Annotated in this window: 50 protein-coding genes (1 of these 50 running past the window's edge); 24 read left to right on the plus strand and 26 right to left on the minus strand. The window is 73.5% G+C overall.

All coding sequences use genetic code 11. The features are described from left to right. Positions 1 to 461: the 3' portion of a glycoside hydrolase family 64 protein gene (locus ACF07S_RS25045; protein WP_391963141.1), read on the plus strand. 739 nt of this gene lie to the left of the window's left edge; only the last 461 of its 1200 coding nucleotides appear in the window; the start codon falls outside the window, past its left edge; its stop codon occupies positions 459 to 461. A 237-nt stretch (positions 462 to 698) separates the two neighbouring features. Beyond that, positions 699 to 908 (plus strand): hypothetical protein, encoded by a 210-nt coding sequence (locus tag ACF07S_RS25050; protein ID WP_391963142.1) that lies wholly within the window; start codon positions 699 to 701, stop codon positions 906 to 908. A gap of 248 nt (positions 909 to 1156) precedes the next feature. Here ACF07S_RS25050 and ACF07S_RS25055 read toward each other — a convergent pair whose 3' ends face one another. From ACF07S_RS25055 to ACF07S_RS25065, 3 genes are all read right to left on the minus strand, one after another. Continuing rightward, positions 1157 to 1645 (minus strand): DUF5709 domain-containing protein, encoded by a 489-nt coding sequence (locus ACF07S_RS25055; protein ID WP_391975162.1) that lies wholly within the window; start codon positions 1643 to 1645, stop codon positions 1157 to 1159. 89 nt (positions 1646 to 1734) lie between these two features. Further along, positions 1735 to 3225 (minus strand): hypothetical protein, encoded by a 1491-nt coding sequence (locus tag ACF07S_RS25060; RefSeq protein ID WP_391963144.1) that lies wholly within the window; start codon positions 3223 to 3225, stop codon positions 1735 to 1737. A 278-nt stretch (positions 3226 to 3503) separates the two neighbouring features. Further along, on the minus strand, positions 3504 to 4238 hold the full coding sequence (locus tag ACF07S_RS25065; RefSeq protein WP_391975163.1) for a beta-phosphoglucomutase family hydrolase: 735 nt from the start codon (positions 4236 to 4238) through the stop codon (positions 3504 to 3506). Between the two features lie 92 nt (positions 4239 to 4330). Between ACF07S_RS25065 and ACF07S_RS25070 the strand changes: the two genes are divergently transcribed. After that, positions 4331 to 4987 carry a nucleoside/nucleotide kinase family protein gene (locus ACF07S_RS25070; protein ID WP_391975164.1) on the plus strand — a complete coding sequence of 219 codons (657 nt, stop codon included), beginning with the start codon at positions 4331 to 4333 and terminating at the stop codon, positions 4985 to 4987. Positions 4988 to 5049: 62 nt separating this feature from the next. Here the strand turns inward: ACF07S_RS25070 and ACF07S_RS25075 are convergent, their stop codons facing one another. After that, entirely contained in the window at positions 5050 to 5463 is a 414-nt protein-coding gene (locus ACF07S_RS25075; protein ID WP_391963147.1) for a DUF3662 domain-containing protein, read from the minus strand. Positions 5464 to 5513: 50 nt separating this feature from the next. Further along, positions 5514 to 5678, minus strand: coding sequence for a hypothetical protein (locus ACF07S_RS25080; protein WP_391975165.1), 165 nt, complete (start codon positions 5676 to 5678; stop codon positions 5514 to 5516). A gap of 169 nt (positions 5679 to 5847) precedes the next feature. On the opposite strand from ACF07S_RS25080, the gene ACF07S_RS25085 reads away from it, so the two are divergent. From ACF07S_RS25085 to ACF07S_RS25095, 3 genes are all read left to right on the plus strand, one after another. Continuing rightward, a complete protein-coding gene (locus ACF07S_RS25085) occupies positions 5848 to 6765 on the plus strand; it encodes a MurR/RpiR family transcriptional regulator (protein ID WP_391975166.1) in 918 nt (305 codons plus the stop codon). 334 nt (positions 6766 to 7099) lie between these two features. Then, a complete protein-coding gene (locus ACF07S_RS25090; RefSeq protein WP_391963150.1) occupies positions 7100 to 7474 on the plus strand; it encodes a hypothetical protein in 375 nt (124 codons plus the stop codon). Positions 7475 to 7685: 211 nt separating this feature from the next. Further along, positions 7686 to 10100: a SpoIIE family protein phosphatase gene (locus ACF07S_RS25095; protein ID WP_391975167.1), complete on the plus strand. Its 2415-nt coding sequence runs from the start codon at positions 7686 to 7688 to the stop codon at positions 10098 to 10100. Between the two features lie 206 nt (positions 10101 to 10306). Here ACF07S_RS25095 and ACF07S_RS25100 read toward each other — a convergent pair whose 3' ends face one another. After that, a complete protein-coding gene (locus ACF07S_RS25100; protein ID WP_391975168.1) occupies positions 10307 to 11152 on the minus strand; it encodes a hypothetical protein in 846 nt (281 codons plus the stop codon). A 297-nt stretch (positions 11153 to 11449) separates the two neighbouring features. Here ACF07S_RS25100 and ACF07S_RS25105 point away from each other — a divergent pair, with 297 nt between their 5' ends. Next, the gene (locus tag ACF07S_RS25105; protein ID WP_391963153.1) at positions 11450 to 11866 is read left to right on the plus strand and encodes a Zn-ribbon domain-containing OB-fold protein; all 417 of its coding nucleotides are present in this window, start codon (positions 11450 to 11452) and stop codon (positions 11864 to 11866) included. 256 nt (positions 11867 to 12122) lie between these two features. Here the strand turns inward: ACF07S_RS25105 and ACF07S_RS25110 are convergent, their stop codons facing one another. Both ACF07S_RS25110 and ACF07S_RS25115 read right to left on the minus strand, forming a co-directional pair. Next, positions 12123 to 13319 carry a macrolide family glycosyltransferase gene (locus tag ACF07S_RS25110; RefSeq protein ID WP_391963154.1) on the minus strand — a complete coding sequence of 399 codons (1197 nt, stop codon included), beginning with the start codon at positions 13317 to 13319 and terminating at the stop codon, positions 12123 to 12125. Positions 13320 to 13377: 58 nt separating this feature from the next. Beyond that, the gene (locus ACF07S_RS25115; RefSeq protein ID WP_391963155.1) at positions 13378 to 14031 is read right to left on the minus strand and encodes a CatB-related O-acetyltransferase; all 654 of its coding nucleotides are present in this window, start codon (positions 14029 to 14031) and stop codon (positions 13378 to 13380) included. A gap of 99 nt (positions 14032 to 14130) precedes the next feature. Here ACF07S_RS25115 and ACF07S_RS25120 point away from each other — a divergent pair, with 99 nt between their 5' ends. Then, on the plus strand, positions 14131 to 14757 hold the full coding sequence (locus ACF07S_RS25120) for a TetR/AcrR family transcriptional regulator (protein WP_391963156.1): 627 nt from the start codon (positions 14131 to 14133) through the stop codon (positions 14755 to 14757). Positions 14758 to 14941: 184 nt separating this feature from the next. Here ACF07S_RS25120 and ACF07S_RS25125 read toward each other — a convergent pair whose 3' ends face one another. Continuing rightward, the gene (locus tag ACF07S_RS25125) at positions 14942 to 16123 is read right to left on the minus strand and encodes a MalY/PatB family protein (protein ID WP_391975169.1); all 1182 of its coding nucleotides are present in this window, start codon (positions 16121 to 16123) and stop codon (positions 14942 to 14944) included. Between the two features lie 275 nt (positions 16124 to 16398). On the opposite strand from ACF07S_RS25125, the gene ACF07S_RS25130 reads away from it, so the two are divergent. Continuing rightward, positions 16399 to 17775 carry a S1 family peptidase gene (locus tag ACF07S_RS25130; protein WP_391963158.1) on the plus strand — a complete coding sequence of 459 codons (1377 nt, stop codon included), beginning with the start codon at positions 16399 to 16401 and terminating at the stop codon, positions 17773 to 17775. A 77-nt stretch (positions 17776 to 17852) separates the two neighbouring features. On the opposite strand, the gene ACF07S_RS25135 is transcribed toward ACF07S_RS25130, so the two are convergent. The 6 genes from ACF07S_RS25135 to ACF07S_RS25160 all read right to left on the minus strand — a co-directional run bounded on the left by ACF07S_RS25135 (position 17853) and on the right by ACF07S_RS25160 (position 22146). Further along, positions 17853 to 18038, minus strand: coding sequence for a hypothetical protein (locus ACF07S_RS25135; protein WP_391963159.1), 186 nt, complete (start codon positions 18036 to 18038; stop codon positions 17853 to 17855). A gap of 133 nt (positions 18039 to 18171) precedes the next feature. Next, a complete protein-coding gene (locus ACF07S_RS25140; protein ID WP_391963160.1) occupies positions 18172 to 18867 on the minus strand; it encodes a L,D-transpeptidase family protein in 696 nt (231 codons plus the stop codon). A gap of 118 nt (positions 18868 to 18985) precedes the next feature. Beyond that, positions 18986 to 19264: an SDR family NAD(P)-dependent oxidoreductase gene (locus tag ACF07S_RS25145; RefSeq protein ID WP_391963161.1), complete on the minus strand. Its 279-nt coding sequence runs from the start codon at positions 19262 to 19264 to the stop codon at positions 18986 to 18988. Between the two features lie 151 nt (positions 19265 to 19415). Beyond that, the gene (locus ACF07S_RS25150) at positions 19416 to 20330 is read right to left on the minus strand and encodes an SDR family oxidoreductase (RefSeq protein ID WP_391975170.1); all 915 of its coding nucleotides are present in this window, start codon (positions 20328 to 20330) and stop codon (positions 19416 to 19418) included. 101 nt (positions 20331 to 20431) lie between these two features. Continuing rightward, a complete protein-coding gene (locus ACF07S_RS25155; RefSeq protein WP_391963163.1) occupies positions 20432 to 21061 on the minus strand; it encodes an MBL fold metallo-hydrolase in 630 nt (209 codons plus the stop codon). After that, positions 21061 to 22146, minus strand: a complete 1086-nt coding sequence (locus tag ACF07S_RS25160; protein ID WP_391975171.1) for an S-(hydroxymethyl)mycothiol dehydrogenase — start codon at positions 22144 to 22146, stop codon at positions 21061 to 21063. Before ACF07S_RS25160 ends, ACF07S_RS25155 begins: the two co-directional genes overlap by 1 nt. A 131-nt stretch (positions 22147 to 22277) precedes the next feature. Here ACF07S_RS25160 and ACF07S_RS25165 point away from each other — a divergent pair, with 131 nt between their 5' ends. The 3 genes from ACF07S_RS25165 to ACF07S_RS25175 all read left to right on the plus strand — a co-directional run bounded on the left by ACF07S_RS25165 (position 22278) and on the right by ACF07S_RS25175 (position 26227). Then, a complete protein-coding gene (locus ACF07S_RS25165; RefSeq protein WP_391963165.1) occupies positions 22278 to 24032 on the plus strand; it encodes an ABC transporter ATP-binding protein in 1755 nt (584 codons plus the stop codon). Between the two features lie 119 nt (positions 24033 to 24151). Beyond that, positions 24152 to 24517 (plus strand): nuclear transport factor 2 family protein, encoded by a 366-nt coding sequence (locus ACF07S_RS25170; protein WP_391963166.1) that lies wholly within the window; start codon positions 24152 to 24154, stop codon positions 24515 to 24517. 447 nt (positions 24518 to 24964) lie between these two features. Then, positions 24965 to 26227, plus strand: coding sequence for a YncE family protein (locus ACF07S_RS25175; protein WP_391975172.1), 1263 nt, complete (start codon positions 24965 to 24967; stop codon positions 26225 to 26227). Positions 26228 to 26706: 479 nt separating this feature from the next. Here the strand turns inward: ACF07S_RS25175 and ACF07S_RS25180 are convergent, their stop codons facing one another. Further along, positions 26707 to 27207: a metallophosphoesterase family protein gene (locus tag ACF07S_RS25180; protein ID WP_391963168.1), complete on the minus strand. Its 501-nt coding sequence runs from the start codon at positions 27205 to 27207 to the stop codon at positions 26707 to 26709. Between the two features lie 272 nt (positions 27208 to 27479). Between ACF07S_RS25180 and ACF07S_RS25185 the strand changes: the two genes are divergently transcribed. Both ACF07S_RS25185 and rfbC read left to right on the plus strand, forming a co-directional pair. Beyond that, complete coding sequence (locus ACF07S_RS25185) at positions 27480 to 29441, plus strand: glycosyltransferase family 2 protein (protein WP_391975173.1); 1962 nt, start codon at positions 27480 to 27482, stop codon at positions 29439 to 29441. 4 nt (positions 29442 to 29445) lie between these two features. Further along, positions 29446 to 30054, plus strand: coding sequence for a dTDP-4-dehydrorhamnose 3,5-epimerase (gene rfbC / locus ACF07S_RS25190; protein ID WP_391963170.1), 609 nt, complete (start codon positions 29446 to 29448; stop codon positions 30052 to 30054). Here rfbC and ACF07S_RS25195 read toward each other — a convergent pair. From ACF07S_RS25195 to ACF07S_RS25220, 6 genes are all read right to left on the minus strand, one after another. Next, on the minus strand, positions 30044 to 30847 hold the full coding sequence (locus ACF07S_RS25195) for a class I SAM-dependent methyltransferase (protein ID WP_391963171.1): 804 nt from the start codon (positions 30845 to 30847) through the stop codon (positions 30044 to 30046). The two genes, rfbC and ACF07S_RS25195, sit on opposite strands and share 11 nt — an antisense overlap. Beyond that, positions 30834 to 31721 (minus strand): dTDP-4-dehydrorhamnose reductase, encoded by an 888-nt coding sequence (gene rfbD, locus ACF07S_RS25200; protein WP_391963172.1) that lies wholly within the window; start codon positions 31719 to 31721, stop codon positions 30834 to 30836. Before rfbD ends, ACF07S_RS25195 begins: the two co-directional genes overlap by 14 nt. Beyond that, complete coding sequence (rfbB, locus tag ACF07S_RS25205) at positions 31718 to 32698, minus strand: dTDP-glucose 4,6-dehydratase (RefSeq protein WP_391975174.1); 981 nt, start codon at positions 32696 to 32698, stop codon at positions 31718 to 31720. The genes rfbD and rfbB overlap by 4 nt, the downstream gene beginning before the upstream one ends. Further along, entirely contained in the window at positions 32695 to 33762 is a 1068-nt protein-coding gene (locus tag ACF07S_RS25210) for a glucose-1-phosphate thymidylyltransferase (RefSeq protein ID WP_391963174.1), read from the minus strand. Before ACF07S_RS25210 ends, rfbB begins: the two co-directional genes overlap by 4 nt. A gap of 313 nt (positions 33763 to 34075) precedes the next feature. Then, the gene (locus ACF07S_RS25215) at positions 34076 to 34495 is read right to left on the minus strand and encodes a CBS domain-containing protein (RefSeq protein ID WP_391975175.1); all 420 of its coding nucleotides are present in this window, start codon (positions 34493 to 34495) and stop codon (positions 34076 to 34078) included. A 240-nt stretch (positions 34496 to 34735) separates the two neighbouring features. Further along, positions 34736 to 37180, minus strand: coding sequence for a SpoIIE family protein phosphatase (locus tag ACF07S_RS25220; protein ID WP_391963176.1), 2445 nt, complete (start codon positions 37178 to 37180; stop codon positions 34736 to 34738). A gap of 327 nt (positions 37181 to 37507) precedes the next feature. Here ACF07S_RS25220 and ACF07S_RS25225 point away from each other — a divergent pair, with 327 nt between their 5' ends. Further along, entirely contained in the window at positions 37508 to 39652 is a 2145-nt protein-coding gene (locus tag ACF07S_RS25225) for a SpoIIE family protein phosphatase (protein ID WP_391975176.1), read from the plus strand. A gap of 75 nt (positions 39653 to 39727) precedes the next feature. On the opposite strand, the gene ACF07S_RS25230 is transcribed toward ACF07S_RS25225, so the two are convergent. After that, the gene (locus ACF07S_RS25230) at positions 39728 to 40981 is read right to left on the minus strand and encodes a S1 family peptidase (RefSeq protein ID WP_391975177.1); all 1254 of its coding nucleotides are present in this window, start codon (positions 40979 to 40981) and stop codon (positions 39728 to 39730) included. Between the two features lie 565 nt (positions 40982 to 41546). On the opposite strand from ACF07S_RS25230, the gene ACF07S_RS25235 reads away from it, so the two are divergent. The 5 genes from ACF07S_RS25235 to ACF07S_RS25255 all read left to right on the plus strand — a co-directional run bounded on the left by ACF07S_RS25235 (position 41547) and on the right by ACF07S_RS25255 (position 48861). Continuing rightward, positions 41547 to 41762: a type A2 lantipeptide gene (locus tag ACF07S_RS25235; protein WP_391975178.1), complete on the plus strand. Its 216-nt coding sequence runs from the start codon at positions 41547 to 41549 to the stop codon at positions 41760 to 41762. Positions 41763 to 41873: 111 nt separating this feature from the next. Continuing rightward, the gene (locus ACF07S_RS25240) at positions 41874 to 42680 is read left to right on the plus strand and encodes an HlyD family efflux transporter periplasmic adaptor subunit (protein ID WP_391975179.1); all 807 of its coding nucleotides are present in this window, start codon (positions 41874 to 41876) and stop codon (positions 42678 to 42680) included. Then, positions 42677 to 44899 carry an NHLP family bacteriocin export ABC transporter peptidase/permease/ATPase subunit gene (locus ACF07S_RS25245; protein ID WP_391975180.1) on the plus strand — a complete coding sequence of 741 codons (2223 nt, stop codon included), beginning with the start codon at positions 42677 to 42679 and terminating at the stop codon, positions 44897 to 44899. The genes ACF07S_RS25240 and ACF07S_RS25245 overlap by 4 nt, the downstream gene beginning before the upstream one ends. A 1-nt stretch (position 44900) precedes the next feature. After that, positions 44901 to 47726, plus strand: a complete 2826-nt coding sequence (locus ACF07S_RS25250; protein ID WP_391975181.1) for an NHLP bacteriocin export ABC transporter permease/ATPase subunit — start codon at positions 44901 to 44903, stop codon at positions 47724 to 47726. 118 nt (positions 47727 to 47844) lie between these two features. Beyond that, entirely contained in the window at positions 47845 to 48861 is a 1017-nt protein-coding gene (locus tag ACF07S_RS25255; RefSeq protein WP_391975182.1) for a Ppx/GppA family phosphatase, read from the plus strand. A 212-nt stretch (positions 48862 to 49073) separates the two neighbouring features. Here ACF07S_RS25255 and ACF07S_RS25260 read toward each other — a convergent pair whose 3' ends face one another. Next, a complete protein-coding gene (locus ACF07S_RS25260) occupies positions 49074 to 49682 on the minus strand; it encodes a flavodoxin family protein (RefSeq protein ID WP_391963184.1) in 609 nt (202 codons plus the stop codon). Positions 49683 to 49762: 80 nt separating this feature from the next. On the opposite strand from ACF07S_RS25260, the gene ACF07S_RS25265 reads away from it, so the two are divergent. Genes ACF07S_RS25265 through ACF07S_RS25275 form a run of 3 tightly spaced genes read left to right on the plus strand, consistent with a single transcriptional unit; the run spans position 49763 to position 51624 of the window. Continuing rightward, positions 49763 to 50770: an iron-containing redox enzyme family protein gene (locus ACF07S_RS25265; protein WP_391963185.1), complete on the plus strand. Its 1008-nt coding sequence runs from the start codon at positions 49763 to 49765 to the stop codon at positions 50768 to 50770. 22 nt (positions 50771 to 50792) lie between these two features. Further along, on the plus strand, positions 50793 to 51446 hold the full coding sequence (locus ACF07S_RS25270; RefSeq protein ID WP_391975183.1) for a HemK2/MTQ2 family protein methyltransferase: 654 nt from the start codon (positions 50793 to 50795) through the stop codon (positions 51444 to 51446). Further along, positions 51427 to 51624, plus strand: a complete 198-nt coding sequence (locus ACF07S_RS25275) for a CDGSH iron-sulfur domain-containing protein (RefSeq protein WP_391963187.1) — start codon at positions 51427 to 51429, stop codon at positions 51622 to 51624. The genes ACF07S_RS25270 and ACF07S_RS25275 overlap by 20 nt, the downstream gene beginning before the upstream one ends. A gap of 164 nt (positions 51625 to 51788) precedes the next feature. On the opposite strand, the gene ACF07S_RS25280 is transcribed toward ACF07S_RS25275, so the two are convergent. Further along, positions 51789 to 52223 carry a subtilase-type protease inhibitor gene (locus tag ACF07S_RS25280; protein ID WP_391963188.1) on the minus strand — a complete coding sequence of 145 codons (435 nt, stop codon included), beginning with the start codon at positions 52221 to 52223 and terminating at the stop codon, positions 51789 to 51791. 649 nt (positions 52224 to 52872) lie between these two features. Here ACF07S_RS25280 and ACF07S_RS25285 point away from each other — a divergent pair. Then, complete coding sequence (locus ACF07S_RS25285) at positions 52873 to 54042, plus strand: lactate 2-monooxygenase (RefSeq protein WP_391963189.1); 1170 nt, start codon at positions 52873 to 52875, stop codon at positions 54040 to 54042. Between the two features lie 54 nt (positions 54043 to 54096). Here ACF07S_RS25285 and ACF07S_RS25290 read toward each other — a convergent pair whose 3' ends face one another. Continuing rightward, entirely contained in the window at positions 54097 to 55740 is a 1644-nt protein-coding gene (locus ACF07S_RS25290; RefSeq protein ID WP_391975184.1) for an RICIN domain-containing protein, read from the minus strand. Between the last annotated feature and the right edge of the window lie 313 nt (positions 55741 to 56053).

Here is a 56053-nt window from a genome sequence, read left to right on the forward strand (position 1 = left end):
AGGACTACTTCGCCCCGTACATCGACGAGGTGTGGAGCACCTACACCGGCAAGGACCTCAAGGTCACCACCAACGCCGGTACCTTCACCGGCCGGGTGCGCGGCGAGCGGTTCACCTTCGACGGGCCCGCCCAGGTCTCCTTCGGCAAGCCGTCCACGCGGGACGTCCTGTTCTGCGACGGCGCCCTCGCCGCCCCCAACGACGGCACCACCGGCCCGGTCGCCGCGGTGCTCGGCGCCGGCTTCAACCGCTCGACGCTCGTCAGCCACCCCGACCAGCCGACGACCGACCCCTCGGTCTTCTACCGGACGGAGCTCACCAACCACTACTCCAAGGCCCTGCACGCGGCCACCGAGGACGGCAAGGCGTACGGCTTCGCCTTCGACGACGTGGCCGACTTCGCCTCGTACATCCAGGACACGGCCCCGACCGGTCTGCGGCTGACGCTCACGCCCTTCTAGGCGATCCGCCCCGGGCGCGTCCCGCGGGGTGCCTGCCCGGGCAGGCACCCCGGAACGGCCCGGGAGCGGGTTTCCCCCGGGCCGGGGAAGGTACCCCGGGAGGCCAGGAGGCGGCCCGTCACCGCGGTGCCGGGAGCGTTCCGGATGCACGGCGGGCTCCCGCGTTGAATGGTGAGATATCGGACCCGATGACAGCACCGGGGCCGCACCACCGATCCGGACCCGAGGAGCCAGAAGATGTCGACGTCCCAGCCCGACGCGTCCCGGCAGCCCGAGGACGACCGCGCCACCCCGGACAGCCTGCTCCACGCCCGCACCGGCACCGATGTGTCGCCGGAGGACCTGGTCCTTGCCTCGGGCAAGGACCTCACCCCGCAGAACCTCGACTGGGCCAGGCGGAAGCTGGACCGGGAGGGCCCCGCCGCCCTGGACAAGATCCTTCCCTGAGGTGCCCCAGGCCCGGTGCGTGAGCCCGGGACGGGGGGGGGGGGGGGGGGGGGGGGGGCCCGCGCCCCCCCCCCCCGCCCCGGGGGGGGGCCCCCGCGCCGGACACACGGTGGGGGGGGGGGGGGGGGGGGGGGGGGGGGGGGGGGGCCCCGGGGCGGGGGGGGGGGGGGGGGGGGGGGGGGGGGGGGGGGGGGGGGGGCGCCCGGGCCCGCCGCGCCGTCCCGGGCCCGGTCCCCTCTTCGCGGAACTCAGGTTCCGTGCGGGTCGTCGGGGAGGGCCGTCCCGTCCTCGACGATGTGCATCGCGGCCTCCTCCGCGCCGGCGGCCCCGCCGTCGATCCCCACGTCCTCGGCAACGCTCTCCTTGGTGGTGTCGGTGCGGACGCCCTCGTCGGGGGCGACCAGGCGTCCGGCGCGGCCGGTGCCCGCCTCCGGGTCGACCGGCTCGCCCTCGCCGCCCGGGAGGTCGCCCACCTCGTCACCGCCCGGCACGGACGTGTCGGGCACCTCCTGGGCCAGCCGTTCGTCGAGGGACTCCCCCTCGTGCTGCTCGGCGGCCGTGGTGCCGTGCTTGGTGACGCCGAGCGGTTTCTCCGGCGGGGAGTAACCCTCGTCGAGGATGTCGTCGTAGGTCCGTTCCTCGAGGGCGTCCTGCATGTCGAGCGGCGCGGCGTCCTCCTGCTCCTCGTTGCTCCCGGTGGGCTGGTACGCGTCGTCGGCCATCGGTTCGGTTCCCACGGCTGCCTCCCTGTCACGCTGCGTCGACTCGTTCCTCTGCGGTGCCAGATCCGCGTTTCCCGTCACGCGATCTTTAACCCGTGACGTCCTCACCCGCGGGTGCCGGGCGCCGGGGCGATACGGGCCTGGAGGTCGCCGATCCGGTGGGCGGGCCAGTCGCGGGCGTAGCCGGGCGGTGTGCCGCCGGGACCGGTGAGCGTGACGACCGGGATGCGTTCGGCGGTGCGCAGGATCTCCGCGACCGTGGTGTTCTCGTTGTTCCCGGCGGTCGCGCCGGAGGAGCAGCCGGCGTAGTAGCCGAGGGGAATGGCCTCGTGGCCGGTGACCAGACAGGGCGGGCGGACACCGAGCCGGTGCAGCCCGTCCGCCATGCGGGCCCAGTCGCGGCGGCTGTCGACGTTGCGGTCCACGGTGTGGACGAGGACGGCCAGCTGCACCGTCAGGTGTCCGGCCAGCCCGAGCGCGACCAGGGCCCGGACGGCCGGCCGCCACCGCCCGCGCGGCGCGCCGGCCAGGTACCACAGCGCGTCGGCGACCGGGACGGCGAGCAGGGCGTAGGCGGGCAGGAGGAAGCGGGGTGCCGCGTAGCCGATCATGAACAGGTACGGGAGCGCGGCGGTCACGGCGCAGACCAGGGGCACCACGGTGGGCCGGGCGCGCCGGGCGCGCACCGCGACGATCAGGGCGAGGACGGCGAGCAGCGGCAGGACGAACCACCAGAGGGTGACCACCGGGTGGGGCATCGCTCCCGTGCAGGGACGGCACAGGGCCCGCCCGCCCAGGCTGCGCAGCTGGTCGTCGACGGCGATCTGCAGGCCGAGCCCGCCCTGGACCCGGGACGCCTCGGCCAGCCGCTCCCCCAGGCCGCCGAAGGCGGCGTACGCCTCGACCACCCACTCCGCCGCTCCGGCGACGAGACCGCCGGCCAGGGCGGGCAGCAGCCGCCGGTGGCGGCCCGCCGACGCGAGGACGAGCAGCGGGAGCGCCACCCAGACGGCGTCCGTGGGCCGCATCCAGGCCATGAGCGCGGTCCCCGCCACGACGCCCCACAGCGGCCCGCCGGCCGGGCGGCCGGCGCGGTACCGCAGGAAGGAACCGACGGTGATCAGCGCACCGATGGCGACCCAGTGGTTGGGCATGGCCTGGGGGCCGTAGAAGAGGGTCACCCACAGGGAGGCGAGGAAGGCGCCGGCGGTGACCAGGACGCGGGTCGGGAACAGGCCGCGCCAGCTGCGCAGGGCCAGGTAGAGGCCGAACCCGGACAGCAGGGCGAGGTAGACGCGCAGCAGCACCGTGGACGAGGACCAGGAGGCGACGGGCGCCACCAGCAGGGAGACGCCCCGGGCACGGGGGGCGCTGAAGAAGGCGGCCGGGTGGTGGGAGGTGACCTGGCTGACGTAGACGATCTCGTCCCACCCGAGCCCCAGCACCGGCCGGACGAGGACGATCTGGGCGAGGGCGAAGACGGCGGCCACCGCCGCGAGCGGCCCCGTGCCGTGCCGGCGCCGGGAGGTGCGCGGCGCGGACCGCTGCCCGCCCCGCCGCGCGCCGGCGAGCAGGGCGCCGGTGCCGTCGCTCATCGTTCCTCCCTGACTCCCGCACGTCCCGGGTCCCGAGCGCCGCGGACCGCGCGTTCCGGGACAGGGGGCGACGGAAGCGGGCTTCGGGAAAACATGGACAAACTAACCCGCGCGGGACACAGGCGCAGGGCGAAGTACGGCCGGCCACCGCACCCCGCCCCCGGTCGGCGCGGGTGCGGGGGTCGCTCGGGGACGGGACGCCGCAGGGGCGGGGGGACGGGCCGCTCGACGGGGGCGTGCGTGCGCACGGTCCACGGCGTACGCCCGCTGTGTGATCGCTACCCACCCCCGAGGTCGGCCGGGTCGCTCACGACCCGGTCGGCGCCGCGCGCGTACAGCGCGTCGGCCCGGCCCACCCGGTCCACGCCGACGACGTATCCGAAGCGCCCGGCGCGGCCCGCGTCCATGCCGGCCGGCGCGTCCTCGAACACGGCGGCGCGGGACGGATCGACACCGAGGTCCCGCGCGGCGGCGAGGAAGGTGTCGGGCTTCGGTTTGCCGGGCAGGCCGCGCTCGGCGGCGACCACTGCGTCGATCCGTACGTCGAAGAGGTCCTCGGCGCCGATCGAGCGCAGGACGTCGCGGCAGTTGGCGCTGGAGGAGACGATCGCGGTGCGCAGCCCGCGGGCGCGGACCGCGGTGATGTAGCGCAGGGTGCCGTCGTAGGCCTCCACGCCGTCGGTGCGGATCCTCGCCAGCAGCAGTTCGTTCTTGCGGTTGCCGAGGCCGTGCACCGTGCGGGCGCCGGGCGGGTCTTCGGGCCGCCCCGCGGGCAGTTCGATGCCGCGGGAGGCGAGGAAGGCGCGGACGCCGTCGGCGCGCGGGCGGCCGTCGACGTACTCGCCGTAGTCGGCGTCGCCGAACGGCCGGAAGGCCTCCCCCTCCCGCTCGCGGAGGAAGGCGTCGAACGTCTCCTTCCAGGCGGCCGCGTGCACGACGGCCGTCTTCGTGACGACGCCGTCGAGGTCGAAGAGGCAGGCGAGGATGTCATCGGGCAGACCCAGATCCGTCATACGGGACATCGTTTCCCACGCGGCGCGGAGCACCCTGCGGGGCGGGCCACCCGGCGGCGGAACACCTGCTTTCAGGTGGCACACTTCCCCGTGTGGCACTGACTTTCGACGACCTTCTGCGCCGCGCCCGTTCCCTGGCACCGGACGGCCGGCGCGCGATCCTCGGTATCGCCGGCAGCCCCGGCGCCGGCAAGTCGACACTCGCCGGCCGTCTGGTGCGGGAGCTGAACGGCACCGGGGAGCCGTGGGTCGCGCACGTCCCCATGGACGGCTTCCACCTCGCCGACGCCGAACTCGACCGGCTGGGCCGCCGGGACCGCAAGGGCGCCCCGGACACCTTCGACGCGGCCGGATACGCGGCACTGCTGCGGCGGCTGCGCGAGGAGGCGTACGACGATGTCGTGTACGCGCCCGGCTTCGAGCGGGTATTGGAGCAGCCGCTCGCGGGAGTGGTCCCGGTACCGCCCACCGCCCGGCTGGTGGTGACGGAGGGCAACTACCTGCTGCTGGACACCGGTGCCTGGGCACGCGTCCGGCAACAGCTCGACGAGGTGTGGTTCTGCGCCCTGGACGAGGAGGAGCGGCTGCGCCGGCTGACCGCCCGGCACGAGGAGTTCGGCAAGAGCCACGAGGAGGCGGTGGACTGGGTACGGCGCACCGACCGGCCCAACGCCGAACTGATCGCCCCGACCCGGGAGCGGGCGGACCTGGTGGTGCCGGAGTCCGCGCTGCCGGATGCGGATCACTGACACGGGGCTCCGCGCACGCGCCGCCCGGAAGCGGCTCGCCGGCCGTCCCCTCCCCCGGGCCGTCAGGTGGATTCCGGCTCCCCCACGCGCTCGAAGCCGTCGGCGCTCACATGGGGCATCACGCTGCTCGCGACGCGGTAACGGCCGTTGGGCAGGTCGGTGGAGCAGCGGACGTGCACGGTGAGGGGACCCGCCCATTCGTAGCCGTGGCGCGCGCCGTGCCGGGCCAGCCGGTCGGTCAGCGCCTGCCCCACGCCTCCGCCGCGGCGGGTCAGTTCCTCGTGCACGGGAGCCGCCAGCTCCACCTCGTAGGCGTTGGGAACCATCACCCGGCTCGCGCTGCACACCACGGCGTTGTCGTCGCACTCGCGCCGCAGGGCGTCGACGAGTTCGACCGGCTCCCGGCCGAACAACCGCGCCCACAGCGCCTCCCATCGGTTCTCCAGAGTCTCTTCCAGCGCACTCAGGGCGCTCATCGTCTCACCTGCCGGAACATGGTCGGGTCGAGGAAGGGGCGGGGGATGCCCTAGCGTCCGTCGAAGTCGTCGGGCCGGATCTCGGCCTCCTCCAGCGCCTCGCGCATCGTGCGGCCGGTGCCGCCCTGGTCGCGCTCCTCCTCCTGCTCCCGGTGTTCCTCGACGATGTCGTCGGTGTCCCGGGTCTTCGGCCGGTTCTCCTCGGGGACGGTCATGTCCGGTGGCTCCTCGCGTGTCAGGGGGTCGCGCGTGCCGCGCTGCGTCGGCGGGTTCCCACAGCGGGCGCGGCTATCCCCGGGAAAGCGTTCCGGTCCGCGGACCGGGCCGCTCACCACGGCGCGTGGGCTATGTTGAACCCCCGTGGGGGACGAAGGAGGCGCACCGGTGCCATCGCCGCAGCAGGCACGCGCACGGGCATCCGCGATCACCTCGGGCAAGGCGGGACGGGACGCCGAGGTCTCTCCGACGGCCCAGCTGCGTGACCTGTTCGACCGGCCCCGGCTCTCCCCCGGCCAGCGGCGCATCGCCCGGTATCTGATCGAGCACATCGCGGAGGCGGCGTTCCTGTCGATCACGGACCTCGCGGACCGGGCCGGGGTGAGCCAGCCCTCGGTGACGCGGTTCGCCTCGGCGGTCGGCTTCAGCGGGTACCCCGCGCTGCGGGAGAGGCTCCGGTCGATCACCCTGGGCACCCGCGCCGGCGGCCCCGCCGAGGAGGTCCGGGGCAACGAACTCCAGGCGGCCGTCGACGCCGAGATCGAGAACCTGGAGAACCTGCGGCGGGACCTCGCCGACGCCGACCGGGTCATCGAGGTGGGCCGCCGGCTGTCCGCGTCCACTCCGCTCACCGTCCTCGGCCTGCGCATCTCCGTCTCCCTCGCCGAGTACTTCGCCTACGCCGCCCGCCGTATCCACCCGGACGTACGGCTGGTGACGCGGGGCGGCAGCGTCGCCTACGACGCGCTGTCGCAGTCCCGGGAGGCGGGCGGCACCTGGGTGCTCGCGTTCTCCATGCCGCGGCACGCCCAGGAGACCCTGACGGCCGTGCGGGTCGCCCGCAGCGCCGGGCTCAAGGTCGCGCTGATCACCGATCTGGCCCTGGGCCCGGTCGCGGACGAGGCCGACGCCACCTTCGCCACCGGCACCGGGTCGCGGCTGGTCTTCGACTCCTACGCCGCTCCGGGCGTGATGTGCGCGGCGCTGCTCCAGGCCATGACGGACGCGGATCCGGAGCGGACGCAGGCCCGGCTCGAGAGGTACGAGCACGTCGCCGACGCGCACCACTTCTTCCTCGGGGACTGAGCCCGCCGAGGACGGACCGCCGGGGTCGCCGGCGCCGGCGCGGGAGACAGCGCCCGCATCCGGCACGCCTGAATGTTTTCATGCATCTTGAAAACCGAACGGCATATATAAATACTGCACACGGATCGCATCCGGCCGCTCCCGGACCGCGTTCCGGACACCGGCCCCGTCCGGGCGCCCTCGCGCACACCCGACGCCGCCGGCTCCTCCCGCACCCGCGGCCGGGGTGTCCGGCCGGGCTCCCCCGCCCGGCCGCTCGCGGCGCCCCGGTCGTCCCCCGGACCGGGGCCGCCCCGCCCCCGCGGTCCACCCCGACGCCGTACACCCGGAAGCGATGACCATGCCCCCGACGTCCACGCGCCCCAGTCCCGACTGGCCCTGCCAGGTCAAGGCCCCCGGCAGCTACGACTGGGAACGCTCGGCGGCCAAGTGGCTGCGCGAGCTGGTGCCCGCGCGCTACGCGAGCTACCCCGCGCTCGTCCGGCACCCCGTCCTGCTGGGCAGGCACGCCCAGATCCAGGTCGAGCACGAGATCCGGGTGGCCCGGACCGCCCTGCAGACCGCGCGGGCCGAGCTTCCCCGGCTGGGACTGCACGAAGGGGTCATCGAGCACACGATCAAGCTCTACGCGGCCGAGGTCGTCCAGCTCCAGCACATCGCCCGGAGCGTACGCGCGGTCACCCAGGCCCTGGCGGCCACCGGCCGCTGACCGTGCCCGGGCACGTCCGGCCCCCGGTCCCCGGGAGCATCCGCCGTGGCGGAAAACCACGCCCCGGCGCCCCGGAAGGCGCCGGGGCGCCGGGTGAGCCCGCGAGTGCCGGGGACGGTCCGGAGGGAGGCCGCCGCTCCGGATCACCGGTGAAATGCGGGGGAACCGGCCGGTCAACAAGCAGGGGGCCGTATGCGATGCTCGTCGCGTGATGAGCGAGCCCGTTGTCCCGTCGGAGGCCGGAACCGCGCCCGACCCGGTGGATCCGGCCAGGGTCGTCGCCCAGCAGCGTGCCGAGCTGGACCGGCTGCGCGAGCAGGCCGCGACATCGGCCGTCGTGGAGCGCGCCAAAGGCATGGTGATGGCACTGACCGGCTGCTCCGCGGACGCCGCGGGCGAGACGCTGCTCCAGCGCGCCAAGGCGGCCCGCCGCACCCTGCTGGAAGAGTGCTGGATCACCCTGGGCCTGCCGTCCCCCGACCGCTCCGGCACCGACGGCTCCCCGGGGCGGGCCGCCGGGAGCGCGGCGGCCGGACTCCCCGACGCCGACCTGCCGGAGGTGTCCTCCGCTCCGGACGACGTCGCCGACGCGCTGAGCCGCCTCGGCCGCGCCCTCGTGCACGTCGACACCCCGCGGGCACTGGCCCGGTGCCTGCTGGAACACCTCGGGCGGGACCTGGGCGCGGACTCGGTCATGATCTGCACCCGCCGTCCCGGCGGTGACCTCGAACTGACCGGCCACGCCGGCATCGACGAGCGGACGGCCGCCCGGTGGGGCCGGGTACCCCCCTTCAGCGGCCTCGCGGTGCTGGACGCCCTGCGGACCGGCGAACCGCGCTGGCTGGAGGACGGCGCCGAGGGCGGCGGGCGGTACCCGCTGACCGGCGAGCCGCCCGGGCGGTGGCTGTCGCAGGCCTGGCTGCCAGTGCCCGCCGGGAACGGCTCCGGGGACGGCTCCGGGGTCTGCGTCGGTGTGCTGCGCGGGCGTCCGGGTGCCTTCACCCCGCGCGACCGCGCCCATCTGCGGGGGGTCGCCCGGCTGTGCGCCGGGCGGCTGCGCACGTTCCCCGCCCGGGCGGAGCCGTCGGCCGGCGCGTCACCGGACGCCGTGAGGGCGCTGTTCGCGGCACTGCCCGTCCCGGCGCTGCTGCTGACCCCGCTGCACGGCGCCTCCGGCGAGGCCGAGGACTTCCGGATCGACGCCGCCACCGCTCAGGCCGCCGCCGTACTGGGCGACACCGGAGGCGACCCGGCCGGACGGCGGCTGCGGGAGTTCTGGCCCGACCTGAGGGACACCCCGGTGGGGCAGGGCTGCCTGGAGGCGCCGGCCACCGGGGAGACGTACGAGAGCGAGCCGTTCGCCCACCAGGAGGTGGCGGACGGTGTCACCCGATTGTCCACCTACTCCGTTCGGGTGACTCGGCTGGCGGACGCGATGCTGGTCACCTGGGTCCGGCACGCCTCCTCCGACCGGCAGGAGCAGCGGCTCGCCGACCTGCAGCGGCTCGGCAACCTGGGCTGGGCGAACTGGAACCTGCCGCTGCGCGAGGCGTCCTGGTCGTCGCAGGTCTTCACGATCCTCGACCGGGACCCGGCGGACGGGCCCGTACCGCTCCCCGGCCTCGCGGACCTCGCGGTGCCCGACGACCGGTCCGCGCTCGGCCAGGCCGTCGAGCACCTGATCCGCGAGGGCCGCCCCGTCGACCTCCCGTTCCGTGTCCACGGCACGCTCGGCGTCCGGCATCTGCGCCTCGTCGCCGAGGCGGTGGCCGACATCCACGGCACGCCCGTCGAGGTGCACGGCGTCATGCAGGACCTGACCGCGCGCCGGCGGGCCGAACTCGCCCTGGTCGAGAGCGAGCAGGCGATCCTCACCCAGCACGACGTGCTGCAGGCCGAGCGGACCCTGGTCGCGCGTCTGCAGAACGCCCTGCTGCCCCTGCCCGAGCGGGAGGTGAACCTGGCAGGGCTGCGCGTCGAGGTCGCCTACCTGCCCGCCCAGGCGGGCATCCACGTCGGCGGCGACTGGTTCAGCGCCATCGAACTGCCCGACGGCGACGCCCTGTTCGTCGTCGGTGACGTCGCCGGTCACGGGGTGGACGCCGTCGCCACCATGGCCCAGTTGCGGTTCACCGCCAAGGGCATGGTCATCACCGGATCCTCGCTGACCGGGGCGCTCGCCCGGCTCAACACCCTGCTGCTGCACTCCCGGGACACCCACGGCACCGCGACCATGGTCCTGGCCCGCTACCGGCCCGCGGAACGCCGGCTGCTCTGGGCCCAGGCGGGTCACACCCCGCCGCTGCTGCTGCGCGACGGCGAGGTCACCTACCTGCGTCGCCCCAGCGGCATGCTGCTCGGCGCGACCGGCGCGCCGCCCTTCGAGGAGGCCGAGTGCCGTCTCGAACCGGGCGACCGGGTGCTGCTGTACACGGACGGTCTGGTGGAGCGGCCCCCGGAGAACATCGACGTGGGCCTCGCCCGTCTCGCCGGAGCCGTCGAGGCCCACCCGGGCGACGAGCCGGGGTCCCTGGGGACGCTGCTGGACGCGATGCTGGAGGACGAACGCCGGGACGACGTGTGCGTGCTCGACATCCGCGTGCCCCGGGAGCGGGACCAGCGGTGACCACCGCCCCCCGAGTCCTGTCCGGCCCTTCCCCTCGTCACCCGGGTCGGTCCGGCGAGGCCGGGCGCGTGCTCCCCGCGTGCCGGGCACGGACCCTCGCACCGTCCGGGCCCGGACGGTGTCGTCGCCTTGCTCTCCCCATCCCTCCCCGCGCGGCGGAAGCGGGCCGCCCAGGGAGGGGGATACGCGACGCGGGCCCCGAGGGTTCAGCCGCCGGTCGCACCGGCGTCGCGGAGGAAGCGGTGCAGGGACGCCGTCATGGCGGAGACGAACGCCTCCCGGCCCGCGTCGTCGAGGGCGTCGAGGGACAGGTACGGGTTGAGGTCCTCCAGCTCCACCAGCAGCAGTTCGCCGCCCGGCGCGCGGCAGGCGTCGACGCGCTGGATGCCGTGGTCGAGGGTGTTCCAGTCGATGAAGCCCCGGGCGAAGTCGAGGTCGGCCGGGGTGGGCTCGTACGGCTCCAGCTGCCAGCGCCGCTCCGGGTGCGGGGCGTGGAGGGCGTACTGGAAGGCGTGGTCGACGAAGTAGAAGGAGACCTCGTAGACGAAGTCGATGTACGGCTGGACCAGGACGTCGCCGGCGACGAGGCCGCGCACCTCGTCCGCGGGGACGACGCGCAGCCCTATGGAGTCGGCGCCGAGCCGGGGTTTGACCACGTACCGCTCCGCCCCGGGCAGACGGTGCAGGTCCTCCGGCCGGTCGACGGTCGGGATCACCGGACGGCCCGCGGCGCTCAGATCGAGCAGATACTGCTTGCCGGCCATGTCACCCCTGCCCGTGAGCGGGTTGTAGACCGGTGTGCCGGTCGCCGAGGCACGCTCGCGGAAGGCGTCGTAGGCGTCCCGGTACGCCAGTACCGGGCCGCTGTTGCGCACCACGACGGCATCGAAGCCGTCCATCAGCGCGGCTGCGTCCCGCGGATGGCACAGGGCCGGAACGAAGTGCTCGCGCAGCCGGGAGGTCAGGAAGACGTCCTCGTCGCCGTAACGGCGCCCGCGGGCCGGGTAGGCCAGGTCGGTGACGTACAGGAGGCGGGGACGGGCGGGCGGCATACGGGCTCCTCGGAACGGCGGCGGACCGATCATAGGAACGAAAGCCCCGCCCGGGTATCCGCGGGCCGGCGAGCCGCCGCGAGCCGCCGCGGGCCGAGGGGGCCGAGGGGTCGCCGTGGCCCGGACGCGGCGGACTCCGCGCGGTCACCCGCCCGCAATCGGGGGTACGGAGTGCCTTTACGGGTGACACTGAGTGCCATACCCTGTCGCTGTGCACGGTGGCGCGGCATACCGGGCACATCGTGCACGGGCGACCGCGCACGCGGGATTCCGGCCCAGGGCAGGGAGTTGACCAGCGTGTACCACCACTCAGGAAGCGTCGCCCGGCAGACGGCCGGCTCCGCGACGGGCGTCCTCGAGACCCAGGGGCCCGGTCGCGCGGAGGCCATCTTCTACCAGCGCTGCACCTGGTGCGGCACCGCCACCTACCACCGGCTGCTGTGTCCGGCCTGCCGGGGCAGCGACCTGCGTACGGAGCGCAGCGGGGGCGTCGGAACGGTGCGCCACTCCACGGTGCTCCACCGCAACTCCCCGGGGGCCCGCAATGTGTCCCTGATCGAGATGGCCGAGGGGTTCGTGGTGCGGGGCCGGGTCATGGGGCCGCCGATCGGCGTCCACAGCGGTGACCGGGTGCGGCTGTCGACGGCGCAGGATCCGGTGCGGGGCGAGCCGGTCTTCCAGCTCGTGGACGAGCCCTGCCGCGCCTGGACCTGACGGGCCGCCGGAGTCGGGGAAGGTCAGCCCGTGCGCCGGGCGGCGAAGACGGACTACCGGCCCGGGGCGCCGCGGCGCCCGCCCGGCCGGAGCCGGACGAACGGTGGAGGCAGGGCCGGGCGGGTGCGCCACTGCGCGTCCATCTCCTGGATCCACTCCGCCGCCCTGCCCTTGGCGGTGGTCTTCCCACGCTTGGCCTGCGGGTACAGGTCCTCGGATGAGGACGGCGCCAGGCGGGGAGGGGAAGCGGCGGTGTTCAGAGCGCGGGTCCCTCGGCGGCGGCCAGGATGTCCTCGATGAGGTCAGCAGCGCGCGGGGTGCCGCCCCCGGCCCGGGCGGCGGCCTGCAGCTGCTTGGACCGTTCGACGCGTTCCGGATCCGCGACCAGGTCGTTCAGCGCCGCGCGAAGGGTTTCGGCGGTGGCGTCAGCGGTGTCCACACGGCGGGCGACGCCGAGTTCCACGAGCCGGTCGGCGTTCATGAACTGCTCGGCTCCCTGCGGCACGGCGATCATGGGAACGCCGGCGAGGAGCCCTTCGCCGCAGCCGCCCATGCCGGCGTGGGTGACGAAGGCGTCGGCCTGTTCCAGGATCGCCCGCTGCGGGACCCAGGAGTGCACTTCGACGTTGGGCGGGATGGAGCCGAGTTCCTCGGGGTCGGTGTACTTGCCGATCTGGAGCACGACGTGCCAGCCGGGCAGGTCGCCGAAGGCGGCGATGCACTGGCGGTAGAACGCGGGCCGGCGTGTGTACGCCGAGCCGAGCGAGACCAGCAGCACACGGTCCGCGGCCGCCGGGCGGGTCCAGCCGTCCGTGTTCGCTCGGGTGTCGAAGCAGGGGCCGACGAAGGTCACCGTATCGGTGTCGACTCGATCGGCGTGCGGCTGCATCGCTTGCGGGATCAGGGCGAGGGCCCGGGCGGGCGGGCCGGAGAACGTGTCCACGTCCGTGGTGGTCGCCCCGCAGTCGGCGAGCCACTGCGCAAACCTGTCCCGGTACGCGACGGCGCCCGGCAGCTTCCGCAGATGCGCCGCGACTTCCTCCTGGTAGCCGTCCCAGCCGACGAACGTCGGGGACAGCTGCACGAGGGGACGGTCCTGCGCTTCGGCGAGGGCGCGCGCGGCAAGGGCGCCGATGTCGTAGAGGTACAGGTCGGCCGGATCGTCGTCGTAGGCGGCGTGCAGTTGCGGGAGCGCCTGGACGGCGTCGTCGAGGAAGAGGCTCGCCGCGGCGATGGGATCGGCGGGCCAGTCGTTGTCCACGGCGGGCAACGTGGAGATGCAGGGCACCAGCTCCGCGCCGGCGGACTCGATCCGGTCGGCCACGAGCGGGTCGTTGGCGTAGGTGACCCGGTGCCCGCGGGCCACCAGCTCGCGGATGAGCGCGAGGCCGGGCAGGACATGGCTGACGACGGGGACGCCGACCATCGCGATGTGGGCGCGGCGACGGGGCATGGGCGATCACTCGCTTCCGGTGCAGGACGGGTGCGGGCGGTGTGGCGAGGACGCGGTGTCAGGGCCGGGCGGTCCGCGCGGCGGCCTCCTCCAGGTCGGCGACGGTCCCCGACATGATCGTCCGTATGTGCCCGGTGATGTGCTGCACGGGCCAGTCCCACCACGCCACGGCGAGGAGCCGGGCGATGTCCGCGGCGTCGTAGCGGGTGCGGATGAGCCGGGCGGGGTTGCCGCCGACGATGCCGTAGTCGGGGACGTCGCCGGTGACCACGGCGCCGGCGGCGACGATCGCGCCGTGACCGATGCGTACACCGGGCATGACCGTGGCGCCGTGGCCGAACCAGACGTCGTTGCCGACGACCGTGTCGCCCCGGCCGGGCAGGTCGGTGATCAGGTCGAAGTGCTCCGCCCAAGAGCCCCCCATGGTGGGGAACGGGAAGGTGGAAGGTCCGTCCATGCGGTGGTTGGCACCGTTCATGATGAACCGGGTGCCCGTCCCCAGCGCGCAGTACTTGCCGATGACGAGCCGCTCGGGACCGTAGTGGTGGAGCACGTTGCGCGTCTCGAACGCGGTCGGGTCGTCCGGATCGTCGTAGTAGGAGAAGTCACCGACCTCGATCAGCGGCGACTTCACCAATGGTTTGAGCAGGACCACGCGCGGGTGCTCGGGCATCGGGTGGAGCGTGGTGGGGTCGGCGGGAACGGGCTGCATCGCGGAGGCGGTTCCTCTCCAGTGGACCTAGGGCGACAACTGTCGCGTTAAGATGCTGGCACAGCCCTGCCGCCTTGACCAACCGGATACTGATTGCCGATGACGGAACCACTGGACACGACGTCGGACCGCCGTCCGGGCGGTCGCACCGCCCGCGTCCGCGCCCGGGTTCTCGATGCGGTGCGCGCCGAACTCGCTGAACGCGGCCACGAGGGACTCACGATGGAGGGTGTCGCGACGCGGGCCGGAGTGCACCGCGCCACGGTCTACCGGCGTTGGCGCGATGTCGGGGGCCTGCTCGTCGACGTCATCGCCGCCGCCGGCGAGACCGACTGGCAGCCGCCTGACACCGGCTCCCTGCGCGACGATCTGACGGCCCTCAACCAGGAGATCCAGGAATCCCTGGTCGAACAGCCGTCGTTCGCCGTCGCCCTGATGGCCGCCTCGTTCCACTCCGAACAGGCCGCGCGGGCCCAGACACAGCTGTGGGCGGATCGGTACGCCCAGTGCGAGACCCTCGTCGAGCGCGCCGTCGAGCGCGGCGAACTCCCCGCACGGCACACGGACGCGCGGAGCCTGCTGATCGCCGCCACGGCGCCGCTCTACCACCAGCTCGTGCTCCTGCGTGCCGATCCGGACCCGCACCTCCCGAAGCGGGCCGCGGAGGCGGCAGTCCTGGCGGCTGCCGCGGGTGCTTTCCGCGTCCGTCGGGAAGAGGGCGTGTGATCGGGGAGACAGGCAGCGAGCGGTGCGACAGGACCTGGATCACGGTCCGGCAGTCCTGGCTCGGACGCCGGGGAGCAAGTCCCCCGGCGGGTTCCGGAAGCTCGACCTCTGCGGCAGGCGGCGGGGGCCCGCTCGGCTACGTGCCGGGCGGCCGCGTCGGCACCGGGACGGGCCTGCCGCGTTCTCACCGCTGCGCGGCCACCGCCATCCGCCGTACCGCCTCCCGGAGCACCTCGGGCGAGGTGGCGAGGTTCAGGCGGGCGTGACCGGTGCCGCCCGTGCCGAAGGGGAGGCCGGAGTTGAGGGCCACCCGGCCGTGCCGCAGGAAGGCGTCGGCCGGGTCGTCGCCGAGGTCCAGGGCCCGGCAGTCGAGCCAGGCGAGGTAGGTGGCGTCGCCCGGCCGGTAGCGGACCGCGGGAAGCCGCTCGGCCAGGAGCGAGGCGAGCAGCCGGCGGTTGGCGTCGAGGCCGGCGAGCAGGGCGTCCAGCCAGGCGACGCCGTCGCGCAGGGCGGCGGTGTGGGCGAGGATGCCGACATGGCTCGGGCCGTGGCCGACCTCCTCGGGCATCCGTGCCAGGTCCTCGGCCGCCGCCGGGCCCGCGATGGCGAGGGCCGCCTTGAGCCCGGCCAGGTTCCACGCCTTGGAGGCCGACATGAGCGACAGGCCCCGCTCGCCGCCCGGCACGCTCAGATACGGCACGAACCGCGCCTCACCGACGACCAGCGGCGCGTGGATCTCGTCGGCGACGACGCGCACGCCGTACCGCTCGGCGAGGGCGGCGACGGCGGACAGCTCGTCGGCGGTGTGCACGGTGCCGGTGGGGTTGTGCGGGCTGCACAAGAGGTAGGCGGCCCGGCTCCGGCCGGCCGTCACCCGCCGGAAGGCGTCCTCCAGGACGTCGAGGTCGATCCGTGCGTCCGCGCCGAGCGGTGCCTCGACCACCCGGCGGTCCATGTGCCGGACGAAGTCGTGGAAGGGCGGGTACACCGGCGCGTTCACCACGACCGGGTCGCCGTACCCGGTGACCAGCTTGAGCATCTCGACCACGCCCAGCATGACGTCGGGCACGATCGCGGTCCGCTCCACCGCGAGGCCGCCCCAGTCCCACCGCTTGTCCGCGAAGGCGGCCAGCGCCTCGGCGTACGCGCTGCCGGCGGGGTAGCCGGTGTCCCCGAGTTCCAGTGCCCCGGTGACGGCGCGCACGACCGGTTCGGCGAGGGGCACGTCCATCTCGGCCACCCATACGGGCAGCACGTCCTGGGGGTAGGTGCGCCACTTCATGCTGGTGCGGCGGCGCAGGCGGTCGAGGGTGAGGGCCCCCAGGGGATTCGGTTCACCGGACGTCTCGTGCGGGATCCTGGTCATGGGCACACGATAGGGGCCGTGGTGCGGGCGGGCACCGGCGCGATGCCGCCGCGCCCGCGCGCCGACGGGGAGCGGGCCGCGTCCGTCGCGCTCCTCCCCGGCACCGTCGGGAGCCCGCGCCGCGCACGACCGGCGGAACCCGGCCACCGTCCCGTGCGGGTGATCGGGCTCCGGCTGAACACCCGGCGTCCACGGGCCGTATGGAGGGAGGGCACTCGGGTCGGGTGAGGCCTCCGCGGTGTTCGCACCGTGCTGCCGAGGTTCGGGAGCCATGCATGAGGCACGCACGACGACGGGTCGTCCGGCGAGTGACACGGCTGGCGGCCGTCGGAGGACTCCTCCTGGGGGCGACGATGGTCACGCACGCCGTCGCCGGTGAGCCGCAGGCTCCCGACGCGGTTCCGTACTCCACGGCCGGGGAGAGGGCGGCCGGACCGGGAGCGGACCTCGTGTCACGGCTCGGCACCTCCCGTACGGCGGGCAGTTGGGTCGGCGCGGACGGGGGGACGGTGGTGGCGGTCACCGACGAGGAGGCGGCGGCCGAGGTACGGCGGGCCGGCGCCGAACCGAAGACGGTGCGGCACAGCATGGACGACCTGAGGTCGGCCACGAAGACGCTGCGCGGGGCGCCGCGGGTGTCCGGGACGGCGTGGGCCGTGGACTACCGGGCCAACGAGGTGGTGGTCCGCGGTGACAGCTCGGTGTCCAGGGACGACTGGTCCCGGCTGACCCGGGTGGCGGACGGCATCGGCGGCTTCGTCCGCATGGAGCGGACCGGGGGCACCTTCACCACCCGCCTCAACGGGGCGCAGCCCATCCTGTCGACGGCCGGCCGCTGTTCGGCGGGCTTCAACGTGACCGACGGCGAACGGGACTTCATCCTCACGGCCGGGCACTGCGGGCCCGAGGGCTCGGTGTGGTTCGCCGGCAACCGGGCCGGGCGGGAGGTGGGCACCACGGTCGGCCGCAGCTTTCCCGGGGACGACTACTCGCTGATCGCGTACGCGGGCGGCCGGGCCGGCGAGGGCGCCGGTCTGGTGGCGGTGGGCGACGGCAAGGGCGTACGGATCACGGGGGTGGCGGATCCGGAGGTCGGCCGGCGGATCTTCCGCAGCGGCAGCACCACCGGACTGCGTGACGGCGAGGTGACCGCGCTCGACGCGACGGTGAACTACCCCGAGGGCACGGTCAGTGGTCTCATCGAGTCCGATGTGTGCGCCGAACCCGGTGACAGCGGCGGCCCGATGTTCTCCGAGGGCATCGCGCTCGGTGTCACCTCGGGCGGCAGCGGCGACTGCCGGGAGGGCGGTACGACCTACTTCCAGCCGGTGACGAAGGCACTGACGCGGCTCGGCGTACGGCTCGTCGTGGCGCCCGGGGCCGACGGCGGCGCGCCGGCCCCCTCCCCCGCCCCGTCGGAGGCGCCGGGCGCCGCGGCTCCGGGCGCGGCCCCGCCGGGGTCGTCGGCTCCGGTCCGGGGCATCGTCCCGGACCCGTCGACGCTGCTGGCCCGGCTGGCCGACCCGCGTAACGTCGGCCCCGGTCTGCTGGTGATCGGGGGCAGTCTGGTCGCGCTGGCGGCGACGCGTTATGTACGGGCGGAGCAGGACCGCAAGGCCTACCGACGCCACTACTCGACGATGTGGGGCTGAGGCCGACGTGAGGAAGGGCACCCGTTCTCACGGGTGCCCGGTCGGCGGGATCGCGGTGGAAGGCGCGTATGCGCCGGTCAGGCGGCCCTGGCCGGCTGCGAGAGGACCGAGGCCCATTCCTGGACCAGGCGCCGGTACTCCTCGCGCTGTTCGACGCTCAGTATCCCGCCCGACCGGAGCCACAGGGCCCGGATCTCCTCGTTGACCTCGGCAGCCGATCGCTCGGAGGAGGGTTCAACAGTGGTGGACATGCCGTGAAGCATACGGCGCCGGAGGTGAAGGCGCTGTGAGTAATCACAGGCACACGGGACATTTCGGACAGTGTTGCTGATCACGTCCATCTGCCAAGCAACGTGGGCGAGTTCACACCTCGCCCACCACTGCCGCCCGGGTGGATCAGGTGCCCGGCTTGCGGCCGTACACGTAGACGTCGTCGCCGTTCTTCAGCAGCGACCAGTACTTCTTCGCGGCGGTCTTCGTCATGTTGACGCAGCCGTGCGAGCCGGGCGGGTTCCACATGCTGACACCCGCCGAGTGGAAGGCCTGACCGCCGTCGAAGAACTGGCTGTAGGGCATCGGCACGTCGTAGATGGTCGAGACGTGGTCGATGTTGCGCCAGTAGATCTTCTTCAGACCGGTGCGGGTCTCGTAGCCGTCGCGACCGGTGCGGACCGGAACCGGACCGTGGACGAGCTTCTTGCCGTCCTGGATCCAGCTGAGCTGGAGCGTCAGGTCCACGCAGGCGATCCGGCCCTTGTTGACGGGACACTTGCCCGACTTGTTCGGATTTTTCCCGACGGCCTTCTGCTTGTTCATGAGGTCCATCACGCCCCAGGTGACGGGACCGGCGTACCCGATGTTCGGCGTGATGCCGTGCTTGGTCTGGAAGGAACGGATGGCCTTGCAGTCGGCGGAGGACTGCCTCCCGTCGACCGGGCGGCCGAGGAACTTCTCCACCTTCTTCTGGTACGGGCCCGCCGTCGTGGTGCAGCTCGCGGCCTGCGCCGGCGCCGTGCCGAGCGCGAGCGCGAGCGGGGTCACCAGGGAGGTGACCCCGAGGACGACGGCACTGCGTCTACGTATGTCCCCCATGGTCCGTTCTGCCTTTCCGCGGAAGTGGGCGCATCGCCTGCGCACTCTGCCAGGTAGACGACCCACGGGGAAGTTCGGTTGTACGAGCGGCCGGAGCGCGACCGAAAGACGACCCCGGTCACGGCGCGGGCCCGCTGTTTCCCGGCCGCGGCAGTGCCTGCCGGGACCCGGCGTCCACCGCCGTGACGCCGCCCTCGAAGCGGGGTGCGTCCGGTGTGCGGTGGGCGGCGTCGTCGACCAGGACGTCGAGCGAGCCGAAGGCGCTCACCACGTGGGCGACGGCGGCCTCGGCCGACGCCCGGTCGGTGACGTCCGCGGCGAACGCGTCGGCGCCGGGTCGCCGGTCCCGCAGGTGCGACGCCGCCTTCCCCGCCTCCCCGGGGTCGGCGCCGGCCACCAGGACCCGGGTTCCTTCTCCGCGAACCGCAGGGCGGTGGCCGCGCCGATGCCGCGTGCCGCCCCGGTGGGGAACCCCCTACCCCGCGAAGCGCCGTGTGTCCTGCGTCGTGGGGTGACGGTGACCGCCGCGGCGGCAGAAGCGGAGGGGATCAGCGGTAACCGGTCACGTCCGCCGGCCTGCCCGCGTCCTGGACCTCGACCACGTAACGCCAGGCATCGGGGCGGCTGCCGTCGAGGTCGGTGAAGCCGTACTCCCGGGCGAGGCCGCCGCTGGACTGCGAGGTGCCGTTGAAGCGCGCCACGTCCGGGTCGGCGGCGAGGGCGGCGACGGCCCGGCCGACGTAGCGCGGGCTCTCCGAGATGGCGAAGTGCGGCTCGCGGTCCAGGGCGTCGCGCCAGTTGTCCTCCCGCACCCCGAAGTGGTCGAGCATGATCTCCGAGCGCAGCCAGCCCGGGGTCAGGGCGAGTGCGGTGGCGCCGCGCGGCCGGAGTTCGTGGCCCAGCGAGAAGGCCATGCGCAGGACGGAGGACTTGGCGAGGTCGTAGAAGAAGGAGTTGCGGTAGGTGTCGCGGTTGTAGTCGGCGGTGCCGTCGGTGACCTCGACGACCAGTCCGCCGGGGTTGCGCAGCAGCAGGGGGAGGGCGTGGTGACTGGTGATCGCGTGGGTCTCCACCGCGAGGCGCAGCAGGCGCAGTCCCTTGTCCAGATCGTGCTCCCAGACCGGCGCGTCCCATTCGAAGAGCGTCTCGCCGCCCCAGATGTCGTTGACGAGGACGTCCAGGCGGCCCTGCTCGTCGGCGACGCGTTCGACCAGTGTCTTCACCTGCCGCGGTTCGAGGTGGTCGGTCGGCACCGCGATTCCCTCGCCGCCCGCCTCGGTGACCAGGTCCGCGGTGTCCTCGATGGTCTCGGGCCGGTCGTACTCGGAGCGCCGGGCGCGCGTGCTGCGGCCCGTGACGTACACGGTCGCGCCCGCCGCCCCCAGCTCCACGGCGATCCCCCGTCCTGCGCCCCGGGTCGCCCCGGCCACCAGCGCGACCCTGCCCTTCAACTGCTCCGACATGTACGGCCTCCCATCACCAGCACGTTGCTGTCCCTATGAGGATGACGGGTAAACCGGACATCTTCTGTCGCCCTTTCGCGCCGGTCGCCCGGGCGGTCTCCTCAGTGGCCGCGGGCGATCCATTCCTCCAGGTGCGGGGCCTCCGCGGCGATCGTGGTCGGGTCGCCGTGGCCGGTGAGGACCTTCGTCCCGGGCGGGAGGGCCAGCAGCCGGTCCCGGATCGAGTCGATGATCGTCGGGAAGTGGGAGAAGGAGCGGCCGGTCGCGCCCGGACCGCCCTGGAAGAGGGTGTCGCCGGTGAACACGGTCGCCAGCCCCGGGGCGTACAGGCAGACCGCGCCCGGCGCGTGCCCCGGGGTGTGCAGCACCGTGAGGTCGGCGCCGGCGGCCTCGATCACCTGGCCGTCGACCAGCCAGGAGTCGGGGTCGCGGTCCGGGTGGGTCTGCTTCCACAGCGGCAGGTCGTCGTGGTGCAGCCAGATGGTGGCGCCGGTGCGCTCGGCGAGGGCGGGCGCCGCGTCGACGTGGTCGTTGTGGGCGTGGGTGCACACGATGGCGGTGAGACGCCGGTCGCCCAGGGCCTCGGCGATGGCGTCGGCGTCATGGGCGGCGTCGATGACGACCGCCTCGTGGTCGTCGCCGACGATCCACACGTTGTTGTCGACGTCCCAGGTGCCGCCGTCGAGGGTGAACTGCCCGGAGGTGACCAGTCGTTCGATGCGGACGGTCATCACAGCACCACCACCGAACGCAGCACGTCGCCGCGGTGCATCCGCTCGAAGGCCTTCTCGACCTCGTCGAGCCGGATGGTCTCGGTGACGAAAGCCCCCAGGTCCAGGCGGCCTTGCAGGTGGAGGTCGATCAGCATCGGGAAGTCCCGGGAGGGCAGGCAGTCGCCGTACCAGGAGGACTTCAGGGAGCCGCCGCGGCCGAAGACGTCGAGGAGCGGCAGTTCGAGCTTCATCTCCGGGGTGGGCACGCCGACCAGGACGACGGTGCCGGCCAGGTCGCGGGCGTAGAAGGCCTGCCGGTAGGTCTCGGGGCGGCCGACGGCCTCGATGACGACGTCCGCTCCGAAGCCGCCGGTCAGTTCGCGGATCGCCTCGACCGGGTCGGTCTCACGGGAGTTGACGGTGTGGGTGGCGCCCATGGAGCGCGCGGTCTCGAGCTTGCGGTCGTCGATGTCGACGGCGATGATCCTGGCCGCTCCGGCGAGCCGGGACCCGGCGACGGCCGCGTCCCCGACGCCACCGCAGCCGATGACCGCGACCGAGTCGCCCCGGCCGACGTTCCCGGTGTTGATCGCGGCGCCGATGCCGGCCATCACGCCGCAGCCGAGGAGCCCGGCGACCTGTGCCGAGACGGCGGGGTCGACCTTGGTGCACTGTCCGGCGGCGACCAGCGTCTTCTCGGCGAAGGCGCCGATGCCCAGGGCCGGGGAGAGCTCGGTGCCGTCGGTGAGCGTCATCCTCTGCCGCGCGTTGTGGGTGTCGAAGCAGTACCACGGGCGTCCGCGCAGACAGGCGCGGCACTTCCCGCACACCGCACGCCAGTTGAGGATCACGAAGTCACCGGGCTCGACGTCGCTGACGCCGTCGCCGACCGACTCGACCACACCGGCGGCCTCGTGGCCGAGCAGGAAGGGGTAGTCGTCGCCGATGCCGCCCTGCTTGTAGTGCAGGTCGGTGTGGCACACCCCGCAGGCCTGGACGCGTACGACCGCCTCGCCGGGGCCCGGGGCGGGTACGACGACCGTCTCGATCCGTACCGGCTCGTCCTTGCCGGGTGCGATCACACCGCGTACTTCCTGCGCCATACTGGTGACTCCTTCATCCGCCGGTGTCCGTCCCCTCGACCCTACGCGCGAACGATCGGACATGTCGTCCTCCGCGCCGGGAGCCCCCTCCCGCGTCGTAGCCTGAACGCTCCGACCGGCGAAGGAGCGACGTGAGCATCGCAGCGCAGCAATCCGGCCCGCCCGCCTGGCGGCTGCTTCTCGGATATGTACGGCCGCACCGGTGGGCCCTGCTGGGCGGCGCCGCGCTCTCCCTGATGACCGGTGCGACGGGGCTGACGCTGCCGCTGGTCGCCCGGGAGCTGATCGACGACCTCTCGGACGACCGTGCCATCACCGGCGCGCTGCTGCTGATGTCGGCCCTCGTCGTCGCCAACGCCGTGCTGGGCGCGCTGGGTTCGTACGTGCTGCGGCGCACCGCCGAGTCGGTGGTGCTCGGGGCGCGGCGGTCGCTGTCGTCGTATCTGCTGCGGCTGCGGATCGCCGCGGTGGACCGCAGTGAGCCCGGTGATCTGATGGCCCGCATCACCTCCGACACCACGCTGCTGCGCGAGGTCACCACGGACTCGCTGGTCGGCCTCGGCACGGGTGGTCTCACGCTGATCGCCACCGTCGTGCTGATGGGGTTCGTGGACCCCGTGCTGCTGGGTGTCACCCTGGGGGTGATCGCGCTCGCGGGCACGGTACTCGGCGTGATCGTGCCGCGCATCAACCGGGCCTCCCGGCGGGCGCAGGACGCGGTCGGTGTGATGGGGGCCTCCCTGGAGCGGGTGCTCGGCGCGCTGCGCACGGTCAAGGCGTCGGGTGCCGAGCCGCGGGAGGAGCGGACCCTGCACGAGGCCGCGCAGGAGTCGTGGCGGCAGAGTGTGCGCGCCGCCAAGTGGTCGGCGGCGGCGGGCAACACGGCCGGGCTGGCGATGCAGATCGCGTTCATCACGGTGCTCGCGGTGGGCGGCGCCCGGGTGGCGACGGGCGCCGTCGACATCGGGACGCTGGTGGCGTTCCTGCTGTTCGTCTTCTACCTCATGTCGCCGATCCAGGAGGTCGTCGGCGCGATCACCCAGTACCAGGCGGGCAGCGCCGCCCTCGCCCGGATCCAGGAGGCTCTGCGGCTGCCGGCCGAACCGGCCGCCGGGCCGGCGCCGTTGCCCCCGTCCGGCACGGCGCCCGCCGCGCTCGCCTTCGAGGACGTCCGCTTCCGCTACGCCGACGATCTGCCGTACGTCCACCACGGGGTGACGTTCACCGTGCCCGCGCAGGGCATGACCGCGTTCGTCGGCCCGTCCGGCGCGGGCAAGACCACCGTGTTCTCCCTCATCGAGCGGTTCTACGACCCCGAGTCCGGCGTGATCACGCTCGACGGCCGGGACCTGGCCGACTGGGAGTTGTCGCAGCTGCGGGCCGCGATCGGGTACGTGGAGCAGGACGCGCCGGTGCTGTCCGGCTCGCTGCGGGACAACCTGCTCCTGGGCAACCCCGAGGCGGACGACGAGACCCTGACCCGGGTGCTGAAGACGACCCGGCTCGACGCTCTGGTGTCCAAGCTGCCGGACGGTGTCGACACCCTCGTCGGGCATCGCGGCACCAAGCTGTCCGGAGGCGAGCGTCAGCGCGTCGCCATCGCCCGCGCGCTGCTGCGCCGGCCCCGGCTGCTGCTGCTCGACGAGGCCACCTCGCAGCTCGACGCGGTGAACGAGTCGGCGCTGCGCGACACCGTCGCGGACGTGGCCCGGACGACGACGGTCCTGGTCGTCGCGCACCGGCTGTCCACGGTGACGACGGCCGACCGGATCGTGGTGATGGACGCCGGCCGGGTCCGTGCCGTCGGTACGCACCGGGAGCTGGTGACCGCCGACCCGCTGTACGCGGAACTGGCCGCGACGCAGTTCCTGGCGACGGGTGGGTGAGCGCCGCGGGAGGGGTGCCGGCCCGGCTTGCCGTGGCCGCCGGGCCGGAGGACTCTCGTAGGAGAGGCCGTTCCGGCCCGCCGGAGGACCGCGCCCGGCCTCGGAGGAGGTGGGCCGCCATGACGATGTCGGCACAACCCGTCTTCGGCACCGACACGCTGCGCCGTGGCATCGAGGCGGACACGTCGGCGATGCTCGTGTCGCTCTACGCGGACGACGCGCGGCTGCGCATCGTGGACCGCAACACCCAGCCCAGCCACCCCAAGGTCCTGCACGGCCGGGACGAGATCGCCGCCGTGCTCGACGACGTCTACAGCCGTGACATGACGCACAAGCTCGAGGAGTGTGTCGTTCAGGGCGACCGGGCCGCCTACAGCGAGAGCTGTGTGTACCCGGACGGGGTGCGGGTGCTGTCGGAGTCGATGCTCTCGCTGCGGGACGGCAGGATCACCGAGCAGACGATGATCCAGGCCTGGGACGAGTAGCGCGTGACCCGGAGGCGGTCGGCGCATCCGGGCGCCGTACCGCATGACGTCACCCGCCCGCACGCCGTACTCGGGCCGGTCCCCGGTGAACGGCCGCCGGGCGGGGTGACCGGTGCCCCGCCCCCGGCCGTGCCCGGGTTCCACGACAGGACGTGTGGGCCCTTGCGCGGCCTCGTGGCTCCGTCGTCCGCGGTGGCCGCGGCCCGTCGGGCTTGTCTCCTCCCCGGAGGCGCGCCGGCCTTCGGTGTGACCCGCGTGGCCCCGTCCCCCGGCTGAGCCGGACGCCCCGGGGCCGGCCCCGGGCCCGGCCGTGCGCGCGGTCTTGTGGCGGGCGCCCGTCGACCCTACTTTTCAGTGGGTCGATTCCGGAAGCGCACCTGTGCGCAGACCCCCGTTCCCTGCATTGGCATGTCCCACTCACAGCACGCCACCCGCGGAGGAAACCCCATGCCGGTCCGCAGAACCAGGCCCCTGTGCGTCCTCGCCGCCGCCCTCGCCCTGACCGTCACCGCCCCCGCCGCCGTCGCGAACGCCGCCGGCTCCGCCCCGGACTCCCCCGCCGCCCTGCGCGAGGTGCTGTTCGTGGGCAACAACTGGGACGGCACCGCCGATGTCATCGAATCCACCGGTGACTTCGCGAGGATCGGCCGGATCGACGTCATCCCGGACAAGGACGAGCGGATGGCCGAGATCAACGCCGATCCGATCCGCTGGATCTACTTCACGGCCATCCGCAACAGCGTGGGCGAGGGCCACGACCAGTTCGTCGACGACATGTACGCCACGCCGGACGGCACCTCGGTGGTGGTCTCCCGGCCGAGCTTCGCGGACGTCGTCTCCCTCGATCTCGCCACCGGCCGGATCGACTGGCGCTTCCCCGTGTCCGGTTACCGCTCCGACCACATGGCCGTCTCTCCCGACGGCAAGCGCGTCGCCGTCTCGGCGTCCACCTCCAACACGGTGCACGTGCTCGACATCGAAACCGGCGAGGAGCTCGGTTCGTTCGCGACGGGCGACAAGCCGCACGAGAACGTCTTCAGCGGCGACGGCAGGTACATCTGGAACATGTCCATCGGCGAGGTGAACACCGCGCTCGACGCGACCTGGCTGGACTGGACCAAGGGAGACCGCCGCATCACGGTCGCCGACGCGACCACGTTCGAGCAGGTGAAGGTGATCGACATGCGCGACCGCCTCGACGCCGCCGGCCTGAAGGACCACTCGGACGCGGTCCGCCCCGCCGCGTTCTCCCCGGACGAGTCGAAGCTGTACTTCCAGCTGTCCTTCTTCAACGGCTTCCTCGAGTACGACATCGCCACCGACCGCATCACCCGCACCAAGACCCTGCCGAAGAACCCCGCCACCAGCGACGACCGCACCACCTGGGTCAACGACTCCCGCCACCACGGCATCACCGTGAAGCCCGACGGCACCAAGCTGTGCGTCGCGGGCACCATGGACGACTACGCCACCGTCGTCGACCGCGCGACCCTGGAGCAGGGGCCGCTCGTCACCGCCTCCAAGCCGTACTGGGCGACCGTCAGCGGTGACGGGAAGTCCTGCGTGGTCTCCGAGAGCGGCGCCGACCGGGTCACCGCCATCGACTTCGCGACCGGCGAGAAGACCGCCTCCGTACCCGTCGGCGACCACCCCCAGCGGGTACGGCTCGGGCGGGTGGAGGCCGACTGGACGGGCCCGTCCGGCGGTTGAGCCGGACGTGACGCGAGGAGCGGGACGCGGGCTCAGCCGCCCGCTCCGCGCGTCGCGTTCAGCGGACACTCCTTCCGGTTCGGCGGGTTGTGACCGGTGCCCGGACGCTCCGGTACGGGACCGTGGGTGACCGGCGCGTCAGGTGCACGAAGCGCCATGTCCTTCGGAGAGTGGTCCGTGTCTTCCCGGGGGACACGGACGGTGCGCGCATCGCCGCTCCTCGGGTTCTCGGCCGTTTCGTCCCCGGCAAGTGCGGCAGACCCGGGCGGACGCCCGCAGCGGATGAAGCGGCGGCCGGCCGCGACCGAAGGAACGGCACGTCCGGGACACCGGGAGGCCGGGAGAGAAGGAGGGTGTGTGAACCCGCCGGGGTGGGGTATTCGCCCGGTGTCACCTCCGATCGTGGGAAGGAGGTCCGTGAAAGCGCACCTGTTCACAGCGCCCGGGCCGCTTCCACCGAGACGAAGCGGCCCGGACCGTCAGCGCGGGGGCAGCCGGTGGAGTTCCACCTCCGTGAGGTGGCCCCGCTCGATCACCGCGGTCAGGTAAGTGCAGTGGGGCTGTCGGCGGCGGTCCGTCGGTGAGCCCGGATTGAGCAGCCGGAGTCCCGTGGGTGCGGTGGTGTCCCACGGGATGTGACTGTGCCCGAACACCAGCACGTCAAGATCGGGGAAGCGTGCGGCGCACCGCTTTTCCCGGCCCTGCGCGGCCCCCGTCTCGTGGATCACGCCGAAGCGCAGCCCGCCGAGGTCCGCGTAGGCGATCTCGGGCAGCCGGGCGCGCAGCGCGGGTCCGTCGTTGTTGCCGTACACGCCGACGAGTCTGCGGCTGCGGCTCTCCAGCAGATCGAGGGTGGCGGTGTCGATCCAGTCCCCCGCGTGGAACACGACGTCCGCCCGCGGGAGTTCGTCCAGCAGCGGCGCGGGCAGCTGTTTCGCGCGCTTGGGCACATGGGTGTCGGCCATCAGAAGCAGTCGCACGAGGAGCACCTTAGGGCCTGTCGTCCGGAACGGGTCGCAGGGACGGTGCCGTGATCCGGGCGACGGCCTCGGACGGCACCGCGTCGCGGGCGGTCCGTCACGCCTCAAGTGTCCGGGCGTACAAGCAGATCGGCGGCCCGCCGGTGGTGATCGACGCGTGGTCCCGGCGGCGGGGCACGGACGGCGGCGCGGTGGTCACGGGGTTACGATCGGGCAACGCGTAGCAAGTCAGCCCGTTCGACCGCAAGAGACCCGAAGGGCCCCAAATCCATATGCCGGTCAAGGTCAGCGTCATCGTCCCCGTGTACAACCCGGGAATCTACATCGAGGACTGCATCGCCTCGCTGCAGCGGCAGTCACTTCCTCCCGACGCGTACGAGGCGGTCTTCGTCGACGACGGCTCCACCGACGGGACCCCGGCCCGGCTCGACCGGCTGGCCGCCGAGGACCCCCGGATGCGGGTGATCCACCAGGAGAACTCCGGCTGGTCGGGCAAGCCGCGCAACGTCGGGATCGCCGCTGCGCGGGGCGAGTTCGTGATGTTCGTGGACAACGACGACTACCTGGGCGACGAGGCCCTGGAGCGGATGTACGAGTACGGCGTGGCCAACGGCGCCGATGTCGTGGTGGGCAAGATGGCCGGCAAGAACCGCGGGGTACCGGTGGAGTTGTTCCGCCGCAACCATCCGCGGGCCACCGTGGAGAACGCCCCGCTGATCGACAGCCTCACCCCGCACAAGATGTTCCGCCGGGAGTTCCTCGACCGGATCGGGCTGCGTTTCCCGGAGGGGCGGCGGCGCCTCGAGGACCACGTCTTCGTCACCGAGGCGTATCTGCGCGCGGCCAACGTGTCCGTGCTCGGCGACTACGTCTGCTACTACCACATCCGGCGCGACGACGCCTCCAACGCCGGCTTCCGGCGCTTCGACCCGGCGGGGTACTTCGGGAACCTCCGGGAGGCGCTCGACGTGGTCGAGCGGTACACCGAGCCGGGGCCGGTGCGCGACCGGCTGTTCCGCCGCTGGCTGCGGGTGGAGATGGTGGAGCGGCTGCGGGCCCGGCGGCTGCTGGGGCTGCCGGACGACTACCGCAGGGAACTGTTCGCAGAGATCCACAAGGTCGTCGTCGAGCGGTTCGGCCCGGGTGTCGCGGCCGGCTTGCAGCCGACGCAGCAGGTGGTCGCCGCGCTGGCCGAGACCGACCGGTACGACGACGTGGTGGCCTTCGCCGCGTGGGAGGCCGGTGTCGCACCGACGGCGGCACCCACGCGGGTGGAGTGGCGGGACGGTTCGCTGCACATCGGTTTCACCGCCGAGTACACCTCCGCGGGCGAGCCGATGACGTTCCCCGCGGACGCCGTCCGCACCACGCCGGCCGACGCGCCGAAGGACGTCGAGGAGGCGGTGGCCTGGGTCGGCGCGCAGACCGCGGCGCGCTACGGGCAGGCCACGGCGGACCTGCTGCTGCGTGAACGGTCCAGTTCCGCCCAGTACTTCCAGCCCGTGGAGTTCACCCGGGAGACGGTCGCCGTCGAGGACGGCGAGCGGGTGCGGCTGGTACTGCGGGCGACCGCGACCGTCGATCCGGCCCTCCTGCCGGGCGAGGGGGTCTGGGACGCCGTGGTCCGGGTCAAGCTCGGCGGCTGGACCAAGGAGTGCCGGCTGGGCCCCGCCCCGCGCGCCACCCGTCCCGAGCCGTACGCGGGCGTCGTCGGCGACCGCGCGGTCCTGCCGTACTGGACCGAACCGCACGGCAATCTGTCGCTGGACACCTCCGTCGAGGGCAGACGGCTCGGCCTGGGCGGTGTGCGGCGGCCGGACGTCACCGTCTCCGGGGCCCGGCTGCGTGTCCGCATCCCGCTCCACGCGGCGGACGCCGCCCGGGCGGGCCTCAGGTTCACGGCCTCCGGCAGGACGCTGCACGCCACGGGCACGCTGACCGGCGAGGCCGACGGGCCGGGCTCCCTGCTGGAGGCCACCCTGCCGTCCGGGCTGCCCCGGGGGATCTGGCGGGTCGCCCTGAGCCTCGCCCCCGATGCCGAGCAGCCCGGCTGGACGGGACTGCCGTTCGCGCTGCGTGCCGCCGGCGGCAGTGCGCTTGCCGCCGGCGGCAGTGCGCTGGTGGTGCCCGTCCCCCGCCCGGGTACGGCGCGGAAGCTGCTGCGCGGGGTGCGGCGCGTGCTCGGCGCCGCCCGCGCGAAGGTGTTGTCGCCCCTGCCCGGCGAAAGGCGGTGACGCGGTGCGCGCGCTGGACATCGAGGGCTCCTGGGTCCTGGAACCGAAGGTGTTCCCGGACGACCGGGGCAGTTTCCACGAGTGCTACCGGGGCGAGGAGTTCCGCGGGGCGACGGGGTACGACCTGTCGTTGGCGCAGGCCAACTGCTCGGTGTCCCGCCGTGGCGTGCTGCGCGGGGTGCACTTCGCCGACGTGCCGCCCGGGCAGGCCAAGTACGTGACCTGTGTGCGCGGCGCGGTCCTCGACGTGGTGATCGATCTGCGGGCGGGCTCCCCCACCTACGGGCGTTCCGAGGCCGTGCGGCTCGACGACGGCACCCGGCGCGCGGTGTTCCTCGCCGAGGGGCTCGGGCACGCCTTCATGGCGCTCACCGACGACGCGACGGTGGTCTACCTCTGCTCGACCGGGTACGCGCCCGAGCGGGAGCACGGCGTGCACCCGCTGGACCCGGCCCTCGGCATCGGCTGGCCGGAGGACATCGAGCCGGTGCTGTCCCCGAAGGACCTGCAGGCGCCCACGCTGGCCGAGGCGGAGCGCCTCGGCCTGCTGCCCTCGTACGAGGCCTGCCGCGCCCGCTACGAGGAGCTGCGCGGCAGGGGGCTCAGCGGCTGACGCCGACCTGGTCCAGGGCGCGGCGCAGGGGCTCCCAGCCCACGCGCCGCGGCAGGCCGCGGTTGCGGGCCTGGACGAGGGGGCGCCAGAACCCGGCCCGCAGCAGTGCCTCGGGCGGCACCGCCCCGGCCCGCTCCAGGATGGACTCCGGGACCTTCTGCGGGTCGGGCACCTTGTACTCGGCCATGATCTCGTCGTACTCGTCGTGCAGCACCGTGTTGTCCGGGTCGGCGCCGAAGATCACGAGCTGACCGGTGGGCCGGGTGTCCACCAGGACGGTCACCAGGTCGGGGCGGTGGCGCGCCAGCACCTCGGTGATCTTGTAGACGTCGCCGGTCCAGGCCGTGGTGTGCCGGTCCCGGGCGGCCTCCTCCACGCTGCGCGGCAGCATGTCGTCGAGGACGATCACGCTGGACCAGTCGGAGTGCTTCTCCACGTTCATGAAGTCGCGCAGGGCGTACTCGAACAGGTGCATGCCGTCGATGAACGACAGGTCGAGCGTGGTGCGGCGCCAGTGGCCGAAGGGGCTGCGGCCCCGGCGCAGATTGCGCAGCGGGTGCCGTCCGCCCTTGAGGTGGGCCAGCGGGTTGTCGCGGGCGAAGAAGTCGTCGCTGGTGGCCTTCACCAGGTGGACGTCGCACTTCAGTTCCGAGACCACCTTGAAGGCGGGGTCGACCGCGATGCTGGGCACGCGGGACAGACGCAGGCTGCGGCCGTCGTTGACGCCGATCTCCAGGTAGTTGCGGTTGGCGCTGACCTTGTGCAGTTCCCGGAGGAACTCATGGCGTTTCACGAAGGGGACTCTCCTTGCGGATACCGGGCAATGCCTCGTGCAGGGCTGCGCGCCAGTCGCGCGGCGCGGGCAGGCCGGCCTCCTGCCAGCGGTCGTGCGCGAGGGCGCTGTAGGCGGGACGCGGCGCGGGCCGCGGGAAGGCGGCGGTGGTGGTGGGCCGTACCCGCTCCGGGTCGGCGCCGATCAGGCGGAACACCTCCCGGGCCAGGTCGTACCAGGTGGCCTCGCCGGAGTTGGTGGCGTGGAAGACGCCGTGCGCGCCGTCGCCGAGGCGGGGGCCGAGGCCGGCTATGTGCTCGGCCACGTCCGCGCTCCAGGTGGGCTGGCCCCGCTGGTCGTCGACGACCTCGACGGTGGGGCGGCGGGTTTCCAGAGCGATCATCGTCCGCACGAAGTTGGTGCCGTGGACGCCGTAGAGCCAAGCGGTGCGCACGACCGCGCTCGCGCCGGGCAGTTCCTCCAGTACGGCTCGCTCGCCGGCGAGCTTGGAGCGGCCGTAGGCGGTGCGCGGGCCGGTGGGATGGTCCTCCGGGTAGGGGGTGGTGCGGCTGTCGCCGGGGAAGACGTAGTCGGTGGAGACGTGGATCAGCCGGGCTCCGTGGGCGGCGCAGGCGCGGGCCAGCAGGCGCGGTCCCTCGCCGTTGACCGCGGTGGCGCGTGCCTCGTCGGCCTCGGCGTCGTCGACGGCCGTGTAGGCGGCGCAGTTGACCACCAGTCCGGGGCGGTGTCCGGCGAGGGCGCGGTCGAGCGCCCCGGCGTCGGTGATGTCCAGGGCGGAGCGGTCGAGGCCGGTGACCCGCTCGCCGCGCCGGGTCAGTTCGGCGACGACGTCACGGCCGAGCATGCCGCCCGCGCCGGTGATCAGCCAGTTCATGCCCGCTCCCCGGCGACACGCCGCTTGAGCGGTTCCCACCAGGGGCGGTTGTCGCGGTACCAGGCGACGGTCTCGGCGAGGCCGGTGGTGAAGTCGTGGCGCGGGCGGTAGCCGAGTTCGTCGCGGGCCTTGGTCCAGTCGACGGAGTAGCGCAGGTCGTGACCCTTGCGGTCCTCGACGTGCTCCACCTGGTCCCAGCCGGCCCCGCAGGCCTCGAGGAGGAGACCGGTGAGCTCCCTGTTGGTGAGTTCGGTGCCGCCGCCGATGTTGTAGATCTCGCCGGGGCGTCCCCGGGTGCGGACGAGTTCGACGCCGGCGCAGTGGTCGTCGACGTACAGCCAGTCGCGGACGTTGAGGCCCTCGCCGTAGAGCGGGACCTTCTTCCCGTCGAGGAGGTTGGTGACGAAGAGCGGGACGGCCTTCTCGGGGAACTGGTGCGGTCCGTAGTTGTTGGAGCAGCGGGTGACGCGGACGTCCAGGCCGTGGGTGCGGTGGTGGGCGAGGGCGAGCAGGTCGGAGGAGGCCTTGGAGGCGGAGTACGGGGAGCTGGGCCGGAGGGGGTACGCCTCGGTGGCCGAGCCCGACGCGATGGACCCGTAGACCTCGTCGGTGGAGACGTGCACGAAGGTGCCCACCTGGTGGCGCAGGGCGGCGTCGAGCAGGACCTGGGTGCCGACCACGTTGGTGAGGACGAAGTCGGACGCGGTGAGGATGGAGCGGTCGACGTGGGACTCGGCGGCGAAGTGGACGACCTGGTCCGCCTCGGCCGTCAGCTTGTCGACGAGACCGGCGTCGCGGATGTCGCCCTGGACGAACTCCAGGCGGGGATGGCCGGGTTCGAGGTTGTCGAGGGTGCCGGCGTAGGTGAGGGCGTCCAGCACGGTGATCCGCGGCGCGTCGGGCGCGTCGGAGGCGAGCAGCGTACGGACGTAGTGGGAGCCGATGAAGCCGGCGGCCCCGGTGACGAGGAGGTTCATGAATGGATCCGCACCTTGCTGTGGTCTCCGAGGACGAATCGGTGGGCGCTGGGGACGCCCGGCGCGGGGGTCACCTCGACGTGCCGGCCGATCAGCGAGGACTCGATGCGGCCGACACCGTCGATGGAGGAGTCCCGCAGGACGATGGAGAACTCGAGTTCGCTGTCGGTGATCCGGCAGTTCTCCGCGACGGAGGTGAACGGGCCGACGTAGGAGTCCCGCACGACCGTGCCGGCGCCGATGACGGCGGGTCCGACGATGCGCGAGCCGACGATCCGCGCGCCCTGTTCCACGATCACCCGGCCGACGGTCTCCGACCGGTCGTCGACCTGGCCGTCGATACGGCGTTCGACGGTCTCGAGGACGGAGCGGTTGACCTCCAGCATGTCGACGACGTTGCCGGTGTCCTTCCAGTAGCCCTGGACGACGGTGCAGCGCACGTCGGCGCGGGAGTCGATCAGATGCTGGATGGCGTGGGTGATCTCGAGTTCACCGCGCCAGGAGGGGGTGACGGCGCGCACCGCCCGGTGAATGGCGGGGGTGAACAGGTAGACACCGACCAGGGCGAGATCGCTTTTGGGGTCGGCCGGTTTCTCCTCCAGTCCGGTCACCCTGCCGGACGGGTCGAGTTCGGCGACTCCGAAGGAGCGGGGGTCGGCGACCTTGGTGAGCAGGATCTGCGCGTCGGGACGGTGCCGGCGGAACTCCTCGACGAGGCCGGTGATGCCGCCGACGATGAAATTGTCGCCGAGGTACATCACGAAGTCGTCGTCACCGAGCCAGTCCCGGGCGATCAGTACGGCGTGGGCCAGGCCCAGGGGTTGTCCCTGGGGGATGTAGGTGACCTGCAGGCCGAACTTCGATCCGTCGCCGACCGCTTCCTCGATCTCCGCGGCCGTGTCCCCCACGACGATCCCGACGTCGGTGACGCCCGCGTCCGCGAGGGACTCCAACCCGTAGAAGAGCACGGGCTTGTTGGCCACGGGCACCAGTTGTTTCGCCGAGGTGTGGGTGATCGGTCTCAGCCGGGTTCCGGCACCACCGGAGAGCACGAGAGCCTTCATCCGGTTCACCATAGCCGTGTTCCGGCGTAAGGAGCATCGATCGCTTTACCGGGCCATTACGAGAATCCCGGGAGAGATCCGATCAGAAGCCCGGATACCGCTGATCCTCGCCTTTCACGATGTTTCCCTCCATACCTGTGTTCGAGGTGGGGGAGACGGTACCGCGGTCCACGGCGAGCAGCCAGGTCCGCCTTCCGCTTTCGCTGTCGTCGCGGTCCCCTGCTCCCCGCCGGCCGGACCGCCGGCCGCCGTGCGGCACGCGGTGTCCCCCACGCGTCGGCCCGGGCGGGGAGTTCCCGCCCGGGCCGGCGTCTCAGGTGTTGGGCCGGGCCACGCTGATGTCGCCGAGGGCCGAGTCGGGGTCGCGCTCCATGGCGGTGTCGCCCAGGGAGACGATGCCGACGGGGCGCCCGCCCTCGACGACGGGGACGCGGCGCACGGCGTGCTCGCGCATCAGCTGTACCGCCCGGTCCAGGTCGTCGTCCGGTCCCACGGTGACCAGGTCCTCGCTGCACGCGCCCGCCACGGTGGTCTCCTCGGGGTCGCCGCCCTCGGCGACCGCCCGCACCACCAGGTCGCGGTCGGTGACCAGCCCGCGCAGCCGGTCGCCGTCGGTCACCAGTACGGATCCGAGATCGCGGTCGCGCATGACGCGGGCGACCTGTGCGACGGAGGTCTGGGCCTCCACGGTCACCGGCGCGCTGGTCATGATGTCGCGGACATGCTGTGTCATGACGCCTCCTCTGCCTCGTTGCCGTCTCTCGGCCGACGTTCCGGGTACCCGGCGGAGGCTTGCCGTCACCGGGCGGCTGCGGGCCCGTGAAACCGTGGGTTCCCGGGTCTGCGGGCCGGTGGGTGCGCAGGCCTGGGGGCCGAGGGCCTGCGGGCCTGTCCGGGGGGTTGCAGGCCTGAGGATGGGGCCCGGGGGTTCGCAGACCTGCGAGGCCGGGGGTAACGAGACGCGACCTGGCCCTCAGTGCCGCACGACGAACTCCGCCCACACCTGCTTGCCCCCGCTGACGGGCAGGGCGCCCCAGGCCGCCGACACGGCCTCGACCAGCAGGATGCCCCGGCCTCCGGTGGCCTCCCAGCCGATGCTGGTGGGCTTGACGGGCGTGCGGGGCGAGGCGTCGGCGACCGCGAGTCGCAGCCGGCCGTTGACCAGAGTGAGGTCGAGCCGGACCTTGCCGTCGGTGTGCACCAGGGCATTGGTGACCAGTTCGGAGACGGCGAGCAGGGCGGCGTCGATGTCCTCGGTCACCTCCCAGGAACGCAGGGTGCGCCGGGTGAAGCGGCGGGCGTGCCCGACCGCCTGGGGCACCCGCCACACCGTCCAGCTCTCCCGCAGCGGGCGCGAGGCCATGCCGTCGTACCGCATCAGCAGCAGGGCGACGTCGTCGCTGCGCCGGGCCTTGCCGAGCAGGGCGTCCGCGACCGCCTCGAGACGGGCGGGGTCGGCCGCGGACAGCTGCCGGGCGAAACGCTCCATGCCCTCGTCGATGTCGCTCTCCGGGGTCTCGACCAGGCCGTCCGTGGTGAGCGCGAGCATCGTGCCGGGCTGCAGTCTGAGCGGGCTCATGGGGAAGTCGCTCTGCTGCACCACCCCGAGCGGCGGGCCGCCCTCGGCCTCCGCGATGTCGGTACTGCCGTCCGGGTGACGCAGCACCGGCGGAAGATGACCCGCGCGGACGCACCAGGCGAAGCCCTCCTCCATGTCGATGTCGACATAGCAACAGGTGGCGAAGAGGTCGGTCTCCATGTCCATGAGGAGCCGGTTGGCGCGGGACACCACGACGTCCGGGGGGTGGCCCTCGACGGCGTAGGCGCGCAGCGCGGTGCGCATCTGCCCCATGAGGGTGGCCGCGCCGGCGCTGTGGCCCTGGACGTCGCCGATGACGAAGGCGACGTGGTTGTCGGGCAGCGGGATCACGTCGTACCAGTCGCCGCCCAGCTCCAGGCCCACGGTGCTGGGCAGGTAGCGGGCGACGGCGACCGCGCCCGGCAGCCGGGGCAGGCGGCGCGGCAGCAGCTGGCGCTGGAGCATGCCGACCAGTTCGTGTTCGGCGTCGAAGGCGCGGGCCCGGGCCAGGGCCTGTCCGGCCAGGCCGGCGGCGGCGGTGAGCAGGGCGCGTTCGTCGGCGCCGAAGTCGTGCGGGGCGTCCCAGCCGATGAGGCAGGCGCCGGCTGTCCGGTTACCGGCGGGCAGCGGCAGCACGGCCAGGCCGCCGGGGCCGACCTCGGCGAGGGCGGTCTCCAGCGGGGACCCCGCCGGCCAGATCCGGGCCCGGCCCTCGCGCAGGGCCGCGGCGAGGGTGGGCATGCTGCGCACCGGCGCGTCGGGCCACTCGGTGCGCCACTCCGAGCGCCACAGCTCCGGCCAGGCCTCCGGTTCGGGCGGGTCGAGCACGGTGACGACGAGCCGGTCGCTCTCCAGCTCGGCGAGCGCGATCCGGTCGGCTCGCAGCGGCCGGCGCAGGGCGGCGACCACGGCCTTGCCGACGTCCCGGACGGTGCCCGCGGTGGCCAGCGCGGCGGCGAGACGCTGGACGCGGGCCACGTCCGTGATGTCGGAGCGCAGCGTGGAGGCGTCGGCGACGGTGCCCACGAGCCGGGCCGGGCGCCCCTCGCCGCCGTGCACCAGCCGCCCGCTCAGCCGGAGCCACCTGGGCGGGCCGGTGGGCTGGAGCACCCGGAACTCCAGTTCGCGGTCGCCGATCGTCATGTGGTCGGCCTCGACGACGGACATCAGTGAGGGCAGGTCCTCGGGCACCGTGAGGCTCAGCAGCGTCTCCACCCGTCCGTCGAAGTCGTCCGGGTGGAGTCCGAACAGCTCCAGGACGTCCCCGCCCACCCGGACCCGGCCGGTGTCCATGGCGAGGCTGAAGCCACCCGGAGGCAGGCCGGCGCCGTCGGCGGCCGCGGGCGGCGCGGGGAAGGCGACGGCATCGGCGACGAGGCCGAGGCAGGAGCGGTCGTCGGCGTCGAATCCGTGGGCGCGCTCGCTGACGGCGAGCAGGCAGGCGCCGCCGCCGTGGCGGACGGGCAGGGCGGCCAGGAAGAAATCGGGGCTGGGCACCCGCCGCGACGGGGCCTGTGCGGCGAGGTCTCCCGGGCCCAGCCAGACCGGCCGCCCGCGGTGCGCCTCGGCCACCGGGGCGCGCCCGGCGACGGGGTAGCTGTCGCGGACCCCGCACAGGGTCCTGGGCACCCCGGCCGACTCCGTCAGGCACAGCAGCTCCCCGTCCGCGCTGGGCGTGTACAGGCCGGCGAAGGAGGCGCCGGCGAAGACGAGGGCCTGCTCCAGGATTCCGCGTATCCGCTCGGGCGGCTCCCGGTCGGCCGCGATCGTCCTCAGGGCACTGTGCGCACGCTGCGCTCTCGTGCTGAGTCCCGCGCCCTCACCGACCACGTTGGCCATTACAGCGCTTATGGGACACCCGCGCAGCCCCTGTGCGTCTTCGGCGGCGCCCCGCGCGGCCACGGCGCGGGGCACGGGCGGCGGGCGTCACGGGAGCGGGTGCGGCGCGGGAGCGGGCGGTGCCCCGTCCGCCTGCCCGGGCATGCGACAGGTACGTCCGGGCACGCGGCACGCGCCCGGTCGCGCGGCCCGTGCGTGCCCGGTCGTGCGGCCCGTGCCCGGACGTGTCCGGCCCGGTGTCCCGCCGTTCGTCGTGCGCGACGGCTCCACAGGGGGGAGATTGGGTCCCGGGGGCGGGTGGCACGGCCGTGCGAGGAGGTGGTCGGCGTGTCCGAGGGGCAGTCGTCCGCGCGGACGCCGTCGGGCGCGCGGCCACCGGTCGGCCGTCCGATGCTGTCGCTGACCCTGGCCGCGATGATGGACGAGGTGCATGCCCACTCCGGGGCGATGTACCTGCTGTCGCCGGACCGGTCGGTACTGGAGATGGCGGTGATGGCGGGCCTTCCCCGCGTCTTCGCGGCCCCGTGGGAGCGGGTCGGGCTGAGTGCGCCGATCCCGGTGTCCGACGCGGTGCGCGAGCGCCGGCTGGTCTGGGTGGGCGACGAGGAGGAGATGGCCCGCCGCTACCCCCGGATCGCCGTGGTGCTGCCCTATCCCTTCGCGCTGGCCGCGGTTCCGGTGGCGACCGCGGCCACGGCGTACGGCGCGGTCTTCGTGACCTGGCCCGGCACGCACCCGCCGGAACTCTCCGACTGGGAGCGCGATCATCTGACCGCCGCCTGCGACCGGCTGGCGGTGCGCCTGGAGCGGGCCGCCGAGCAGAGTCTGCCGCTGCCGCCAGAGCCGGATCTGCTGGCCGCGCCGCTGGTGGGAGGCATGGCCGGCACGCTCGGCGCGGTGGAGGCGGCGCGGATGGTGTCCCGGCTGCCGTACGGCTTGTGCTCACTGGATCTCGACGGGCGGGTCGGCTTCGCCAACCCCGCCGCGGCCGAGCTGCTGGACGTCTCGGTCAGCAGGCTGCTCGGCGCCCAGCTGTGGGCGTCGGTGCCGTGGCTGAACGATCCCGTGTACGAGGACCGTTACCGGGCCGCGCTGTTCAGCCAGCACGTCACCTCGTTCGTGGCGCTGCGTCCGCCCGGCGAGTGGCTGTCGTTCCGGCTGTATCCGAGCACGACCGGGCTCAGCGTCCGGATCAGCAGGGCGCGCGCGGTGGCGGAGATGGACCGCGCCGCGACGCGGCCCGGGCGCACCGCGACGCGGCTGGTGACCATCTCCCAGGTGCTGAGCCTGGCCGGTGCGCTGACCGAGGCCGTCGGGGTGCAGGACGTGGTGCAGCTGGTCGCGGACGAGATCGCGCCGGCGGTGGGCAGCCAGGCGCTGGTGCTCCTCGGCTCCCGGGCGGGCCGGCTGCGCGTCCTCGGGCACCGCGGTTACGCCGACCCGCGGGTCGTGGAGCGGTTCGACGGGATCCCGCTGTCGGAGCCGACCCCGGGCAGCCAGGTGCTGCGCACCGGCGTGCCCGCCTTCTTCGAGAGCCGTGCGGAGGTCGAGCGCCTGTATCCGGCGCTGGTGGTGAACCCCTCCGAGTACTCGGCGTGGGCGTATCTGCCGCTGATCGCCTCGGGGCGCCCGGTGGGGACGTGCGTGCTGTCGTACGCGAGGCCGCACCGCTTCGCGACGGAGGAGCGGGCGGTGCTGACCAGCCTGGCCGGGCTGATCGCCCAGGCGCTGGAGCGGGCGCTGCTCTACGACGCCAAGCACCGGCTCGCACACGGGCTGCAGGAGGCGCTGCTGCCGCACACACTGCCGTCGCTCGCCGGCATCGAGACGGCGGCCCGCTATCTGCCGGCCACCCAGGGCATGGAGATCGGGGGCGACTTCTACGACCTGATGCCCACGCAGGGCATGGCGGCGGCGGTGATCGGGGACGTGCAGGGGCACAACGTCACGGCGGCGGGGCTGATGGGCCAGATCCGCACCGCCGTGCGCGCGTACACCGCGGTCGGGCAGGCGCCCGAGGAGGTCATGCGCAGCACCAACCGGCTGTTGCTCGACCTGGGTTCCGACCTGTTCGCGAGCTGTCTGTACCTGCGGATCGATCCCGCGGGCGGGCGGGCCGTGATGTCCCGTGCGGGGCATCCGCCGCCGTTGCTGTGCCGGCCCGACGGGCGGGTCCGGGTGCTGGACCTGGCCGGCGGTCCGCTGCTCGGCATCGACGGCTCGGCGTCCTACCCGTCGACCGAGGTCGCCCTCCCTCCCGGTTCGCTGCTCGTCCTGTACACCGACGGGCTGGTCGAGTCCCCCGGTACGGACTTCGAGGACGCCCTCGCCGATCTGGGCCGGCGCCTCCACGACCTCGGCGACCGGCCGCTGGACGACCTCGCCGACGCCCTGGTCCAGCACGGCGCGGACGCGGAGGGCCGCCTGGACGACATCGCGCTGCTGCTGCTCAGGGCGCTTCCGCGGGAGTGAGGGCGCGCGGCGGGGTCCGGCCCCGCCGCGGCTCGGGCGACGGGGCCGGACCGGGGCCGGCGGGCCGAGGCGGCGTCAGTGGGCCGGTGTCGGCCCGGATGCGTCCTCGGCGCCGTGACCGGCGCCCGCCCCGGCCTCCTCACCGCCGGCGTCCTGACCGCCGGCCTCCTCACCGGTGCCGGTCTCACCGCCCGCCCCGCCGGTCCCGCCGACCGCGCCGAGGGTCGCGCCGACCGCCTCCAGGGCCGTGGTGACCGGCTGGAAGAACGTCTCGCCGCCGGAGGCGCAGTCGCCGCTGCCGCCCGAGGTCAGGCCGATGGCGAGACCGTCCTCGGTGAACATCGAGCCGCCGCTGTCGCCGGGCTCCGCGCACACGTCCGTCTGGATGAGACCGGTGACCGTGCCCTCCGGGTAGTTCACCGTGGCGTCCAGGCCGAGCACCTGACCGTCGGCGAGCCCGGTGGTGCTGCCCATCCGGAACACCTCCTGGCCGACGGTGGCCTCCGCGGCCCGGCTGATCGCGACGGCCCGGTCGCCGAGGTCCACCTCGCTGGGCGCCTCGGTGGCGGGGTCGTCGTAGCGGACGAGTGCGAAGTCGCCCTCGCCGGGGAAGACCGCCTGGTCCACGGTGGCGATCGGCTGACCGCCCTGTGCGTCGGACCACTGCCCGGCCGCGACACCGCAGTGACCGGCCGTCAGGAAGGCCGGGGTGCCGTCGCCCGCGGTGACGTTGAAGCCGAGCGAGCAGCGCGCGCCGCTGGCGAAGACGGCGTCGCCGCCGGAGGCGAACGTCTTGAACGTGCCCGCGGACTTCTTGATGGTCGCCATGCCGGAGCCGAGGCTCCGCACGGTGGATTGCAGTCTGTCCCACTTGTCGCCGGTCACCGTGCTGTCCGCGGTGACGAGGATCCTGTTGGTGCGCGGGTCGACGGCCCACGAGGTGCCCGGAACGGCCGCCCGCGCCCTCAGTGTCCGCGCTCCCGCCGCCAGTTCGGTCATGCTGTTGTCGACCTCGCGGACGGCGGCGCCCGCCTTCTGCGCCCGCGCGACCACGTCGTTGCCGTCGTCCGCCACGACGTTGACGACGAGCCGCCGGTTCTCGCTGTCGTAGTAGGAGCCGGCGAACGCCTCGCCGAGGAGTCCGGCGAGCTGTGAGGCGAGGTCCGGGGCGTCCGTCGCGCTGAGGGTCCTCGGCGCCGCCGCGGCGTCGTCCGACGCGCCGTCCTGCGACGCACCGGCGTCCGGGAGCAGGATCGCGGCGGCGCCGAGCGCCATCACGCCGCCCGCGGCGATCGCGGCCTTGCGCTTCGGAATTCGCTTGTGACTCAAACTTCTCGACCTCCTGGGGGGGACCGGAGTCGTGCCGCCGTTCGGCAGTCGTCGGGGCGCCCGGACGGCTGTTGGTACGCGGGGGCCGCGGGGCGCGTTCAATCCCGACCGGTGGTCACCGGCGGTCACCGGTCGTGCCCGGTGCGTCGTGACCGTGATGCGGAATCTTGGCTTCAGCGAATCTGCACAGCGAATACCCAACCCGGTCACCGGAGCCGGGGTTCGTCCACAGGCCGGCGGACCGGGTCACGCCTTTGGGGCCGGTGTGCCGGATTCCGGTCCGGGGGCGCAAGCGACCGGCCGAACCGATGCGGTGGGGCATGTGAAGAAGTAGCCCCCGAGCCGTGCCCTCGCCTGCACGCTTGGACGCCCGCTGGACGCAAGTTGCCTGGTGAGAAGGTTGGTTGATTGGAAGCGCGGACCCGCGGCGTGCTTTGATCCATCGCACCGCAGGGCCGTTCCGGGCTCCCGGCGACGGGCGCCCGGCGCCCGCGGTCGCGGCCTTCATCTCCCCGGAGGGGGCCGCTCCCCCCTGGTGAAATTCCATACGAAGGGAAGCTCCATCATGAACTCCACCCCCCAGGTCGAGACCGTCGAGATCTCCGACGCCGACCTCGACAACGTCTCCGGCGGCCTGTCCGTGAACACCGTGAACACCCTCACCGGCGCGGTGGACGGCATCGTCCCCGTCTCCGGCGTGGTCGGCACGGTCGTCGGCACCGTCGAGGGTGCCACCGGCCTGAGCACCGCCCCGGTCACCAACCTGGTCGCCGGTCTCTGATCGAGCCCCCGCGTCACGGAGTCCCGGAGCCGCACCCCGGCTCCGGGACTCCGTGGTGCCCCGGCGGTCCCCGACCCATGTCCCCCAGCTCACCCAGGTGAGGGAAGAACCGTGCAGTTCCGCCAACAGGCCGTCGCCAAACTCCGGTCGCCCGAGGAACTCGACCTCCCGGTGCGCTTCGCCCGGCCCCAGGGCTGGCTGGTGCTGTCCGTGACGGTGATCGCGATGGCCGCCGCCTCGGTGTGGGCGGTGACCGGATCGGTGGCCTCGACGGTCGACGCGCCCGCCGTCCTCACGTACGGGCAGGGCAGCTACGTCCTGCAGAGCCCCGTCGCCGGCCAGGTCACCGCCGTGCTCGCGAAGGAGGGCGAGCGGCTGCCCGCCGGCTCCTCCGTCCTGAAGGTGCGCACCGAACAGGGCGACACCGTCGTACGCACCCTGGACGCGGGCCGGATCACCGCGCTCACCGCCGGCGTCGGGCAGATCATCGGCACCGGCGCGAACGTCGCCGCCGTGGAGAAGGTCGCCCACGCGAAGGCCCCGCTGTACGCGACCGTGTACGTCCCCGCCGAGAGCGCCGCCGGCATCCCCGCCCACGCCTCCGTCGATCTGACCGTGCAGTCGGTGCCGAGCCAGGAGTACGGCGTGCTGCACGGCGAGGTGAGATCCGTGGACCGCTCGGCCCAGTCCGCCCAGCGGATCGCCGCGTTCCTCGGTGACAGCCGGCTCGGCGAGCAGTTCACCGAGAAGGGCAGGCCGGTGGCCGTCACGGTGGAGCTGGAGAAGTCGTCCACCACCGAGAGCGGTTACGCGTGGTCCTCCGCGGACGGTCCGCCGTTCCGGCTCACCTCGATGACCCCGGCCACGGGTTCGATCCGGCTGGCCGACCGGCGTCCCGTCGACTGGCTGCTGCCGTGACCACCGCCCAGGAGACGCGCGGCCGGCGCCGCGCCGCCCCGCCCAAGCGCAAGGTGCCCACGCCCCGGGCCAAGACCGTCCGTACGCCCACCGTGCTCCAGATGGAGGCCGTGGAGTGCGGCGCCGCCTCCCTCGCCATGGTGCTCGGCCACTACGGCCGCCATGTCCCGCTGGAGGAACTGCGGATCGCCTGCGGTGTCTCGCGGGACGGCTCGCGCGCCGGCAACCTGCTGAAGGCGGCCCGGAGTTACGGGCTGACCGCCAAGGGCATGCAGATGGATCTGGCCGCCCTCGCCGAGGTGACGGCTCCGGCCATCCTGTTCTGGGAGTTCAACCACTACGTCGTCTACGACGGCATGGGCCGCCGGTTCGGCCGCCGCGGGGTGTACATCAACGACCCCGGCAAGGGGCGGCGGTTCGTCCCCCTGGAGGAGTTCGACGGCAGCTTCACCGGTGTCGTCCTGGTCATGGAGCCCGGCGCGGACTTCACCCGCGGCGGCCGCAGGCCGGGCGTGCTCGGTGCGATGCCGGCCCGGCTGCGCGGCACCGCGGGCACCATGCCCGCCGTGGTGCTGTCGAGCCTGCTGCTGGTGGCGGTCGGCGCGGCCGTGCCCGGCCTCAGCCGGACCTACATCGACGAGTTCCTGATCGGCGGCCGGACCTCGATGCTGGGCGTGCTGTTCACGTCGATGGGCGCGTGCGTGCTGCTCACGCTCGTGCTGACCTGGCTCCAGCAGACGAATCTGCTGCGCGGCCGGCTGATCTCCTCCACCCTGTCCAGCGCCCGCTTCCTGAGCCATCTGCTGCGGCTGCCGGTGACGTTCTTCTCCCAGCGCAGCCCGGCCGACCTGGTGCAGCGGCTGCAGTCCAACGACGCGGTGGCCGAGACGCTGGCCCGCGACCTGTCGGCGGCGGGCGTGGACGTCGTGGTGGTCGTGCTGTACGCGGTGCTGCTGTACACGTACGACCCCCAGCTGACCTTCGTGGGCATCGGTGTGGCGCTGCTGAACATCGTGGCGATGCGGATCGTCGTCCGGCTGCGTGCCACCCGTACGGCGAAACTGCGCGCGGACACCGCGCGGCTCACCAACACGGCGTACACCGGGCTGCAGTTGATCGAGACGCTGAAGGCGACCGGCGGGGAGGACGGCTACTTCCGCAAATGGGCCGGGCAGCACGCCACCACCCTGGAGGAGCAGCAGCGGCTCGGTGTGCCGAGCGCCTGGCTCGGTGTGGTGGCGCCGACGCTCGCCACGCTCAACAGCGCGCTGATCCTGTGGATCGGTGGCATGCGGGCGGTCGAAGGCCACATCTCGGTCGGCCTGCTGGTCGCCTTCCAGGCGCTGGTGACCCGGTTCACCGCCCCGCTGACCCGGCTCAACGGCGTCGCGGGCCGGATCCAGGACTTCGCCGCGGACGTGGCCCGGCTGAAGGACGTGGAGGCCTTCGAGGCGGACCCGCTCCACGGCCGTCCCGGCTCCGGCGAATCGACCCGCCGCCTGCACGGGCACGTCGAGCTGCAGAACCTCTCCTTCGGCTACAGCCCGCTGGACAAGCCGCTGCTGACCGGGTTCGACCTGACCGTCGGGCCCGGCCAGCAGGTGGCGCTGGTGGGCGGCTCCGGCAGCGGCAAGTCGACGGTGTCCCGGCTGATCTCGGGTCTGTACGCGCCGTGGGAGGGCGTGATCCGGATCGACGGGCAGCGCATCGAGGACATCCCGCGCGGCGCGCTGGCCGCCTCCGTCTCCTTCGTCGACCAGGACGTGTTCCTGTTCGAGGGCACCGTCCGCGACAACGTGGCGCTGTGGGACCCGTCGGTCCCGGACGAGGCCGTGGTGGAGGCGCTCAAGGACGCGGCGCTGTACGACGTGATCGTGCGCCGGCCGGGTGGCATCCACAGCCCGGTCGAGCAGGACGGCCGGAACTTCTCCGGCGGTCAGCGCCAGCGCCTGGAGATCGCGCGGGCGCTGGTGCGCCGGCCGAGCATCCTGGTGCTCGACGAGGTGACCAGCGCGCTGGACGCCGAGACGGAGCTGGTGGTGATGGACAACCTGCGCCGGCGGGGCTGCGCGTGCGTGGTGATCGCGCACCGGCTGAGCACGGTGCGCGACAGCGACGAGATCGTCGTCCTGGACCACGGCACGGTCGTGGAGCGCGGACGGCACGAGGAGCTGGTGGCGCGCGGCGGCGCGTACGCGGCGCTGGTCAGGGAGCGATGAGATGACAGCCGTGCACGAGGGACCGGGCGGCGACCTCGTCCTGGGCGCGCTCGGGTCGCTGGGCACGCCGATCGACTGCGCCGGTCTCACCCGCCTGGACCTTCAGGGACCGCAGGTGCTGTGGCTGATCGTGTCCGGCGCCGTGGACCTGTTCGCGGTCGACGCCGAGCAGCAGGGCCACTGGCATCATCTGGGCCGGCTGGAGGCGGGCTCCCTGGTGCTGGGCCCGGTGGCCGGTCCGGCCCACACGCTGGTGGCGCGTCCGCTGCGGGACTGCGTGGTGCACCGCATCGGGCTGCGCGAGCTGTACCAGCAGGCCGGCACCCAGACCTGGTCCTACGACGAGTACGGCAACCCGCAGTACGTGCCGCCGACGACGAGCCCGCTGGAGTACGCGCTCGCGCTCGGCGTGGGCCGCGCTCTGTCGGTGCTGTTCCAGGCGCCGATGGCCACGGACCGGGCTGCCGCGCCCTCCGACGACGACGTGTTCTGGATGCAGGTCCCGCCGGGCAGCGTGCAGTACGGCTCGCTGTACGGCGTGGAGGCGGCGGCCGACCTGCTGATGGATCCGGCGCTGTGGCAGAGCATGGTCGACCAGCAGTACCGGCTGATGACGACGCTGGACCGGTGGATCGAGCAGCTGGAACACACCCACGAGACGCGGACCGCCGAAGGCATCAAGGCCGGTGAGGCGGTGCGGGCCCGGGCCGACCGGACGCTGCTGGCCGCCATCGGCACACGGCCGGGCCGGCGCACGACGGCCGCGGACGCCGACGCCACGTACGCGGCGTGCAAGCTGGTCGCGCGGGCGGCCGGGATCCCGCTCGCCGCGCCCACGCAGTCCGGCACCGGCGGGGACCGGCTCGACCCGGTCGAGCAGGTCGCCCTGGCGTCCCGGGTCCGCACCCGTGCCGTACGGCTGTCCGGCCGCTGGTGGCGGGACGACGTCGGTCCGCTGGTGGGTCACCGGGCCCTGTCCGGTGTCCCGGTGGCGCTGCTGTGGCGGCGCGGCGGGTATGTGGCGGTGCATCCCTCGACCGGGAGGGAGACACCGGTCGGGAAGGCGAACGCCGAGGAGTTCGAGCCCCGCGCGGTGATGTTCTACCGCCCGCTGCCCGAGCGGCGGCTGGGCCCTCTGAGGCTGCTGAGGTTCTGCATGACGGGGACACGCGGCGATCTGACCGGTCTGCTGCTGAGCGGTCTGGTGACGGTGGCGATCGGGGCCCTGGTGCCCCTCGCCACCGGCAAGGTGCTCGGTGAGTTCGTGCCGAGGGCGCAGACCGGGCTGATCGCGCAGGCGTGTCTCGCGGTGATCCTGAGCAGTGTGGTGGCCGCCGCCTTCATGCTGCTGCAGAACCTCACCCTGCTGCGGCTGGAGGGCCGGGTGGAGGCGACGCTCCAGCCGGCGGTGTGGGACAGGCTGCTGCGGCTGCCGACGAAGTTCTTCACCGAGCGTTCGACCGGTGAGCTGGCGAGCGCGGCCATGGGGATCAGCGCGATCCGCCGGCTGCTGGCCGGGGTCGGTCCCACGGTGGCCCAGTCGGTCACCGTGGGCGCCATGAACCTGGGACTGCTGCTGTGGTTCAGCGTGCCGATGGCACTGGCCGCGATCGGGATGCTGGTCGTCGTCGCGGGGGTGTTCCTGGGGCTCGGACTGTGGCAGGTGCGCTGGCAGCGACGCCTGGTGGTGCTCACCAACAAGCTGAACAACCAGGCCTTCCAGACCCTGCGCGGGCTGCCGAAGCTGCGGGTGGCGGCGGCGGAGAACTACGCGTACGCCGCCTGGGCGTCCGAGTTCGCCCGCAGCCGTGAGCTCCAGCAGGGGGCCGGCCGCATCAAGAACCTGACGGCGGTGCTGGGCGCGGTCTACCTGCCGCTGTGCACCCTGGTGATGTTCGTGCTGCTGGCCGGGCCGGCCCGCGGCTCGATGACGGCGGCGGAGTTCCTCGCCTTCAACACGTCGGTGACGATGGTGCTGACCTCGGTCACCCAGCTGACCGGCGCGTTCGTCTCGGGGGTCGCCGCGCTGCCGCTGTTCGAGCAGATCAGGCCGGTGCTGGACGCCGTGCCCGAGGTGCGTTCGGCGAGCACCCGGCCGGGCCCGCTGTCCGGGGCGATCGAGGCCCGGCGGCTGTCCTTCCGCTACTCCGACGACGGTCCGCTGGTCCTCGACGACGTCTCCTTCGAGGCGCGGCCGGGCGAGTTCGTGGCGGTCGTCGGCCCGAGCGGCTGCGGCAAGTCCACGCTGCTGCGGCTGCTCATCGGCTTCGACAAGCCCGCGTCCGGCAGTGTGCTCTACGACGGCCAGGACCTGGCCGCCCTGGACCGGTCGGCGGTGCGCCGCCAGTGCGGAGTGGTGCTCCAGCACGCCCAGCCGTTCACCGGCTCCATCCTGGACGTCATCCGCGGATCCGAGCCGTACACGCCGGAGGAGGCGATGGCGGCGGCGGAGATGGCGGGGCTGGCCGAGGACATCGGACGGATGCCGATGGGGCTGCACACCCTCGTCTCGGGCAGCGGCGCGGTCTCCGGCGGCCAGCGGCAGCGGCTGATGATCGCCCAGGCGCTGATCCGCCGGCCGCGGATCCTCTTCTTCGACGAGGCGACCAGCGCCCTGGACAACGAGACGCAGCGCACGGTGATCGAGAGCACCAAGGCCCTGGAGGCGACCCGGATCGTCATCGCGCACCGGCTGTCGACAGTGCTGGACGCGGACCGGGTGGTGGTGATGGAGGACGGCAAGGTGGTGCAGCAGGGTCCCCCGGCCCGGCTGCTCGCCGACACCACCGGGCGGCTGCACGAGCTGGTGCGGCGGCAGATGGCGTGAGGTGGCGGCCCCGCGGAAGGTCAACGGGAGGTTGCCTTCCGGTCACGCCTGCGACTCGTCTTCGCCGTTCACCGCGGCCCGGCCGTTGGCCGGCGCGGTGAACGGGTACGCACGGTCCATGCGAACCAGCGTGATGGATGTCGGATCGAAGACCGTCAGACTCGTCGTGTCGGACACGGAGGGCGGGGCTCCGCTCCCGGTGCACACGGCCAAGTGGCCGCTCCGGCTGTCCGAACAGGTCACACCGGGCGCTCCGATCCCGGAGCGGGCCGTGGAGGACCTGGTGGACGCCGTGGCGGCGGCGAACGACACCGCCGCCCGCTGGGGCGCGTCCGGCCCGCTGGCCTTCGCGACCACCGTGGTGCGCACCGCCCCCAACCGCCAGGAGGTGCTGGGCACGGTCCGGGCGCGGACCGGCGTCGCCCTGTGCACCCTGCCGGGCGACGTCGAGGCCGAGCTCACGTTCCTCGCGGCGCGCCGCTGGATGGGCTGGCGCTCCGGGCCGCTGGCCCTGCTGGACATCGGCGGGGGCTCGCTGGAGGCCGCCTTCGGACGCGGCCGGCTGCCCGACTTCGCGGCCTCGCTGCCGCTGGGGGCGGCCCGGCTCACCCACGAGTACTTCGTGGACCACGACCCTCCCTCCCCGGAGCAGGTGCGGGCGCTGCGGCGCAGGGTGCGGCACCAGCTGCGGGACGTGGCGGCCCGGATCCGCTGGGAGGGGCCCCGCACCGCGGTCGCCACCTCCCGTACCTTCCAGCAGCTGGGACGACTGTGCGGGGCCGCGCCCGGGCGGCACGGACCGTTCGTGGAGCGGCAGCTGTCCAGCGCCGACCTGCGAGGGGCGATCGACCGGCTGGCGGCCCTGCCCGCCGCCGAACGGGCCCGGCTGCCCGGCATCTCCGCCCCGCGTTCCGTGCAGAGCCTGGCGGGCGCGGTCGTGGCACACACGGCCATGAAGCTGACCGGGCTGCGGACGGTGACCATCTGTCCCTGGGCGCTGCGCGAGGGGGTGCTGCTGCGCCACATCGAGGACGGCCCGTCCTGGTGGGCGGAGGTCACCCGCCTCAACGAGGAGGAGACGGCCGGAGCCGGAGCCGGCCCCGTACCCCTGCGCGTCGCCACCCCGCACGGCTGACCCGCGCGTACGGCGAACGCAGACCCCGTGTCCGGGCACGACGGGCGCGGGGAGCCGGGACGGCCGTCGAGGAGGTGGCGCGCGGGACCGAGGAGGCCGGACGCGGCGCCCAGGACCCCGGCGAGCGCCGCCACCGGGGTGAGGCGGCCGACGCCATCGCCCCGGACACGGAAGGCCCGGGAGCAGGCCTCGGGAGAGCAGGCCCCGTCCTCCTACTGCGGCGGCGGTCCCAGCGGGCGCTCCGCCAGGGCCCGGGCGACACCCAGCAGGTTGGCGGCCATCGCGCGGCCGGTCCTGCGGGACCAGTCGTGGCCGCTGCCGCCCTCGAGGAAGCTGGGACCGGGGCCGGGGCCCTGGTTCCAGTAGGTCCACGCCTGGCCCGGGATGGTGTAGCCGATGTCCTGCAGACCGCCGGTGATCTCGCTGATCACATGGTGGGCGCCGTCCTCGTTGCCGGTGACGACGACGCCCGCGACCCGGTTGTAGGCCACCGGCCGGCCCTCGTCGTCCGTCTCGGAGAGCATGGCGTCCATCCGTTCGAGGACCCTCTTGGCGACCGACGACGGCTGGCCGAGCCAGGTGGGCGAGGCGATGACCAGGATCTCGGAGGCGAGGATCCGCGCGTGGACGTCCGGCCAGGCGTCCCCCTCGTACACGGCCTCGCTGACCACTCCCGGAGCGAGGTCGAGGTCCACCGCGCGGACGACATCGACCTCCACGCCGTCCTTCTCCAGCTGTGCGGTGACGGTCCGGAACAGCGCCTCGGTGTTGGAGGTCTCCGGTGACTTCTTGAGCGTGCAGTTGATCACGAGTGCTCTCATGCCGGTAAGGGGTACCCTCCGGCCCACCCGGTGCCACGCGGACGTGGGGTGCGCGTACGCCGTCCGGGTACCCGTGCCGCATGAAGAACCCCAGCGAGGAACCCCAGCTTCCCGCACCGCGCGGCCCCCTCAGCACGGCCGTGGCGGAGTACCTGCGGGACTCCGGCCCCCTGCCGTCCGACGAGGAGGCCGCCGCCGCCCCCGTGTACGGCGACGACCTCCAGCTCGCCCTGTACCTCTGTTACGAGCTGCACTACCGCGGGTTCGCGGGCGTGCGGCCGGAACTGGAATGGGACCCCGGACTGCTGCGCACCCGCGCCGCCCTGGAGCAGCGCTTCCTCGCCGCGCTCCGCGCGGACGCCCGGCGTCACGACGGCCTCGACGACGCGCTCGCCGGGATCCTGGTGGAGCCGGTGGACGGCACCGGGGTCAGCCACTTCCTGCGCGACAAGGGCGAGCTGTGGCATCTGCGCGAGTACGCCGCCCAGCGGTCCCTGTACCACCTCAAGGAGGCCGATCCGCACGCCTGGGTGCTGCCCCGGCTGTGGGGGCGGGCCAAGGCGGCGATGGCGGCGGTGGAGTTCGACGAGTACGGGGGCGGCCGGGCCGACCGGGTGCACGCGCGGCTGTTCGCCGACCTGATGGCGGATCTGGGCCTGGACACGTCGTACGGCCGCCATCTGGACGCGGCCTGCGCCGAGCTCCTGGTCACGGTGAACCTCATGTCGCTCTTCGGGCTGCACCGTTCCCTCAGGGGTGCCCTGGTGGGCCACTTCGCCGCGGTCGAGATCACCTCGTCCCCCGGGTCGCGGCGGCTCGCCGAGGCGATGCGCCGGACGGGCGCGGGGCCCGCCGCCGTGCACTTCTACGACGAGCACGTGGAGGCGGACGCCGTGCACGAACAGGTGGTGCGCCAGGACGTGATCGGCGGCCTGCTGGAGGTGGAGCCGCATCTCGAGGCCGACATCGCCTTCGGCATCGACGCCACGGTGTTCGTCGAGGACCGGCTCGGTGACCGGCTGCTCGCCGACTGGCAGGCGGGCCGGTCCTCCCTGCGGACACCGTTGGCCCAGGAGTTCACCCCCTGAACACGGGGGTACCCGGTGATCTGTGAAATCGCTGGCACCACCGGGCGTCTACGCCCCTCAGGAAGACACCGAGCTGCTGGCCGGTGCCCTGTCGGAGGAACCGCTGCCACCGGGCGCGGACGTCCTCGACGTGGGCACCGGTTCCGGGGCCCTGGCCGTGGCGGCCGCCCGGCGCGGCGCCCGCGTGACCGCGGTCGACGTCTCGCGGCGCGCGGTGTGCGCGGCGCGGCTGAACGCGCTGCGGGCGGGGGTCGCCGTCCGCGTCCGGCGCGGGAACCTGTTCGATCCGGTGCGGGGCGGGTCCTTCGATCTGGTCCTCGCCAACCCCCCGTACATTCCGGCGCCCGGGGGCCACGGGCCGCCACGCGGCGCGGCCCGCGCCTGGGACGCCGGCGGCGACGGGCGGCTCGTGCTGGACCGGATCTGCCGGGAGGCCCCCGCGCTGCTGCGGCCCGGCGGTGTGCTGCTGCTCGTGCAGTCGGCGCTCAGCGGCCCCGAGCTGACGCTCGGCCGTCTGCGGGACTCCGGTCTGAAGGCCGCGGTGACCCGGCGCCGCCGTATCGCGTTCGGTCCGGTGCTGCGGAGCAGGGAGCACTGGCTGCGCGAGCGGGGGCTGCTGCCCGCGACGGAGAACCTGGAAGAACTGGTGGTGGTCCGTGCCGAACTCCCCGTCTGACACCCCGCGACGCGTGACCGTCCGGCGCAAGGGGCCGCTGCTGGTCGAGGGGCCGGTGGAGGTGGAGCTGGAGGACGGCACGATCGTGTCCTCCGACCGCTTCCGGGTGGCGCTGTGCACCTGCCGCCGCAGCCGGCGCTACCCCTGGTGCGACACCAGCCACCGGGACCGGGAGTGAGCCGGGCCCCTGACCGGGGCACGGCGCCGTGAAGCCCGGAGGCCGGCGGGCGGCCCCACTCCGCCCGCCGGCCTCCTTGTGCGGGACCGCACGTTCCGCGGGAGGGCTCGCACTCCCCAACTCCGCGAGCCGCCGCGCGGTCACGGGACCGTGCGGTCCCGGTCTCAGAACGCGAAGACGCTCGAACCGTGAGCGTTCATCACGCACGTGTTGGAGAAGACGCGCTCGTAGGAGAGGCGCTGTCCCTGCCACACCCCGTGGACGGTGACGACCACGGGGTCGTACTCCTTGGTGCAGAAGACGCCCTCGTCCATCGTCAGGGCGTCCAGGTCCCCGGCGACGTCGTTCAGGTCCGCGCAGGCCGAAGCGGCGGCCGGGTGGGTTCCCGAGGGGCCGGGGGCGCAGCCGAGGGTGACCGCGCGTTCCGGCGCGACGGTCACCGCGCTGTCGCCGTGGCCCAGCGTGAGCACCAGGGCCGAGGGGGCGTAGAGCGCGGACGGGGCATCGTTCCCGGTGGCCGACGCCACCCCGGTCAGGGGTGCGCAGACGGCTGCGGCCGTGAGGCCGAGGGTGGTGGCCCAGCGCGCGGTGTTCCGCATTGTGTGCATCCTTCCGCTCGTGTGACGAGTCGCCGGCTCGTGCTCGGTCGGTGCCGAACCGGCGAGCGGGAGTCTGCCGAGTCCACGGCGGAAACACACGTCGACCATGCGGATTTCAGTAACCTTGCGTATTGAATCAGTGGCGCGAAGTGACAGCGCCGACGGGGTCGGACCCGGTAACGGGAGGGCCTCCGCATATGCGAAGTGGCCAGATGACCGAAAACCCACCGCTCCGCAATCGGCCTGAAACATTCCGATTCTGTTGTCGCGAGGCCGTTCGACGACTTCTTGTGTTCATGAAGTGCACGAGTGGCCGTCGATCCCCGGACTCCGGCCACCGAGGGGACGAGCCCGTCGCCGACGGCGGGCGCACGGCATCGGGCGGGCGCACGGCACCGTCGGTGGCGTTTGCCGCGGTCCCGCCACGACCCGGTCCGGGGGGCCGGTGCCCGGTCCGGCAGCGGGGACCCGCGTCCAGGACGTCGTGGGCGAGGTGGAGCGTCCCGGTCCGCCCGGGGCCGTCCTCGCCGGGCACGGCTGCCCGGGCGTCCTCGTGGGACAGCGGCCGGTGCCCGGAACTGGACGCACCCGCGCGTCCTCGCCAGGATGCGTCGGGACGGCACGGCCCGACGAGGAGAGGCGGGGACGGATGGCCAGGCACTGGGCCGACTTCCAGTACGAGATCTACCTGAACGGCATGACGGGTGCCGTGCCCCGGCTGCCCACCGATCTGACCCGCCTCGAGGAGCTGACCGAGCAGCGCCTCGGCCCTGGTCCGGTCGGCTACGTGGCGGGCGGCGCGGGGGACGGCAGCACCGCGCGCGCCAACCGGGCCGCGCTGGAACGCCGTCGCATCGTGCCGCGGATGCTGCGGGACGTGCACGAACGTGATCTGTCGGTGGAGGTGCTGGGCCGTACGCTGCCGGCACCGCTGGCGCTGGCGCCGGTCGGAGTGCTGTCCATCATGCATCCGCAGGCCGAGTCCGCCGCCGCCCGGGCGGCCGCCGCACAGGGCGTGCCGTTCGTCCTGTCCTCCGCCTCGAGCACGCCGATGGAGCAGGTCGCGGAGGCGATGGGCGAGGCGGAGCGCTGGTTCCAGCTGTACTGGCCGAAGGACGTCGAGGTGGCCCGGAGCTTCCTGAACCGGGCGAGGGCCGCCGGATACCGGGCGCTCTTCGTCACCCTGGACACTCCCCTGCTGTCCTGGCGGCCGCGCGACCTCGACCAGGCGTATCTGCCGTTCCTGCGCGGGGTGGGTACCGCCAACTACTTCTCCGACCCGGCCTTCCGGGCGGGACTGGCCAAGCCGGTGCACGAGGACCCCGACGCGGCCGTGATGCACTTCTTCGGCATGTTCTCCGATCCCGCCAAGTCCTGGCCGGATCTGGCGTTCCTGCGGGAGAACTGGGACGGCCCGATCGTGCTCAAGGGCGTGCTCCATCCCGACGACGCCCGTCTCGCGGCCGACGCCGGGATGGACGGCGTGGTGGTGTCCAACCACGGCGGCCGTCAGGTGGCCGGGGCGATCGCGGCGGCGGACGCGCTGCCCGGCGTGGCGGCGGCCGTCGGCGACCGCCTCACCGTGCTGTTCGACAGCGGTGTCCGCACCGGCGACGACGTTTTCAAGGCCCTGGCCCTGGGCGCCCGGGCGGTACTGCTGGGGCGCCCCTACGTCTACGGGCTCGGACTCGACGGCCGGGCGGGGGTGGAACACGTGATCCGCTGTCTGCTGGCCGAGCTCGACCTCACCCTCGCCCTGTCGGGCCACGCCACACCGGCCACCGTCGGTCCCGGCGACCTCGTCACGACGACCGCCTGACCCGGCCGGGACGGGCGGCCCTCCCGGCCGGCTCCCCGCCCCGGCCGCGCGCGCTCACGTCACCGGCTCGGCCAGCGCCGCGTGCCGGGCCTGCGGGGTCCGCGTCCGGCTGATGGACAGCGAGCCCTCGGCCGGACGCACCGGTTCGGCCGCCCACCGCTGGTTCACGCTGCGGTCGCGCACCGTGACGACGATGTCGGCGTTCACGTCGGGGGTGGACGGGGCGAGGGCCAGCTGTTCGTCCCGGCGGGGCAGCAACTCCCCCTGGACGGTGAGGTCGTAGCGCACGTCGTCGCCCCGCCGGTCACCGGCGTCGGCGCAGGTGCCGAGGACGACGACACCGGCGTCCTTGTGCGAGTCCAGGCACAGACCGGGGTCGGCCACGCTGCGCAGCAGCCCGTCGTCCTCGTACGTCCACTGCTGGGTCCACGCCGAGGAGCACCCGGCCAGGCGTGTGCCGGAGCCGTCCAGGGGCTCGCCCCGGGTGTCGAGGCAGAGACCGGAGGCGACGTTGCGCAGCCGGGTCCGCCCCGGTGCCGTGGGCAGACCCGCGGCACCGGGCGGGGACGCGGACGGCACGGCCGCGCGGCCGTCCGCCGTGCCGGTGGCGCCCGTCGGGTCGGTCCCGCCGCCGTCCGGGGTGGCGGACCCGGCGATGAGCACGCTGACCAGCACCCCCGCCGAGACGGCGCCGAGGCCGGTGAGCAGGGTCCTGGTGGAGCGCACCGGGTCCGGGAGCCCGATGCCCGCCAGACGGCCGGGGACGGGGATGCGGGACAGCACGCGGTACCGGCCGCTGCCGGAGTGCCCGTCTCCGCCCCGGCGCCGGCGCCGGGTGGCACGGCCTCCGCGCGGCCCGGACGCCGAGCGCCCCGGACGCGAGTCGAGATAGCGCCTGGCCCCCCAGCCGAGCACCGCCTCGGCGATCAGCGCGCCCAGGGCGCCCTCGAAATGGGCGAGTTGTTCCGCCGCGTGCCGGCAGTGACGGCACTCCGACAGATGCCGGCGGACATCCGGCAGCAGGCCCCCGCCCCGCCGGATGGGGACGTCGAGGAGACGGTTGTGGAAACGGCAGTCCTTGGTCGGCGCCAGTTGCTGATGGGCCTGGAGACAACCCTGACGGAATTTTTCCCGTGCCTGTTCGAGAGCCCCCGACGCGACGTCGGGATCCATGCCGAGCAGTCCTGCCGGCACGGAAATGGGCTCGGCCTCGACCTCCACGTGCCAGAGCAGACAGCGCGCGAGTGCGGGCAGGGACCGGAATGCCCGCTGAGCGAGTACGCGGTTTTCCGGGGTCATGGTCGTCGCCGCGCGCATGCCGCGTCCGCCGGCCGGTTTCTGCAGCGCCGGCAGAACTCCGGATATCCGGTCGTCGGCGGCCCACTCACGGACCGTGTCCCGCACTCCCACCAGCAGCGTCGGCCGGAGCGCTACGGCCGGTTCACCGGCGGAGACGCGGTCCAGGACCCGGTGCAGGGCGGCCGCGGTGACCATGGCGGCGGTCTGTCCCGACGAGGCGAGGCAGACGGCGGCGTAGTCCTGCATGGACGGCCAGTGCCGCGCCGTCAGCAGCGCGACGGAGTGAGCGGCCTCGCCCTCCGGACGGCCCCGCAGCCGGGCGGCGAGGGACTCGTCGGATTCCCCCGGGTCCCCGCCGGGCGGCGGATACGGAGGTCGAGGGGGGTGGGGGGTGTGCACTGAGATGGTTCCTTCCCACAGCGCATGTGCCATTCGAGCGTTTGCGACGCCGAAAAGGAGCCCGATCGGTGCATACCTCTTTGGCGTGGCACGGGGGGTGCGAATTCACCGTCGGCGAATCGGACCCGGTTCATCAACTCGCGTGCGCTCCCGGCCTCTGCCCCCCGCACGGGTGGCTCACTCTCGCACAACCCGTCCGGGGCCAACAAGGCGCCTGGTCAGGATCCGCCCATTGACGGAAAGCCAGAAAGGGAAGGCGGTGCGCGCCCCTCCTCCCGGCTTTCGGCCCCGGTTTCGGCGGGGTTCGCGGCCG

Origin of the sequence: Streptomyces sp. NPDC016640 (assembly GCF_043076215.1) — a bacterium.
Lineage (GTDB): Bacteria > Actinomycetota > Actinomycetes > Streptomycetales > Streptomycetaceae > Streptomyces.

What these genes read in the sequence shown, in the direction of transcription:
- ACF07S_RS25280 (WP_391963188.1), bottom strand. Translation starts at nt 52,223, where the DNA reads ATGCGGAACACCGCGCGCTGGGCCACCACCCTCGGCCTCACGGCCGCA.
- ACF07S_RS25065 (WP_391975163.1), bottom strand. Translation starts at nt 4,238, where the DNA reads ATGACGGATCTGGGTCTGCCCGATGACATCCTCGCCTGCCTCTTCGAC.
- ACF07S_RS25090 (WP_391963150.1), top strand. Translation starts at nt 7,100, where the DNA reads ATGACCATGCCCCCGACGTCCACGCGCCCCAGTCCCGACTGGCCCTGC.
- ACF07S_RS25285 (WP_391963189.1), top strand. Translation starts at nt 52,873, where the DNA reads ATGGCCAGGCACTGGGCCGACTTCCAGTACGAGATCTACCTGAACGGC.
- ACF07S_RS25155 (WP_391963163.1), bottom strand. Translation starts at nt 21,061, where the DNA reads ATGACCGTCCGCATCGAACGACTGGTCACCTCCGGGCAGTTCACCCTC.
- ACF07S_RS25265 (WP_391963185.1), top strand. Translation starts at nt 49,763, where the DNA reads ATGAAGAACCCCAGCGAGGAACCCCAGCTTCCCGCACCGCGCGGCCCC.
- ACF07S_RS25050 (WP_391963142.1), top strand. Translation starts at nt 699, where the DNA reads ATGTCGACGTCCCAGCCCGACGCGTCCCGGCAGCCCGAGGACGACCGC.
- ACF07S_RS25255 (WP_391975182.1), top strand. Translation starts at nt 47,845, where the DNA reads ATGCGAACCAGCGTGATGGATGTCGGATCGAAGACCGTCAGACTCGTC.
- ACF07S_RS25095 (WP_391975167.1), top strand. Translation starts at nt 7,686, where the DNA reads ATGAGCGAGCCCGTTGTCCCGTCGGAGGCCGGAACCGCGCCCGACCCG.
- ACF07S_RS25100 (WP_391975168.1), bottom strand. Translation starts at nt 11,152, where the DNA reads ATGCCGCCCGCCCGTCCCCGCCTCCTGTACGTCACCGACCTGGCCTAC.
- ACF07S_RS25185 (WP_391975173.1), top strand. Translation starts at nt 27,480, where the DNA reads ATGCCGGTCAAGGTCAGCGTCATCGTCCCCGTGTACAACCCGGGAATC.
- ACF07S_RS25115 (WP_391963155.1), bottom strand. Translation starts at nt 14,031, where the DNA reads ATGCAGCCCGTTCCCGCCGACCCCACCACGCTCCACCCGATGCCCGAG.
- ACF07S_RS25060 (WP_391963144.1), bottom strand. Translation starts at nt 3,225, where the DNA reads ATGAGCGACGGCACCGGCGCCCTGCTCGCCGGCGCGCGGCGGGGCGGG.
- ACF07S_RS25170 (WP_391963166.1), top strand. Translation starts at nt 24,152, where the DNA reads ATGACGATGTCGGCACAACCCGTCTTCGGCACCGACACGCTGCGCCGT.
- ACF07S_RS25080 (WP_391975165.1), bottom strand. Translation starts at nt 5,678, where the DNA reads ATGACCGTCCCCGAGGAGAACCGGCCGAAGACCCGGGACACCGACGAC.
- rfbB (WP_391975174.1), bottom strand. Translation starts at nt 32,698, where the DNA reads ATGAACCTCCTCGTCACCGGGGCCGCCGGCTTCATCGGCTCCCACTAC.
- ACF07S_RS25140 (WP_391963160.1), bottom strand. Translation starts at nt 18,867, where the DNA reads ATGGGGGACATACGTAGACGCAGTGCCGTCGTCCTCGGGGTCACCTCC.
- ACF07S_RS25160 (WP_391975171.1), bottom strand. Translation starts at nt 22,146, where the DNA reads ATGGCGCAGGAAGTACGCGGTGTGATCGCACCCGGCAAGGACGAGCCG.
- ACF07S_RS25135 (WP_391963159.1), bottom strand. Translation starts at nt 18,038, where the DNA reads ATGCTTCACGGCATGTCCACCACTGTTGAACCCTCCTCCGAGCGATCG.
- ACF07S_RS25210 (WP_391963174.1), bottom strand. Translation starts at nt 33,762, where the DNA reads ATGAAGGCTCTCGTGCTCTCCGGTGGTGCCGGAACCCGGCTGAGACCG.
- ACF07S_RS25175 (WP_391975172.1), top strand. Translation starts at nt 24,965, where the DNA reads ATGCCGGTCCGCAGAACCAGGCCCCTGTGCGTCCTCGCCGCCGCCCTC.
- ACF07S_RS25125 (WP_391975169.1), bottom strand. Translation starts at nt 16,123, where the DNA reads ATGACCAGGATCCCGCACGAGACGTCCGGTGAACCGAATCCCCTGGGG.
- ACF07S_RS25075 (WP_391963147.1), bottom strand. Translation starts at nt 5,463, where the DNA reads ATGAGCGCCCTGAGTGCGCTGGAAGAGACTCTGGAGAACCGATGGGAG.
- ACF07S_RS25220 (WP_391963176.1), bottom strand. Translation starts at nt 37,180, where the DNA reads ATGGCCAACGTGGTCGGTGAGGGCGCGGGACTCAGCACGAGAGCGCAG.
- ACF07S_RS25215 (WP_391975175.1), bottom strand. Translation starts at nt 34,495, where the DNA reads ATGACACAGCATGTCCGCGACATCATGACCAGCGCGCCGGTGACCGTG.
- ACF07S_RS25120 (WP_391963156.1), top strand. Translation starts at nt 14,131, where the DNA reads ATGACGGAACCACTGGACACGACGTCGGACCGCCGTCCGGGCGGTCGC.
- ACF07S_RS25130 (WP_391963158.1), top strand. Translation starts at nt 16,399, where the DNA reads ATGAGGCACGCACGACGACGGGTCGTCCGGCGAGTGACACGGCTGGCG.
- ACF07S_RS25110 (WP_391963154.1), bottom strand. Translation starts at nt 13,319, where the DNA reads ATGCCCCGTCGCCGCGCCCACATCGCGATGGTCGGCGTCCCCGTCGTC.
- ACF07S_RS25150 (WP_391975170.1), bottom strand. Translation starts at nt 20,330, where the DNA reads ATGTCGGAGCAGTTGAAGGGCAGGGTCGCGCTGGTGGCCGGGGCGACC.
- ACF07S_RS25260 (WP_391963184.1), bottom strand. Translation starts at nt 49,682, where the DNA reads ATGAGAGCACTCGTGATCAACTGCACGCTCAAGAAGTCACCGGAGACC.
- rfbD (WP_391963172.1), bottom strand. Translation starts at nt 31,721, where the DNA reads ATGAACTGGCTGATCACCGGCGCGGGCGGCATGCTCGGCCGTGACGTC.
- ACF07S_RS25235 (WP_391975178.1), top strand. Translation starts at nt 41,547, where the DNA reads ATGAACTCCACCCCCCAGGTCGAGACCGTCGAGATCTCCGACGCCGAC.
- ACF07S_RS25250 (WP_391975181.1), top strand. Translation starts at nt 44,901, where the DNA reads ATGACAGCCGTGCACGAGGGACCGGGCGGCGACCTCGTCCTGGGCGCG.